The organism is Tessaracoccus sp. MC1756, from assembly GCF_014164735.1.
In the GTDB taxonomy this organism is placed as follows: domain Bacteria; phylum Actinomycetota; class Actinomycetes; order Propionibacteriales; family Propionibacteriaceae; genus Arachnia.
Genome location: NZ_JACJFZ010000007.1, coordinates 1 through 55646, shown reverse-complemented (window position 1 = coordinate 55646; position 55646 = coordinate 1). Strand labels below are relative to the sequence as shown.

The window sequence follows — 55646 nt, the reverse complement described above, 5'->3', positions numbered from 1 at the left end:
AGGAGGGCGAGGCCGACATCATAGCGATAGACCCTGACGCGCAGGCCCTGGTGGTCGTCGAAGTGAAGACGCGCGCAGGCCTGGGGTTCGGATCGCCGCTGGAGACGATCACGTACGCCAAGGCCCGCCGGCTCCGGCAACTGGCCGGCATCTACGCCCGGCAGTCCCAGCTGGGGCTGCCCCGGCTCAGGGTGGACGCCATCGGCATCCTCTGGCCCCGGAACGGCGGCTCCGAACTGGTGCACGCCCGCGGGATCGAGGAGCGGTGAGCCTGTCGTCGTGGTCAGTGGCCCTGCAGGGCATCGACGGACATCCGGTGGAGGTGGAGGCTGCGGAGGGCGGCGGCCTGCCCCGCACCCAGATCGTGGGGCTGGCGGACAAGGCGCTCAACGAGGCCAAGGAGCGGGTCAAGGCGGCCGTGCGGGCGTGCGAGTTCAAGTGGCCGGAACAACTGGTCACCATCAACCTGTCCCCGGCGGGCCTGCCCAAGACGGGTACCCACTACGACTTGGCCATCGCCGTGGCGGCGCTCGCCACGCAGGGCTACATCAGCTCCGGCAGGGCCGCGTGTACGGTACTGATCGGCGAGTTGGCGCTCGACGGGCGGGTGCGGCGGGTGCGGGGCATCCTGCCCGCCATGTTGGCCGCCGTGAAGGCCGGCTTCGAGCGCGCCATCGTCCCGTACGGCCAACAGGATGAGGCGGCCCTCGTGCCGGGCATCACGGTGGACGGCGCGGGGCGCCTCGACGAGGTGGTGAGGTTGGTCAACGGGCTCACGGTGGACAATCCTTCGGAGGCGGCGCCACCGTCCGAGCCCATGGCTGGACCCGGTTCCGGCTTCGTCCCTGATCTGGCGGATGTCGTGGGGCACGAGGACGGCAAGTTCGCCCTCGAGGTGGCGGCTGCGGGCCGGCACCACCTGTTCCTCACGGGGGCGCCGGGCGTCGGCAAGACCATGTTGGCGTCACGGCTGCCCTCGATCTTGCCGGAACTGGACCCCGACGAGTCGGTGGAGGTGTCGGCGCTCCATTCGTTGGCGGGGCACGAGCTCTCGGGGTTGATCACCCGCCCTCCCTTCGCGGACCCGCACCACTCCACCACTCAGGTGGCGCTCGTGGGCGGCGGCTCCGGCGAGTTGAAGCCCGGAGCCATTTCGCTGGCCCACAGAGGCGTGCTCTTCCTGGACGAGTGCCCGGATTTCGGCAGCAAGTTAGATACGTTGCGCACTCCGCTGGAGAACGGCTGGATCAACGTCAGCCGGGCCCGCATGTCCACCCGCTTCCCAGCCCGTTTCCAGCTGGTGCTGGCGGCCAACCCGTGCCCGTGCGGACGTTTCGGGGTGGCGGGGATGGATTGCACCTGCGAGTCCGTGAAGGTGCGCAGATACCAGGAGCGGCTCAGTGGGCCAATCCTCGACCGCATCGACATCAGGCACCAGATGGCGGGAATCAACCGGGTGCTGCTGGATTCGGATGTCGCGGCGCCGGAGGCCAGCGCCGTCGTGCTGCAGCGCGTGCTTGAGGCTCGCGAGCGCCAGCGGCACAGGCTGCGCAGTACTCCGTGGACCACCAACGGGGAGGTGGCGGGGCCTTACCTCCGCAAGAAGCTGCCGCTGCCGCTGGATCTGGGGCTGCTCAACAGTGCGCTGCAGCGTGGCACCATCAGCGCACGCGGCGTGGACAAGGTGCTGAAGCTGGCCTGGACGCTGGCGGACCTGGCCGGTGGGAGCGGGATCTCGGACAGGGAACTGCGCGTCGCGCTACACCTTCGCCAGGGTGACCAGGTGGCGGCGTGATGGTCACGGAGAGACAGGCCCGGATGGCGCTGTGCGCCCTCACGCCCCTGGGGCAGCCCAATGTGGTGCAGGCGCTGACGCGCTTCGGTGCCGAGCAACTCTGGCGGGGATTCCTCTCCCAACCGGACACGTCGTGGGGGAGGCGGGCGGAGGCGATCGATCTGCCCGGGCTGCAGCGGAGCACAGAGCGCTGCGGGTCAAGGTTCATCATCCCGGGAGATGACGAATGGCCGTCCGCCCTGACCGGCCTCGCAAGGGCGGAGGTCGCCAGGCAGACCGGTGAACCCATCGGGCTGTGGATCAGGGGACGGCCGCTGACCGGGCTGAGCGGAGGTGTGGCCATCGTAGGTTCCCGCGCCTGCACCACCTACGGTGAACACGCCGCCGTGACGCTGGCGGCAGACCTGGCGATGCAGGATCGTCCTGTCATCAGCGGGCTCGCCTACGGGGTGGACGCTGCCGCCCACAGGGGCGCGTTGGGGGCGCGTGGCACCACGGTGGCGGTGCTGGCCAGCGGTGTGGACGAGCCCTACCCGGCGGCCAACAGCCGCCTGGCCGATCGGATCATCGACGCGGGGGCGCTCGTGTCGGAGTTGCCGCCAGGTTACCGTCCCACCCGCTATGCCTTCCTGGCGCGCAACCGGATCATCGCGGCGCTGGCGGACGCGGTGATCGTCGTGGAGGCTGCCGCGCGGTCCGGCGCCAAGAACACGGCGTCGTGGGGCAACGCGCTGGGCCGCCCGGTGCTCGCGGTGCCGGGCCCCATCACGTCGTCACTGTCGTCCACGCCGCACAAGCTCATCCGTGACGGCGAGGCCATCCTCGTCACGGGTGCTGAGGATGTCCAAGCGGTGCTGTCCCCGTTGGGTGCAGTGGCCGAGTCCACCGGTCGTGGGGAGAGCCGGCCCATCGACCAGTTGCCGCTCCCGCTCATGGAGATCCGGGAGGCGGTTGGCTCCAAGGAGCACGTGAGCGCTGCGCAACTGTCCGCCCGTACCGGCCAGGCGATGATGGACGCGCTGGCCAACGCTACAGAACTCGTGGAATTCGGCTGGCTCGACGAGCAGGGTGGGCTCTTCTCCCTGCCCACAAGGCGCTGAACAGAACGAGGCCCCGGGGCCCGCGGCAGAGCCGCAGGCCCCGGGGCCTCGTTCTGTTGGTCGCGTCAGCGCTTCTCGGGGCCGCCGAACATCACGATGTTGTTGAACACCCACTGGTTCGACTGGCTGAAGGTGTAGCCGCCGGCAGGCTTCGCCGTGGCGCCGTACACCGTCGTCAGGGTGTAGGAGCGGCACGCGCCGGTGCCGGTCTGGGCGGTGTGGCATTCAGTGCGCCACTCGCGGCCACCGGAGGTGAAACCGTCCATGTCGTCCGCGGCGAGGGGGTTGCCCTGCCACGCCGCCTCCGTCATGTAGGGGAGGTAGGTGAGGTTGTTGAAGACCCAGCCGTTCTTGCGGACGAACTGGCCGTTCTCGATGGACACCACTGTGGCCCAGATCTCCGTGCGGCAGCGGTCCGTGCGCGAATACGGCTCGCACTGCGTCTTCCACAGCCGGCCGTTGACGGTGTGTTCACCGGCCAGGGTGTAGGGGGCGGTCCGCACGAACTTCGCGACAGGGGTGGGCGTGGTCACCGTCGGCTTCGGGCTGGGCGTGGGGGTCTCAGCGGCGCCGAGCCGATAGAAGTCCACGGGCGCCAGCGCGAAGGAGGCCTGGGTGGTGGCACGAAGCCACTGGCCGCGTCCCACGGCCGAGATGTTCCCGTCCACTGCCCGGTCGAAGGCCTGCTTGTCGTAGGCCACCGCTCCGGTGTTGTTCGCGCCGGTCAGCTGCAGCGTCTTCACCCAGCTACCGATGCGGCTCACCACCGTGGGCTCGAGGTCTGCGAGGGCAGCGGCCACGAGGCCGGTGGAGTTCGTGTTCGGGGAGGGCGTGAAGGGGAGGGCGCCGGTGTATGAGCCATCCTCGAGCTGCTGGGACTTCAGCCAGGACACCGCCTTGTCGAGCGGCGCCTTGGCGGCCGTGATGCCCTTGGCCTGCGCAGCCCGCAGCGCCATGACGATCATCGCCGTGCCGTCGGGGTCCGGCGACTTCTTCGCGACATCGCAGTGCTTCGCTGGGTCTGCGTCGAAGAACATGGGCCAGGCGCCACTGGCGCACTGCTGGCCAGTGAGGAAGGTGACCGTGTTGGCGGGCAGCGTCCCGGTGCGGGCCAGGCCGATCATGATGTAGGACTGGCCGAACGCGTTGGTGCCGGCCGCGTGACCTGGCATCGTCGGATCGGTGAACGACTCCGCAGCCAGCTTCTGCGGGTTGATCCCGGCGAAGCTGGAGGTGGAGTGGCCGGCAGCGGCCGTGGCCACCAGGGCCTTGCCGATCATGCCGTGGTCCCGGCTGGTGCCCAACTCGGCGTCGTCGAGGACGCGCTCCGCGAAGCTGGGGCCGGAGAGCCGCTCGATGGCCGAGAGCCAGCCGTCGATGGTGGTGTCAGGGAGGCCCGAAGCCACCCCGCCCAGCGTTGCGTCGAGCATGAGACCGGGATCTGGGAAGTCCTCGTAGGAGGACAGGCTGCCGTCGGGATTGGTCTGGGCAGCCACCCAGGTCATGCCCGCGAGAGCGTCGCTGGTGGTGTCAGCGGAGGCAAGGGAGCCGAGGCCCAAGGTGAGGCCGGCAATCAGGGGGAGCGCCATCAGGCGGGTGCGCATACGCACTGAGGATCCTTTCGCGTAAGACCCGCACACGGTGTGCGGGTGATCCATGCACGAGCTTCGGTCCGACTTCTCCACTGGAGTTACGGTTGCGCGTCAGTCCCGGATTCACACCGGCGTTCTCCGCTCGACGCCCCTGACACTATCAACCGGTGTGGACCCTGGCCATTCCCGAGGCCCGGCGCAGCACCGTGAGCACGGGGCGGCCCACGATCAGCAGCGCAATGGTGGTCGTGATGGCCCGGCCCGTGTCCCAGCCCGCCGTCGAGGTGAGGAGGGTGAACCAGCCGAAGCGGGTCAGGTTCTCGAGGATGGGTCCGCCGGGCACGTAGTCGAGGCTGCCGCCGGTGCCGTCGAGATTGATCCCCGTGATGAACGGCCAGAACCACATGTTCATCAGCGCCCCGTAGAGGTAGGCCGACACGATGCCCAGCCCGATCAGCATCGCGATCTCCCAGCCACCCTTGACTCGCTTGGGCAGCAGGCCGGCGGCCAGGCCCACCCAGGCGGCACACAGCATCTGGAAGGGCAGCCACGGACCCACGCCGGCGGTCAGCAGCGCTGACGCGAACAGCGACGTGAACCCCAGCAGGTAGCCGAAGCCGGGGCCGAAGGCCCGGCCGGCGAGGATCAACAGGAAGAAGACCGATTCGATACCGGCCGTCCCCGCCCCGAGGGCGGGGCGGATGGCCGCGTTGATGGCCGACAGCACCCCCAGCACCGCCAGCGAGCGGGCGTCGAGCCCGCCCTCGCTGATCTGGGCGATCACCAGCAGCAGGATCACCGGCAGGAGCGCCGCGAAGACGAAGGGGGCGTCGTCGGCATGCTCAGGAGCGACCCCGACGGCCGGGATCAGGAGCGGCCAGCCGATGGCGAACAGCCCCAGCACGGTGGACAGTGCCATCACCAGCCAACTGCGCCAGCCGATGGCGACGCCCACCACGGGCGCCGGGATCTCCAACGTGGGGTCAGCGGGCCGCATCGAGGAACTCCTCCACCGTGAGCAGCGGAACGGGGTTGACCACCTTCGCCACCTGGGTGGCCAACAGCGCGGACCCGGCCAGGACATCGCGGGTGGCGCCATCGGAGACGACCTCGCCCTCAGCCATGACCACCACCCGTTCGCACGTCTGGGCCACCATCTCCACGTCGTGGGTGGCGATCAACACCGCACGCCCGTCGGCGGCCATGCCGGCCACGATCTGCGTGAGCGCCTGCTTGGCTGCGTAGTCCAGCCCGCGCGTCGGCTCATCGAGCAGCACCACTCGCGGGTTGCCGGCCAGTTCCACGGCGAGGACGACGGCGAGCTTCTGTCCCTCGGACAGGTCGCGCGGGTGCGCCTCGGGCTCGATGTCGGGCACCAGCCTGCGCAGCAGCGCCAGGGTGCTACCCATGGGCAGAGCGGCGGTGCGGTCGCTCTGCTCGCATTCGGCGGCCACCGACGTGAGGTAGAGCAGGTCCGAAGGGGTCTGGGGCACCAGCGCGATGCCCGGCACCTCGGAGACCCGGCCGGGGCTGGGCATGGTCACGGTGCCGCCGTCTCGTCTGCCCGCGCCGTGCAGTGCCCACATGAGGCTGGACTTGCCGCACCCGTTGCGGCCCATCAGCGCGGTGACCTCGCCAGCGTGCAGCGTGAGGTCGACGCCGGCCACCGCCACCTTCGAGCCGTAGCGCACGATGATGTCGCGGGCGGTGAGCTCCGGGTCCGTCCTGCGAGTCGGCGTGGGGAGAGCCGGCGGTACCTCGGCCCAGGCGTGCCGATGCTCTGCGGCGAGCCGTCGTCCCTCGCGGATGGTGAGGGGCAGCGGCGACCAGTTCATGCGGGTGCCCAGTTCGACGAGCGGGGGCTTGATGCTGGCCTTCGCCAGGATGTCGCGGGTGTCGCCGTGGTGCACCTCAGTGCCCACCAGAAGCACTGAATCAGCGAACTCGATGACGCGCTCCATCCGGTGTTCGGCGATGACGACGGTGGTGCCGAGGTCGCGCACCAGCCGGCTGATGATCGCGAGTACCTCCTCGGCCGCGATGGGGTCGAGAGCCGACGTCGGCTCATCCAGGACCAGCACCTTGGGCGAGCTGGCCAGCACGCTGCCGATGGCCACCCGCTGCTGTTGGCCGCCCGACAAGGTGCGCAGGTTGCGGTCGCGGAGTTCCGCGATCCCCAGCAGGTCCAGGGTCTCCTCGACCCGCCGTCGCATCTCGGGAGGAGCGAACCCCAGCTGTTCCATGGAATAGGCGAGTTCCTCTTCCACGGTGTCGGTGACGAAGCCCGCCAGCGGGTCCTGGCCGACGTAGCCGACGGTGGTGGCGAGCTCGCGGGGCTGCAGGAGCGTGGTGTCCACGCCGTCGATGAAGACGCGTCCGGTGCGGATGCCGCCGGTGAAGCGCGGGACGAGGTTGTTGATGCAGCCCAGCAACGTGGACTTGCCACTGCCCGTGGGGCCCACCACCAGACAGAGTTCTCCCTCGTCGATCCGAAAGTCCACCGCGTCGAGGCGCAGCGTCTCGCTGCTGGCGTAGTGGAAGGAGATGTTCTCGAAACGGATCATGCCCTGGTCCTCCTCTGGGCCGCAGTGGGCGGCGGGGTGACGAATGTCGGCAGCGCGGCGAGGCCCAAGGCCAGCAGCAGCGGCAGGGTGAGTTCCGGCCAGACGAAGGGATAGATGCTCGGGAAGAGCGCCCCCGCGTCGTTGGAATCCGCGATGAGGTAGACCACCGCTGCGGCGCCCACCCCCGCAGCCACCGCGACTGTTTCTGCCAGGGCCCAATGGATGGGCCGGTATTGGCTGCGTTTCACGGTGCGCCCCGAGACCCGCAGGGCGCTCACCGCGGCGACGACGCCGGCAAGGAGCAGCAGCGTGGAGATCACCGGCACCCGAAACACGTACTGGTCGGGCGCGGCGGCGAGGAAGCGGTAGGCCCACACGGCCAACAGCGACATAGCGGCCAGCCCCAGCGCCAACGAGGCGACCCTGTCCCTGGGGGAGGCGCTGCCGGCGCGGCCGTAACCGCGCACGTCCATGGAGGCGGCCAGCGCCAGGGAGCGTTCGAGGGCATCCGAGAGGACGGGCACGATGATGGTCTCCACCACCTTCAGCCGCTGCCTTCGACCCCGTGCGGCCGGGGCGCGGCGCAGTTTTCGGGCGCGGGCCACGCGTTGCAGGGAATCTCCCAGCTGGGGGAGTGCGGACACGGCGACCACCATCACAGTGCCCAGTTCGTACAGCGCGCCCGGCAGGCTGGCGAGGAGCTTCTTAGGGTTGGCCAGGGCGTTGGCCGCGCCCACGCACACGATGATCGTGGCAAGGCGCATTCCGTCGTAGAACCCGGTCAACACCGCCTCCAGGGAGACCGGCCCGAGAAGGCGGATGCCCCGCACCCAAACCGGCAGCGGGACCTCGGGCAACGTGAAGAGGACGGTGGGGCCGTCCCCCCCTCCGAACACGATCCGGAACGCCACACGGAGCACCACGATGAACAGGCCCAGGTACAGGTACAGCTTGAAGGCCCTTCCCCAGGGCGAGTCCGCGCGTCGTGCGATGACCACCAAGGAGGCCACTGCGATGAAGCCGGCCAGCAACAGCGGGTTGGAGGTCGACGAGGCGGCCACGGCGAGCGCGAGCGCCCACCCCCACCAGGCGAACGGGTGCAGTTGTCGGGGGAGGAAGTAGCGCTTGATCACAGGCCGCGGCGTCGCCACCACATGACGCCACCACCCAGCCCGATGGCGGCGACGGCGCCTGCTCCGACGAGCGTGCCCATCGGCACGCCGCCGTCATCGGCGACAGTGGCGGCCACAGTCGGGGCGCCCTCCGGCGCGGCCGCCTGCTCGTCAGTGGGGCTCGCGGCCGCCGCAGCGGTCTCCGTCATGACGGATGCGACGGTGGGACTGGCCGACGGGGACGGCGTGGCCTCAGCGCTGTCGGGGGCCACGGACGGGGCCTCGGGGCTCGCGCTCCGGCTCGGCTTTGCCGTGGTGGGTTCGACGCGGGCCGGGGCGCTCTTGTGGGGCTTCGACGTCGGCTTGACCGGGGCCGAAGTGGCGGGCGCCGGCGGCGTCGTCGCGACCTGCGTGACCAGTGGAGTCTGCGTGGTGGGCGCAGCCGTCGTCGCGGCAGGGCCCGTGCTGGTGGGTGCCGGCACCTGGGTGGCGGGTGACGGCACCTTCGTCGTGGGGGCGGGCTGCGGCTTCACCACCGTGTGCGATGGCGTGACGCCGGGCGGCGGGTTGCTGTTCTCGGTGTTGTTGAGGGAGAAGGACCAGCCTTCGTACCCGCCGGGCGCCACCTCACGGTGACCGCCGCCCATCTGCGAGAAGGTCCAGGCACCGTTGTTGGGGGCGTGCCAGTAGCTCCAGAACGCCGTCTTGGGCGGGGTGTCGACGCAGCGTTCCCGGTAGTCAGGGGTGCCGTCCACCGGGATGCTCTCGTTGAGCGAGGGGCGCCCGTTGATCCGGCACACGAAGCCGGGCCCGTCGTGGAGGGTTCCCTCGGCGGACAGACCGGCCAGTCTGAGGAGCCCGAGGCCGCTCGTGCCTCCGGGTACGTCCTCGACGCACTTGATGATGCGTCCGCCGCCCAGCTCCTGGTGGTCCACCACGAGGGTGACCCCGGTATCCGTCGTGCAGTGACCGTCGGTGACGGCTGCCGAGGCGGACGGTAATGCCACCCAGCTACCGGCGGCGGCCAGGAACAGGGAGGCGAGCAGGGCGGCAGGACGCACGTTCATCAGTGACCGGTCTTGGGCAGGCCCGGGCGGCTCGGAGCGGCGGTGGCGGTGACCTCCACGGAGGCCGAGGGCGAAGCCACGGGGACCGGCGATGCGGACACCGTCGGCGAGGCCGACACCGAGGGGGGAGCGGACGGCGCCGGGGACTGGCTCACCGAGGGGCGGGGGGCGGGCTCCTCAGCGGTCAGCACCACGCCTTCGACCGGGTTCACGGCTGGAGCGAGCGTCTGGTCCATGAAGTTGTAGTCGGCCTGGAGCTTCAGGGCCAGCACCTCGGAGGGGTACATCTCCAGTTCGCCGACGCCCACCTCCGCGAACTCCCACTCGCCGGGGTAGGTGCCGTCGTCGTTGGGCGACATGAAGTAGACGGACCACCACTCGGTGCCCTCGGAGAGCCGGCCGTCGACGGTCTGGATCCAGGTGTCATCCGCGGTCACACCCGTGCTCAGGATTGCCTCCTGGGCGCTGGCGAACTCGGTGGCGCAGGCGCCGGCGACGGTCTCGTCGTACTCGACGTGGACCCAGACGTTGCCCGCCTGCACGCATTCTTCGGCTTCGCTGGGGGCGGCCGCGGCATGCAGCGCGGGGATGGCGAGACCGATGGTCAGGACGGCGGCGGTGGGAACGGCAAGGCGGTTGAGGGCGGTGCGTCGGAGCATCTGCTGGACCTCTTCTGTGTAGGTCCGTCGCCCGAGAGGCGGTTCCGCTGGTCGCGACGGAGGTAACCGTGGTGCCGGGCGGAGGTCCGACTCCCCGCAGCAGCGGGATCACGGTTGCGCGACAGTTCCGGGATCTCACCGAATTCAGCCGTCCGACAAGAGCCCATGCTATCGAAAGAACTAGGCTGGCGCGGAACCGCATCGAGTTAGGAGACACCCATGGGCCCACAGGCCATCGTGTTCGACATGGACGGCACGCTCACGGACACAGAGGAGATCTGGGACCGGGTGCGCCGCGGGCTCGCCGCCGACGCCGGGCTGACCTGGCCGGACGGGTCGACCCAGGCGATGATGGGCATGTCGACGCAGGAGTGGGCCCGGCACCTCGTCGAGGTCGTGGGGCTGCCGTACGCACCGGAGGAGGCGGCCCAGCGCACCATCGAGGGGATGGCGACCGCCTATCGCAGGGGGATCACCATGCTCACCGGAGCGGTTGAAGCGGTGCGACGGATGGCTGAGCGCTACCCGATCGCCATCGCCAGTTCGTCGCCCCGGCTGCTGATCGACACCGGCGTCGAGGTGATGGGTCTCGCCGATGTCGTCCGGGTGAGCGTCTCCACGGAGGAGGTCGAGCGCGGCAAGCCGGCCCCCGACGGGTACCTCAGGGCCTGTGAACTGCTCGGCGTTGACCCCGCGCGGTCCGTGGCGGTCGAGGATGCGACCAACGGAATCAAGTCGGCCCTGGCGGCCGGGATGGCCGTGGTCGCCGTGCCGCCCCACTTCCACCCGCCGGCCGCCGAACTTCTGGCCAAGACCACAACGCTCGAGACCCTCGACGAGCTCACGCATGAACTCGTCGAGGGCCTCGTCGCGGATTGAGCCGCGCTAGAACCGCCAGTTGACCTGGCGGCCCAGGGTGCCGCGGAGCGCTTCTGCCGCCTCCTGGTCCGACGCCTTCTTCAGCTTGGACTGCATCGCCGAGATCTTCTCGTTGATGCAGAGCCGCTGGGCGGCGTCGGCGTTGACCTCCTCGGTGATGAACCTCTGCATCGCGCCGGTGGCCATCTCGGCCAACTTGGCGTCAGCGGCGGTCTTCGAGCGGAGCCGCTCGAAGTACCAGTCGGAGGCCAGCACGTTGTCGCGGTCGAACAGGGCGCGGAACGCCTCGTCGTGCAGCGTCAGGCCTTCGGCGGAGCGGCCGGTGGCCATGATCTCCAACAGCGCCCGGATCGGTGGCACCGCCAGGGCCATGGTGCCGTCGTCGATGTAGGACTGGGCGACGCGCTGGTGCGTCGTGACGATGGTGCGCACTGATTCGGCGTAGGCGTCGATGTCCTGCAGCTCCGGCTTCAACATGGGCTCGGAGAAAACGACGTGCGGGTGCATGAAGATGCGGCCGAAGTACTTCGATTGGAACCGCGCGGTCATGCGATAGCCGAGGCGGGATGCCTCTAGCGTCTCGCCGTCGTGTTCGAAGTCCTCCACGCGCTCCAGGGCGCCTTCGGCGATGAGGTTCTTCGCGTCGCGCTCCTCCGGCGTCATCCGGCAGAACACCTCGGGCACGAGCAGCGAGATGTCATGGTCGACGCGAACGTTGGGGCCGATGACCCCGGCGCTGGAGAGCCAGCCGTCGTACCCGGTGAGCGCGAACGACAGGAAGGCGGCGTTGAGGTCCACGGCGGAGGGCAGCGCGTTGAACGGGCCCTTCGTCATCGCACCCTCGGAGCCCGCGCCTGTCGTGGACGGCGACTTGCCGGTCATCGAGGAAATGAACTCCATCAAGAGCTCAGGCAGTTCCATGTAGTGCAGCGGGGCGTAGGAGCACAGGGGCGGCACGCCTTCCTCCGCGGCGTTGTTGCGGCGGCCGGCTGCCACGATGTCGACGGGGAGGCGCAGCGGCGCGTCCATCGGCAGCGACCGGTGGAGGCGGGTGACCATTTCGGCGGTCGCGGTGGCCCTCGGGTGGGAGACGTCGGAGCGGATCTGCAGGTAGCGCGGGTTCTTGGAGCGGGCCCCGTTGATGATCCTGGGATGGGCGGAGGAGACGAAGAAGCCGGCCTTCTGGTTGCCCTTAGCCATGCGGCGGATGAGCTTCTGCATCGGCTTGGTGAACTTCGAGAACTCGATCGCGTTGTCCACCAGGGCGCTGGCGTCGTCGCGGGTCAGGGGCTCGAAGTTGCTGATGAACGCGCCGCCGGCGATATCGGCCTCCGCCTGCTTGTCGTAGCCGCGGTGGATGGCGTCGTCGGGCCGTTGGAAGAGCAGCGACTCGCAGTTGGTCGTGTACTTGCGCGACAACCCGTCCTCGCGCCCGGCCGCTTCACCCGGCACGACGATGGAGGCGCTGATGTCGTCCTCCGTCTGCACCTTGGCTGAGGGGTGGAAGTCGTGGCGCAGCCCGAAGAGCCGCCAGGAGCCGTCCGGTGCGAACCCGACCCGCAGCATGTTGACCGTGATCTTGTCGCCGTCGAGACGCATGGCGTGACCGGCGCGACCGTTGATGCGACCCACAGAGAAGTGGGAGGCCCAGTCGCCACCCCACTCGGGGCGGTAGAAGCGCTTGACCACGAACACGAGTTCCTTGATGTGGTGGGGGATGGTGGCCAGCCACTCGTTGTATTCGTCGGTGAACTCGCGGCTGGGGGTCAGCAGTTTGATCACGGAGCCCACGCTGCGCGCGTCGGACAGCAGTGGGCGGTGGTCGTCCACGGCGGGGTCGATGAACCGCGTGGAGAAGTCGCGGTCGACGATCGCAGCGACGGCGGCCATGTCCTCGACGAAGTCGTTGACGTAGGCGTTGCCGAAGACGAAGGCGTCGGTGATGGACTTGGAGATCTCGGACTTGCCGCCACCGGACACCGTGGCCGGCTTGTGGCAGTTCGTGGCGACGGGCGAGGTGCCCAGCAGCGTCCACTGGTCGCCGTCGGCCGCGATGTGACCGAGTTCGACGAGGTAGCCGTCAGGGCCGACGTACTGCACGTCGGCGCGCAGCGGGATCGTGTGGGTCTCCCCGTCGATGTGCCAGCTCACCGTCGAATCGCGCAGCGAGTAGCTGGCCTGTTCCGGCACGAGGATGACGTGGGGCTGCTCGGCGTCGAGGGCGTGGCCCTCCGGCTGGACGGTGAAGCGCTCCGGGTCGCGGGCCACCACGTCGGCGATCCTGAAGGACTCATCCGTGTACGTGGCCGTGAAGGTCTGGCCGAGGTTGTAGCGGGGGAAGGCGATGGCGCCACCCGAGTGCTCCTCCTCGACGAGGCCCAGGAGATTCGCGGCGTAGCTGATCTGCGCCTTGACCTCCTTCTTGCAGTAGCCGAAGTAGTTGTCGGCGATGACCGTGACGATGACGCCACGCTCGTCGCGGGCGCAGGCCTTGAAGGCGGAGCCGCCGTTGTAGAGCTCGTCCTCGTCCTTCCAGCACATGCCGTCGCGGCGCTGGCGCTCAGTGGCGTCCTCCCAGCGGGGCAGCCCGAGGTCCTTCTTCTTCAGCCTGGTCAGGTGCGGTGCCAGGATGACGGCGCCGGTGTGGCCCGTCCAGGTCTCGGGGTTGAGGCTCGCGTCGTTCTCGGGGAGGTACGGGTCACCGCCGTTGCCGAAGATGCCCTCCACGAAATCGAGGTTGGCCATGAGGGTGGCGGGGGCGAAGAACCGGGTCTCCATGGACTTCTGCTGGATGTAGCCCGGCACTTCCGGCACCACGATGGGGCGCATCAGCAGCGAGACCCAGCACTTCGGCTGCTCAGGCTGCTCAGAGGTGTAGGGCAGGATCATCGCCTCGGCCGGCGGGTTGAACGCCTCCTCCAGCAGCTTGCCGAACGTGCCGCGGGGGACGGCGATCTTGTCGTCCTGGATGGGCAGGCCACCCTCGGCGATGTGGAACACGCCCTTGGTTGTGCGGCGGTCGTTGGCCGGGTTGTGGAGGATGCCGTTGACGAGGCGGTAGCTCGTGAGTTGTGCGGAGGTGAAGGTGTCACCGTCGACGGGGAGGCTCATCTGGCGCGCGAGGCCCGCCTGGTCGAGCACCAGGGTCTGGCGGGGGAGCCGGGGCTTGGCGTCGACGTCCTCGAGATAGGCATCGAGGAAGTTCTGGATCCGGGTGTCGACCGCGGGGAGGCGGTGCCCGAGGCGCCGGTTGGCTTCCCTCTGACGCGCCAGCACGGGTCGGACCAGGTTAAGGGCCTCCTGGGAGTCCTTGCCCTCGACGAGGGGAAGTCCCAACAGGCCGAGGCGGAGATTGATTGCAGCGGTGTCCGCGAAAGTCGCCATGACCCCACTCTATGGAGGGGGCGGTGGCGACAGTCAGGCCGGGGTGGCTCATCGCTCAATCCCGGTGGCGCTACGATGCGTCGGCTGCTCGATCGCTCAGTGCTCTGAGCGTCCGTATGGCGGCCGGCTCAGTTGGCGGCCCTGTGGACCGCTTCTATCCCGTTGGCGACTCGCTCATTGAGGCCCGCAAGGTGAGCGAAATCCTTCGGCGGTTCCCCCCGGTACAGCGGCCGGACGGTGGTCAACACCTCGTAGAGATCGTCCTTGGTGAACTGGGACCTGCGGGACAGCAGGCGCAGTTCGCCACGCGCGTTGCGCACGTCGCGGAGCCGTCCGCGCCAGCCGGGGTTGGACATGGGCGCGTCCTCGGTGTCCATCGCGTCCGCGAGTTCGCCCAGGGAGCCGATCAGTTCGTCGATCTTCACGCGGACCGCATCGGGGTCGAAGGCGGACAGGGGCACCGGGGCGTCGTCGTCGGCCGAAGATCGGCCGAACAGCTTGTTGAGAATGCCCATGTGTGACTCCTGTGTCCGGGGGAGGGTATTGACCAAGCGTACCGAAGCCCGACGCACGCCCGCGGAGCGGCCTTCCGTCAGACGCTGAGCACTGCGAGCCACCCCGCGAGCGCAAGCAGCGTGACGGCCAGCACCGGGGCGGTCAGCACGATGCCCACCTTGAAGTAGGTGCCCCACCCGATGTGCATGCCCTTCTTGTCCAGGACCGACAACCACAGCAGGGTCGCCAGGCTGCCGATGGGGGTGATCTTGGGTCCGAGGTCGGCGCCGATGACGGCTGCGTAGGCCATCAGTTCCCTGGTCAGGCCGGTGACCCCTGCCGCGTCGATCCCGAGGGCGGCGATCAGGGTGGTGGGCATGTTGTTCATGACGGAGGACATGACCGCCACGAGGAAGCCCGTGCCGACGGCGGCGGCAGTGTGCCCATGGCCCGCCACCCATGCCAGCAGCTGGCCGAGGTGATCGGTCAGGCCGGCGTTGCGCAAGCCGTAGACGACGAGATACATGCCCAGGCTGAACAGGACGATCTGCCACGGCGCGGACCGCACCACGGTCCAGACGTCGATGATGGGACGCAGCGCGCCGGAAGTGGCCGCAGTTGGCGGGGTGGGCGAGGCGTGGCCGGCCGGCGCAGCGGGGAGGTCCGTGGTGACATGTCCCGCACCGACGCTGATCAGCTCGTCGGCATCCTCCACGGGGGTGCCCGCTGGCGGGGCAGCCGGCAGCAGCAGGCCGAACAGGGCGCGGGGCTGCCGGGCCGCGAACAACGAGATGACGACGGCGCAGGTGGCGGCCACTGCAGCCACGGGCACTCCGAGGGGATCGGCGGCGAAGTAGCCGATGAGGAGGACGGCGAGCACCACGACTCCCGCAAGGAAGGTGGGGCGATCCCGGATGGCCGCCTCGGGGCGGCGCAGCGCCGACACGTCGTAGGCGCCCGGGATGGACCTGCGGAAGAAGAGGCGCAGGACGACGAGGCTGGCGCCCAGCGAGACGAGGGGTCACCGCCTGCACAGGTCAAACCAGGTTGTGGTGGCGCGCGTCACTGCCGCTCGAGAATGCCGAAGCCCTTCACGGCGCCGTGCAGGTCGCCGACGATGCCCCGCTACCGTTCGAGGTCTGCATGGCTCCGCCCGGTCACCTCGAGGACCAGTTCGGCCACCCGGGTGAGGATGTCCTCGCGAACCAGTCGCATCCGCTCCTCGCCCTCGATGCCTCGTAGGCTCGGCTCGTCGGTGTCCCAGACCTCGACCGGGGCGGTCATGCCGGGGACGGGCTCAACGTGCGCCTCGGTGCCCACGACGATCACGTGCGTGGCGGCCCTCAGCATGTCGTCGGTGAGTTGCTTGGGCGACTCGCCTTCCATGGAGGCCCCGACCTCCGCGAGCGCTTCGACGGACGCCTGGTTGAGGGAGGACCCGGGCTTCGTGCCCGCTGACGTGACCTCGACGGCGTCGCCGCCCAACTGGCGGGCGAGGGCGGCGGCCATCTGTGATTTGCCGCCGTTCTTGACACACACGAACAGGAGGTGGGGCGTGGGATTGGGCATTGTCTCCACTTTCTCAGGGCCGGGGCGAGTCTCCGCGCGACGAGTTGTATGCTCAGGAAATCATATCGATGTGCATCAATACAAGGGAGTCTCATGATGAGCGCGATCAAGGTCTTTGAACCGCCGCTGTGCTGCAACACCGGTGTCTGTGGCACCGACGTCGACCAGAAACTGGTGGACTTCGCTGCGGACGTCGCCTGGCTGAAGGAGCGTGGGGGCGCGGTGACGCGGGCGAACCTGGCGTCGGACCCGGCAGCCTTCGCAGAGGAAGAGGTTGCCAAGGAATTCATGCGGGTGGCCGGCATCGACGGCCTACCGCTGGTCGTCGTGGGCGGCACCACCGTCCTCACCGGCCGTTACCCGGACCGCTCGGAGCTGGCGCGATTCGCCGGCGTCGACGAACACCCGGATCTGGGTCTCACGGCTGCCACCGCTGGTGAGGGCGGCTGCTGTGGCGGAGGCGGATGCTGCTCATGAGGTTCCTCACGGACCTGCCCCGCAACGTCTTCCTCACCGGTAAGGGCGGGGTGGGGAAGACCAGTGTGGCGTGCGCCCTGGCCACGCGGCTGGCGGATGAGGGCAGGCGCGTCCTGCTGATTTCTACCGACCCTGCGTCCAACGTCGGACAGGTGTTCGGCGTCGAGGTGGGGCACCGCATCGTGTCTGTGCCGGATGTCCCCGGGCTCGATGCGATCGAGATCGACCCTGAGGAGGCGGTCCACCGCTACCGGGAGCGGACCCTCGCCCCGGTGCGCGACTTCCTGAAGCCCGAGGATCTTGCGGCGGCCACGGAGCAGCTGTCGGGGTCGTGCACGACGGAGGTGGCCTCGTTCAACGAGTTCACCGAACTACTGGCAGAACCTGCCCGGACGGCGGCTTACGACCACGTGATCTTCGACACCGCCCCCACGGGACACACCATCCGGCTGCTGGAACTGCCCGGTGAGTGGACGGGGTTCCTCGACGAGGGGTTGGGCGACGCTTCGTGCCTCGGGCCGATGTCCGGGTTGGACAAGGCCCGCGGCACCTACGCTGCGGCCGTCGAGTCGCTGGCGAGCCCGGAGCGCACGAGGATCATCCTGGTCGCCCGAGCCGATCGGTCCAGCCTCGACGAGGCTGAGCGGGCACTGCTCGAACTGGCCACCGTCGGCATTCACGTCACCCACCTCGTCGTGAACGGAATCCTGCCCCAGGAGGAGATCCACGATGCGCTCGGCGATGCCATCCGTGCCCGCGAGGCGCAGGCGCTGCAGCAGTTGCCCCTCGGGCTACGGCGGCTTGAGCTCGACTCCTTGCCGCTCAGGGCCACCAACATGGTGGGCGTCGACGCGCTGCGCCGCATGTTCAGCCCTGCGGATCCGCCCGCGGCCCTGGCGGCCGGTGATCCAATGGCCGGCGCCCCGGGGCTTGGAGCACTGGTAGACGAGTTGGTCGGAGCGGACAAGGGTCTCGTGATGTGCATGGGCAAGGGCGGAGTCGGCAAGACGACCGTTGCCGCTGCACTGGCCGTCGCGCTGGCTGAACGGGGCAAGGACGTACTGCTGACGACGACGGACCCCGCGGCGCATCTGGACCGCACTGTGGGAATGGACGCGGCGGGGATCGAGGTCACGAGCATCGATCCGGAACGCGCCACCCAGGACTACCGCGACCGGGTGATGGCCACGAAGGGCAGGAACCTCGACGACGCGGGTCGCGCTGCGTTGGAGGAGGATCTCAAGTCGCCGTGCACGGAGGAGATCGCGGTCTTCCAAGCCTTCTCGAAGGCGATCGCGCAGGCGGACAAGCGGTTCGTGGTGTTGGACACCGCACCCACGGGGCACACCCTGTTGCTCATGGATGCCACCGGCTCGTACCACAGGGAGGTTGCCCGTGGGCTGGGCAACGCCAGGTTCACCACACCGCTCATGCGGCTCCAGGACCCGGTCTACACGAAGCTGGTCATCGTGACCACTGCGGAAACGACCCCGGTGCTGGAGGCGCAGAGTCTCGTCGACGACCTGGCGCGGGCTGGGATCGCGCCCTGGGCGTGGGTGGTCAACCAGACCCTGTCCCAGACCGGCACCTCGTCACCCCTGCTCATGCAGCGGGCGTCGAACGAGGCCGGGCCGCTGGCCGCGGTGAGTGCCGGCGCGCCCAGGCTGGCGCAACTCCTCATGCAGCAGGTCCCGCCGATCGGTGCCGAGCTGGCAGGCCTGAGCGCCGCACGTTGAACCGGGGGGCGCGGCCCGTCAGCAGCAGCGGGCCGCGTCCTCAGTGGTGGTGCCCAGGAACTCGCGCGCCACCTCCAGCACGTCGCCGGCCGCCGTGTAGTGCGCCCAGCGCCCCCGCTGTTCGCGCGTCACGAGGCCGGCGGCCGTCAACTTCTTCAGGTGGTGCGACAAGGTGGGCTGGCTGATGCCGAGCGTGTCGGGGATGTGGCAGGCGCAGGCGGTGCCGTCGGGAGAGTCCGCGATGTGGGCCAGGAGCCGTACCCGCGTCGGGTCTGAGAGCGCCTTGAAGAGTTCGGCCAGACACGCTGCTCGCTCTGCCGACATCATCGAGGTGGGGGCTGTTGCGCACTCGGGGACGGTGGACATCCATCCAGTTTAGGCGCATCGACGAACGTCGATGCGCGACCCCGGAACTGCGACGGGGGATACTGGGTCATGGTCGTGCCCGACGAGGTGCTGGCCCGGCTCGAGGAGTGTCGGGTGGATTTCCGTGCTCTCCTCAGCGAGGCTAATCCGGCAGATCTGGTGGCGCCCACCCGGGGCACCCGGTGGACGAACCGCGAGTTGCTGTTCCACATGTGGTTCGGCCAGCACCTCGCGAGAGTGTTCGTTGCGTTGTTCGGGGTCTTCGGCCACCTGCCGCACCCCGTCTCCATGGGATACGCGCGTGGCCTGACGGCGTTGACCCGGCCCTACAACTGGATCAACTATGCCGGGCCGGTGGCGGGAGTGAGGATCGTTTCCATGGGGCGACTGGGCCGGTGGATGGACGCCGACACCCGCTGGCTCCTGACCTGGGCCCGGGGCGCCAGCGACGCCGAATTGAGGCTCGGCATGCCGGTGCCCGAGAGTTGGGACCCCTACTTCGCGTCCTGGATGACGCGCCTCGACGTGCTGGACTGGGCACCCAAGCACTATCGACACCACCGCGCCCAGCTGACCCTCAGCCTCTGACGTGCCTCAGCTCCACGGTCAATCCCGAACTGCCTGCTCGTCGTGGCACTGCCCGGTCAGCACTCCATCCCAGCAGAGCCTCACCAAGCGACAGTCCGCCGATGAGTATGCCAAGTGCCAGGGGTGGGACCGCGAGGACCAGCAGCGGCCGGTCCCGCAACAGCCGCAGGCAGACCAGCAGGAGCACCACCCAGATCGCCCAGAAGCCCAGAAGCCACGGCATCGGGGTGACAAGCCCCACTGTGAGGTAGATGTAGCCCACCACGAGGTGAGCGAGGAGCCCCAGGATGCCGAGGGCCCGCTTCCAGCCCGGCGGGGTCGGGGAAACGTCGGAAGCTTGCCTCATTGAGCCAAGATACGCCCGAACCCGCTGCTGATCTGTTCGGTAGTAGCCATCGGTCACAGCGGTTCGCGGCACCGCCTCCGGAGCCGCACGGACGCGAGTAGGGTCGGAACATAGCGGCCGGACGCTGGACCAGCAGGCCAGCGGGGACCGGCCGCGGGGGACTAAGGCGGCGACGGTGCCTGCGAAACAGATTCCGAGGAGAGCGCTTCTGGCGGCGGGGGTCGGAGTGGGGACAGCCGGCCTCTTGGCGCTGGTCGGCCCCCATCCTGTGCTGCAGGCCTCCGGGAGGACCGGCGACGCCACGCTGTTGACCCGTGTGGAGCCCTATCTGAAGGGGCTCAATCGGGTCTCGGTAGCCCTCGTAGATGGCGACTCCACCCGGTTCGCGGGGATGGGAGCCGACGAGCGGACGCCGTTCGGCATCGGGTCTGTGTCGAAGACGTTCTGTGGTGCAGTGTTGATGGACATGGTCGCGAAGGGTGAAGTCTCCCTGGACACGACGGTCGGTGAACTCACTGATGCGCTGGGCTCAGACGTCGCCGGCGTGGCCCTGAGGGAATTGGCTTCCCACACGTCCGGTTTGCCGAACTTCACGGCGACCATGACCACCACCATGAACCTCAATCTCGGCCTGCTCCACGCGGAAGGCGCGCACGGGGACTGTTCGGACACGGTGGCTGATGTCCTCTCCCAACGCCTTGAGGGTAGGGGAACGTTCTCCTACTCCACGGCGGGTATCGCGCTCCTCGCCCACCTGTTGGCCGAACGCGCATCAACTACCTACGAGGCACTTCTGACCGAACGGATTCTGGTTCCCTACTCGCTGGCTCACACATCTCTCCCGGTCACGCCGGATGGTCTCCCGCCACGCTGGGCCAAGGGCCTGCTCGGCGGCAGACCAGCCGAACCGTGGACCCTGAACGGTCTGGCGCCAGGGGGCGGTATGTGGTCCACCGGCCGCGACCTGGCGCAGTGGATGCGCCTGACCATGGCCGGGCTCCAACCGGGGTCCGCCGGGCTCGAGCCCGTCGCGCCGGCTCCGATCCTGCCGTGGATGCCTGACGCGCAGATCGCCATTACCTGGATGCGCGCGACGACGGTGGCAGGGGAGGATCTCATCTTCCACAACGGCCTGACCGGATCCCACCACGCTTACGTGGGGTACTGCCCCAGAACCGGCCGCGGAGTGGCCTACCTGGTCAACTCCGCTCCGACCGGCCCGCAACTGCTGACACTCCAGGGCGACCTCGTAACGGCCCTGCTGGACGAGGAGCAGCAACCGTGAGCGATACCCTCGTCATGGTTCTGAGCGCCGTCCTGGCCATCGGAGTCCTCGCGGGCTCCCTCTGGACGATCTGGAGAGTCACGCGCCGCACGCCGACCCGGAACACGGCTCTTTCGCAGGTACTCTGCTGTGTCGCGGGGACAGCGCTTCTGGGGGTGGTCCTTCCGGCGGTTCTGAAGGGGATCATGGATCCCGTCCCCGTCTGGACCGTGTACGTGGTTCTCACCGCAGTGGGAGCCGTCCTGCTCACGTGGCGGTGGGATGCGCTCGCCCGGGGGAGGAAGGGCCTGCCCGGTCTGCTGATCAGTTCGGCTTCGCTGGCGGTGGTGCTGGCGGTGGCCGGTCTGGCGGTCACGTAGGCCGCACGCCTGCTACGCGTTCCAGCGGGTCGGCCCCGCCCCTCCTGCGACATACTCGTCCAAGGGCACCAGGCCCTGCTGCCATGCGTGAATGACCGGTTGCACGATCCGCCAGCATTCCTCGGCCACGTCACCGCGCACGGTCAGCAGCGGGTCGCCACGGAAGATGGAGTCGAGGATTTCGCCGTAGGGCTTGAGCGGGCTCTCCGCGAGGTCCGTCGAGAGCACCGACTGGTCCAACTGGAAGCGGTTGGACTCCGCATTCGTGGAAAGCCCCAGCCTGATGTTGGCGGGTTTCATGCCGATACTCAGCACGTTCGGCGGCGCCTCCGTGAACCCCTCCGGCACGTGGTCCACCGGACGGAAAGCCACTGTGATCCCGTTGCGGGCGTCACCGAGCGCCTTGCCGCTGCGCAGCCGGAACGGGACACCGGCCCACCGGTCCGTGTTGATCCTCACGGTGAGTTCCGCCAAGGTCTCGGTGTTCCTCGAGGCGTCGACACCCGGCTCGTCGACGTAGTTCGGGACAGCCTCGCCGCCGATCTGGCCGGCCGTGTACCGCGCGCGACGGGAGGAGGCCACCGGGTCGTCATCCCACACACGGGTGTGCCGCAGCATCAGGGCGATGAGGTCGCGGACGTCACGCTCGTTGAGCGACGGTGGCTCTTCCATCGCGAACAGGGCCAGGACCAGCAGGAGGTGGCTCTGGATCATGTCGCGGAGTGCACCCGCACCGTCGTAGTAACCGGCGCGTCCCTCGAGCGCCAGCACCTCGTCGACGGTGATGTCGACGCTCTCGATGTTCTGGTTGTTCCAGGCATGCTCGAAGATGCGGTTGGTGAAGCGGAGCCCCAGGAGATTGAGTACCACCGATTTACCGAGGAAGTGATCGATGCGGAAGAGTTGGTTCTCCGGCACGAGACCGGCGAGCACCCCATTGAGTTCGCGGGCGGTTTCGAGGCTGGAGCCGAACGGCTTCTCCAAGGCGAGCCGGAGCCCCGGCGGAATTTCAAGGCTGGTCAGGGCCTTGCAGAGCTTGATCGAGATCCGGGGCGGGAGCGCCAGGTAAAGCACCGGTGCGTCGCCGAGGCCATCGAGCAGCGCGCGCAGGGCGCCGGCGTCGGTGAGGTCGAGCTGTTCGTAGCGCGTGGTGGCGATCACCCGTTCGACGCTGGCCCTGGCGCACCGGCCACCCAGCGCCCCGCGAACGCGCGCGGCCCAATCCTCCTGGGACAACTCGTCGGCGGCGCACCCCACCAGTGTCACGTCGTACTCGGGGTTGGTTTCGAGCAGGGTGCCGAGACCGGGCAGGAGGAGACGGGTGGCGAGGTCGCCTGAGGCGCCGAGGATCGCAAGCGTAACGGGAACGGCCATGCGACCCACTCTATGCACCCCGCCTGGGATCGTCCGCTACTCGCGCCCCTCCTCGAGCGGGATGAGCATCGTCCTGAATTCACCCGGCGTCGTGTGGAGCTGCCAGATGCGCTCCGCGACCCCGTCCACGCCGTTGGCGACCTTCAGCTTGGGGATGGAGCCGGGGATCACCAGCTGGACGACGCGGACGCCCTCGTCGGCCAGCGCCTCATGCAGCATCTCGCCGTACGCGCTCTCGGCCGGGAACGCCACCGACGTGCCCGAGAAACCCGCCCGGGCCTTCACGGAGGTGCCGCCGTTGATCAGGATGATCGTGCCGTCGCCCGCGGCGCGCATCCCCGGCAGTACTGCACGGGCCGCCGTGATGAGCCCCAACGCTGAGAAGCGCAGCGCATCGAGCGCCAGCTCGGGGGTGAGGTCGAGGACGGGTTCCAGGTATGACCGGGACGGGAGCGGGCTGTACTGCAGCGCCGTGATCGGACCCAGCTCGTCAGCCGCTGCCGACAGCGCGGCCTCGAGGGACGCGGCGTCGCGGACATCGGCTGCGTATCCGCGTGCCGTCACACCGCCGTCGGCGAGCTCGGCCGCCAGCGCGTCCAGCTTCGCTTTGTCGCGTGAGACGAGCGCCACCGAGAATCCTTCGCGCCCGAACCTGCGCGCGACCGCGGCGCCCAGGCCCGGCCCCGCCCCGACGATTGCCAACGTTGCCATGAGGCTCTCCTTCATTCAAAGTCCCTCTCCCCGAGCCTAGCGTCGGCCGGAACGGGGAAAGCGAAAGCGCTATGGATTCTCCGTCCGGGCAGATACCAGAGGGGCTCCGGGTTAGTGTGGCCTCGTGGCAGCAGCACCTGTCCGGACGGAGCATGAGCAGGCAATAGCGAGGCTGCGATCGTCGTACGAGGCGATCCCGGCAGGCTCGCCGGTGCGCCTCGCCAAGCACACGTCGAACCTGTTCCGTTCGAGATCCCGCACGACTGCTCCCGGACTGGACGTCTCCGGTCTGACCGGGGTGCTCGCCGTCGACCCCGTGATGCGCACGGCGGAAGTCCAGGGCATGTGCACCTACGAAACCCTCGTCGACGCGACGCTCGCCCACGGGCTCATGCCGCTGGTCGTCCCGCAGTTGCGGACGATCACCATAGGTGGGGCGGTGAGCGGGCTCGGGATCGAGTCCACGAGCTTCCGCAACGGCATGCCCCATGAGTCCGTCCTCGAGATGGACGTCTTCACCGGGGCCGGTGAGGTGGTCACAACAAGGCCGGGTGACGACCTCTTCGACGCGGTGCCGAACTCCTACGGCTCCCTGGGCTATGTCACCCGGCTGGTGATCGAACTGGAGCGGGCGCCAGCGTTCGTCGCACTGCGTCACCTGCGCTTCAGCGACACCGACTCGCTGGCCGCCGCCATCGCCGAAGTGTGCGCGACCCGCTCTCACGACGGCACCGCGGTCGACGCCCTCGACGGCGTGGCCTTCGCACCGGGGGAGTACTACCTCACCCTCGCCACCTGGATCGACGCGCCCTCCCGCCCTGTCAGTGACTACACCGGCCAGCAGATCTATTACCGCTCCATCCGGAGCCTCTCGCCTGACCAGCTCACCGGCTACGACTACCTCTGGCGGTGGGACACAGACTGGTTCTGGTGCTCGCGCGCCTTCGGCGTGCAGCACCCGTTGGTCCGCAGACTGTGGCCCCGCCGCTGGCGCCGCTCCGACGTCTACCACCGGCTGGTCGGGCTCGACCGCCGCACCCGCTTCAGTGAGCGGCTGGACGCGCTCGCCCGTCGCCCCCGGCAGGAACGCGTGATCCAGGACGTCGAGGTGCCGATGGAGCTGATCGGGGAATTCCTCACCTGGTTCGACGACGCCGTCGGGATGCGCCCGGTGTGGCTCTGCCCGCTGCGACTGAGGGCGACGGGCGGGCCAGGCGCACGGCCCTGGCCGACGTATCCCCTGCGCGGGGGTACCACCTACGTCAACGTCGGCTTCTGGGGCGCCGTACCCGTCGGGCCGGACGCGCCCCTCGCGCCGCGCAACCGGGCGATCGAGGAGAAGGTGCAGGCGCTGGGTGGCCACAAGTCGCTCTACTCCGAGGCCTACTACGACCGGGACACGTTCGAGCGTCTGTACGGCGGCGCGAATCTCGCCGCGGTGAAGGCCCGTTATGACCCTGACAACCGGCTGACCAGCCTGTACGAGAAGGCGGTGGAGGAACGATGAAACAGAACCTGAACGCACGGATGCCCATCGCCGACGCGGTCGCGTCGCTGCTGCGCGAGGGCATGCCGCTGAGGTTCACGGCTTCGGACGGGAGCGCGACCGGCCCGGAGGACTCGGACCTCGGCCTGGCGCTGCGCACCCGGCGCGGACTCGCGTACCTGGTGACCGCCCCTGGCGAACTCGGCATGGTGCGGGCGTACCTGGCTGGTGACCTCGAACTGCGGGGCGTGCACCCCGGCGACCCCTACGAGATCCTGAAGCTCGTCCAGGACCGGGTCGCATTCCGGCTTCCCAGCGCACCCGAGGCGCTCGAACTGGCACGTGCCCTCGGGATCGAAACGCTCAAGCCGCCCCCGCCTCCGCCGCTGGAGTACCCGCCACGCTGGCGGAGACTCGCCAGGGGACTGCGCCACTCGAAGGCCCGCGATTCGGACGCGATCTCGCATCACTACGACGTCTCCAACACGTTCTACGAACACATCCTCGGACCATCGATGACCTACACGTGCGCCGTCTATCCCAGTGGGGATGCGACCCTGGAGGAGGCGCAGGCGGAGAAGTACGACCTGATCTGCCGCAAGCTGGGGTTGCGCGCCGGGATGCGGCTGCTCGACGTCGGCTGCGGTTGGGGCGGCATGGTGCGCCACGCGGCGAAGCATTACGGCGTGCGGTCTCTGGGGGTGACGCTGTCGCACCAGCAGGCACTCTGGGCCACGGACGCCATCGCGCGTGAGGGGCTCGGCGGCCTCGCCGAGGTGCGGCACGGGGACTACCGCGACGTGACCGAGAGCGGTTTCGACGCCGTGAGCTCGATCGGGCTGACGGAACACATCGGCGTGAAGAACTACCCCGCCTACTTCGCCTTCCTGCGTGATCGGCTGCGGCCGGAGGGTCGCCTCCTGAACCATTGCATCACCCATTCCCACAATCGCCGTGAGCCGGTGGGGCCGTTTCTGGATCGCTACATCTTCCCCGACGGCGAGATGAGCGGGTCCGGCGTCATCATCCGGGACGCGCAGGACGCCGGGTTCGAGGTCATGCATGAGGAGAACTTCCGCCCGCACTACGCCCTCACCCTCGCCGCCTGGTGCCGCAACCTCGTCGACCACTGGGATGCCTGCGTGGCGGAGGTGGGGGAGACGAAGGCCCGTGCCTGGGGCCTCTATATGGCTGGTTCCAGGCTGAGTTTCGAACGCAACCACGTCCAGTTGCACCACGTTCTCGCGGTGCGTGCCACCGACGACGGCACCAACGGATTCCCGCTGCGCCTCGACTGGTGAGCGACGCACGCGTAGAGAAAAGCAAAACCCCCGGCGATCTGCGTTTCCGCTGATCACCGGGGGTTCCCAGTGTGTCCGAGAGAGGACTTGAACCTCCACGCCCTAAACGGGCACTAGCACCTCAAGCTAGCGCGTCTACCAATTCCGCCACCCGGACAGGGTGCGCTTCCCTTTCGGGGAGCGACAAGGAACTCTAGCAGGTACACCCCGGGACTACGCAAATCGGGGCTAGTGTGGGGTTCAGAAGGGCCCCGGCAGGTGGGCGCGGAGCGTCTGAGGAGCAGATGACATGGGCGTTGAGGCGACCTTTGAGATTGAGATCACCCCCACCGAGGCCCTGCTGCCCACGACCAGCAGGTTCGACTTCGCCAAGGTGTGGGAGGGCGCGGCGCAGGGCGTCAGCAAGGGCGTCATGGTCTCGGGTGGGGACGCGTCCAGCGGGACGGCGGGCTATGTGGCCATGGAGGTGTTCGAGGGCACCCTGGACGGCCGCAAGGGCGCCATCACGTTCCAGCAGTTCGGCACCATGCAGGGCGGTGTGCAGGAGGTCCGCTACGAGATCGTGCCCGGATCGGGCTCCGGTGAACTGGAAGACCTCACCGGCACGCTGCACCTCGAGATCGACGGCGAGGGCCTGCACCACATCACGTTTGAGTTGGGCTAGCCGGCCGTAGCCCGTTCGGGCCGCCGGAGATGTCGTCGAGCGCGGCGACGATGGGCGGCACGAGCGTCTTGTGCTCGACGTCCATCAGTTCGGCGAGGTGTTCCGTGGTGCGGGGGCCGATGAGGGCCGAGGCCACCTGGGGAGCATCCCTCGTCCACAGCAGCGACACCTGGGCCGGCGTCAGCCCCAGGCCCTGGGCGGCATGTGCCACCGCGTCGACGATCGCCGACGAGCGGGGCTGCAGATACGGCTCGACGAACCAGCTGAAGTGATCCGAGGCGCCCCGCGAATCGCGGGGGATCCGGCCGCCGGCGTACTTGCCGGTCAGCACCCCGCGGCCCAGCCCCGACCACGCCAGCACACCCAGCCGGTGGTGAGCGGCGGAGGGGATGACCTCCACTTCGGCGCGCCGTGCCAGCAGCGAGTACTCCACCTGCACGCTGGACAGCGTCACCCGGGCCCGGTCTGCGTCCTGCCAGGTGGCGGCCGTGGCGGTCTGCCAGCCCACGAAGTTCGACACGCCCACGTAGTGGGCCATGCCCCGGGCGACGGCGGTATCCAGCGCCGACATCGTTTCGTCGACGGGGGCGTCACCCCAGGCGTGCACCTGCCACAGGTCCACGTGGTCCGTCCCCAGCCGCCGCAGCGACTGCTCCAGGTCGTTGAGCAACGCGCCGCGGGACGTGTCGATGACCCGGCGACCGTCGCGCACCACGAAGCCGGCCTTGGTGGCGATCACGAGCGATTCCCTGGGGAGGCCCGCGTGCAGGGCCTTGCCGATCATCTTCTCTGCCACCCCGGCGCCATACGCGGGGGCGGTGTCGACGAGGTTGCCCCCACCGTCGACGAAATCGTGGAGTAGCGCCTGCGCCATCGGCCACTCGACGTCGCGGCCCCACGCCATGGTCCCCAAACCGAGGGGGGAGACATGGAGACCGGTGGCACCGAGTGGACGAAGCTGCATAGCGGGACCCAGCCTATGCGGCCGCGAGCACGCCGGTGAGCAGCAGCACCGCGACGATCGCGGCAACAGCCAGGCGGTAGACGACGAAGAGCCGGAAGTTGTGCGTGGAGACGTAGCGCAGCAGCCACGCGATCACGGCGTAGCCGATGATGAACGCGAGGATCGTGGCCACGATGGTGGGACCCCAGGCGGCGGTGGCGTCGCCGCCGATGTCCTTGAGCTTGTAGAGGCCGGAGCCGAAGACCGCCGGGACGGCCAGCAGGAACGCGTAGCGGGTGGCGGCGGGGCGGTCGTAGCCCAGGAACAGACCGCCGGAGATGGTGGCGCCGGAGCGCGACACACCAGGGATCAGCGCCGCTGCCTGGAACAGGCCGAACAGGATGCCGTCGCGCCAACTCAGTTCCCGCAGGTCCTTGGAGTTGTTCTCGCCGAACCTGTCAGCGATGGCCAGCACGATGCCGACGCCGGCCAGCATCGCCACCGTGATCCAGAGGTTGCGCAGCGTGGTGTCGATGGCGTCCTGGAACAGCAGCCCCAGCACGACGATGGGGACGGAGCCGATGATCACCAGCCAGCCCATGCGTGCGTCGGGGTCGGTTCGCTCCACCGTGCCGCCGAGCGAACCGAACCAGCGCGCGATGATGCGCGCGATGTCCTTGCGGAAGTAGACGAGCACGGCCGTCTCGGTGCCCAGCTGGGTGACCGCGGTGAAAGCGGCGCCGGGGTCGCGGCCGTCGAACAACAGCTGCCCGACGATCGACACGTGCGCGCTCGACGAGATGGGCAGGAATTCCGTGAGACCCTGCACGATGCCGAGCACGATCGCCTGCAACCAGTCCATATGTGCGTCCTCCCGAAGCCAAATCGGGGGCAACTGTACCGCCGACGCGGCTACTAGGCTTGGGCCCCATGACCAAGGTGGTGCTGATCAGGCATGGCCGCTCGACGGCGAACGCAGCGGGCGTGCTCGCCGGGCGCGCGCCGGGGGTGGCGTTGGACGACATCGGGCGGGGGCAGGCCGTGGCCCTCGGCGAGCTGCTGAGGAACGTGACCATCGCGGCCGCCTACAGCTCCCCGGTGGAGCGGTGCATCGAGACGGCCACGCTGGCAGGCTTCCCCCACCCTGAGCTGCTCGACGGCGTCAGCGAATGCGACTACGGCGAATGGACCGGCGCGAAACTCGACGACCTGAGTTCCCAGGAGGTGTGGGCCGACGTGCAGGCCCGGCCCTCCGTCGTGGCCTTCCCCGGTGGCGAGTCCATGCTGGCCATGTTCCATCGCACCACCGCGGCCATCGCCGACGTGGCGGGCAGGCACGGCGCGGACGAGGTCGTCGCCGTGTTCTCGCACGGCGACCCCATCAAGGCGATCCTCGCGCACGCCTTCGGAATGCACCTCGACCAGTTCCAGCGCCTCCACGTGCACCCGGCAGGCCTCAGCGTCATCGACTACAGCGGCGAGCGGCCCCTCGTGGTGTGCGTGAACACCGGAGGCGACCTCGCCTCCCTGCTCGGGGGGAACCCCGCTCCGACCATCGGCGGTGGCGATGTCGCAGGCGTAGGGTGATGCCATGATGCTCGCCTTCGACAACCCGGACCGCTGCATCGTCGGCACCATCGGCGCGCCCGGTGAACGCCTGTTCCTCATCCAGGTGGCGCAGGGCAACCGCCTGGCGGCCGTGGCGCTCGAGAAGGAGCAGACGCTCCTGCTGGGTGTGCGGGTCGGCGACGTGCTCGACCAGCTCGCTGAACTCGGCCACGAAGTGCCCCCACGGCAGCCACCTGCCGACAACGGTCCGCTCGATGCGCCCGTCGAGGTGCTGTTCCGCGCAGCGGCCATCGGCCTGGCCTGGGACCATGAGCGCAACCGCCTCCTCCTCGAACTCTTCTCCGCCGAGCCTGACGAGGAGGGCGAGAACTCACTCGTACAGATCCGGATGACGCCCGTGATGGCGCGGGAGTTCTCCTCACGCGCGGAGGTCGTCGTCGCCTCCGGTCGGCCCTCGTGCCCGGCGTGCAGCCAGCCACTGGACCCGGCAGGACACATCTGCCCCCGCGCGAACGGCTACCGCGGGCCGCTGTTCGGATGACCGGGCCCAGCGGAGCGCTCCAGGTCGTGGGGCGGCTCGTCGATGCTTCCAATGCCACCTTCCTCGCCGTCGACGAGGAGGAGGCGCACTGGGTGTACAAGCCGGTGGCGGGGGAGTCGCCGCTGTGGGACTTTCCGATGGCCACCCTCGGGCGCCGCGAGGTCGCGGCCTACGCGCTGTCAGAGGAACTCGGGCTCGGTGTGGTGCCGCTGACTGTCTGGTGCGAGGGGCCGCTCGGCGAAGGATCTGCCCAGCGCTGGGTCGACGGCGCGCCCACGCCGCTCATCGACCTGCTCGAGCCCACCGACGTGGACGAGACCTGGCTGCCCATCCTCACCGGTCTGAACGCTGAGGACCGCCCCGTCGTGCTGGCGCACCGCGACGACCCCCGGCTTCGCGCTCTCGCCCTGTTCGACGCGCTGCTGAACAACTCCGACCGCAAGGCCAGCCACGTCATCTCGCACGGTGACGCCCTCGCCGGCGTCGACCACGGCGTGAGCCTCCACACAGACAACAAACTGCGCACGGTCCTGTGGGGATGGGCCGGCGATCCACTCACCGAGGGCGAGCTCGCCGTCGTGGCGCTCGCCGCGTCCATCGAGGCGCCGCTCGCGCCCGGGCTGACGGACGAGGAATGGGCCGCGCTGACCAGCCGGGCTGAGGAGATACTGGCGGAAGGAGCGATGCCGCGGCCATCCGAGCGGTGGCCCAGCATCCCGTGGCCTCCGATCTAGGCGGTAAGTTGTGACCCATGTATGCGTGGGAAACCGTTGACGTTCCGGCCCTGCCGCCCTCGAGTGGCGCCGTTCCGGACAAGCTCACCCTGTTCGACTCGGCGTCGCGCAGCCAGGTGCCAGTGGCCGCGGACGTGGAGACCGCACGGATGTACGTGTGCGGCATCACCCCCTACGACGCCACGCATCTGGGTCACGCCAACACCTACCTCACCTTCGACCTGATCAACCGCGTCTGGCGGGACCTCGGGCTCAGCGTCGACTACACCCAGAACGTCACCGATGTCGACGACCCGCTCCTCGAGCGCGCCGCCGAGACCGGCGTCGAATGGGAGGAACTGGCCGCGGACCAGACCGAACTGTTCCGCAGCGACATGCAGGACCTGCGCGTCCTGCCCCCGAACAACTACATCGGCGCCGTCGAGTCCATCAGCTGCGTCACCGAACTGATCGACGACCTGCTCGCCAGTGGTCTCATCTACCAGGTGGGCGACGACGAGCACCCGGACTGGTACTTCAATACCGCCGCGGCGCCGGGGTTCGGCGGTGTCAGCCACCTCAGCGAGGCCGAGATGATCGCGAGCTTCCGCGAGAACGGCGGCGACCCGGACCGCCCGGGCAAGCGGCACCCGCTCGACAGCCTGTTGTGGCGCTACTCCCGCGAAGGCGAACCCAGTTGGTCCTCGCCTCTGGGCGCCGGTCGTCCTGGCTGGCACATCGAGTGCACCGCCATCTCGCTGCGTTACCTCGGAGCGAACTTCGACGTCCAGGGTGGTGGGGCAGACCTGGTCTTCCCGCACCACGAGATGTGCGCGGCGCAGGCCATCGTGGCCAGCCGTGAGCCCCTCGCGGATGCCTTCGTGCACTCCGGCCTGGTGGCGCTCCACGGCGAGAAGATGAGCAAGTCGAAGGGCAACCTCGAGCTCGTCAGCCGCCTGCGCAAGGCCGGGGCGGATCCCATGGCCATCAGGCTGGCGCTGCTGGACCACCACTACCAGGAGAACTGGGAGTGGACGCCGGACCAGCTCGAACGGGCCACCGAGCGCCTCGCCCTGTGGCGCGGCATGGTCAACGACGGCGGGGCGCTGCCCGCGGGCGAGACGATCGCCGCCATGCGCACCGCGCTCCGCAACAACCTCGACGCCCCTGCCGCCCTCGCGGCCGTCGACACCTGGGCGTCGGCCAGCCTCAGCATCGGTGGCGACGACACCGACGCCATCTCGGAGATGTCCGCCGCGGTCGACGCGCTGCTCGGCATCAAGCTCTAAGCGATAAGGTCTGGAAACGTGAAGTCTTTCGAACAGCTCTTCGACCAGCTCACCGAAATTGCGCGCAACCGGCCCGAAGGCTCGAGCACGGTGGAGCGGCTGGAGGCCGGCGTGCACGCCATCGGCAAGAAAGTCGTCGAGGAGGCCGCCGAGGTGTGGATGGCCGCCGAGTACGAGTCGAAGGGCCAGGCCGCCGAGGAGATCAGCCAACTTCTCTACCACCTGCAGGTCATGATGATCGCCCTTGATCTCGACCTCGACGACATCTACCGCTACCTCTGAGGACGAACCGAACGTGACCACCGAACGACTCCTTCGCATCGCCGTGCCCAACAAGGGCGCCCTCGCCGAGGCCGCGTCCCAGATGCTGCGCTCCGCCGGCTACCGCCAACGCACCGACAGCAAGGACCTCACGCTGATCGACACCGATCACGGCGTGGAGTTCTACTACCTCCGTCCCCGCGACATCGCGATCTACATCGGACGCGGCCACCTGGACATCGGCATCACCGGCCGCGACATGCTCCTGGATTCGGCGGCCGACGCCACCGAGGTCATGGCGCTCGGCTTCGGCGGCTCCCGGTTCCGTTTCGCTGCCGTCAACGGCTCGTTGATGACACTGGAAGACCTCCGGGGCAAGCGCATCGCCTCCTCCTACACCGGTCTGCTCCGGACATACCTCGACGAGAAGGGGATCGAGGCCGAACTCGTCGGGCTCGACGGTGCGGTCGAATCCGCCATCCGGCTCGGCGTCGCCGACGTCGTGGCTGACGTCGTCGACACCGGCACCACGCTGCGTCGCGCAGGCCTCGAGATGTTCGGCGACCCGATCTGCGAATCCGAAGCAGTCCTCATCCAGCGCAACGGCGGCCGCGCGCTGCCGCCCCTGGCGGAGGCGCTGAAGACCCGCCTGCACTCGGTGCTCGTCGCCCAGAACTACATGATGCTCGACTACAACGTGCACACCGACGACCTGGAGGCCACCGCGTCGCTGGCCCCTGGTGTGGAGGGCCCCACCGTGTCGGCGCTGTCGAAGGAGGGCTGGAGCGCGGTGCGCGTGCTGGTTCCACGCAAGGGCGCCCACCTCCTCATGGACCGCCTCCACGACGCCGGCGCGCGAGGCATCCTGCTCACCGAACTCGCCGCCTGCAGGCTCTGAGGAGCGTCGTGACAGAACCCGTCGACCAGCCGCTCACCCCCGAGGACGACCCCGTCCCCGCGAGGCTCTCGTACTCGAGCCCGCCGGCACTCATGACCGGTGTCGTGCTCTCCATGGTCCTGCTGTTCGGCGCGCTGTACGGCTGGTACGAGCTCGGCCCGGAGATCCGTGGGCAGGTCACCTGGGCGCAGGCGGGCACGCTGCTGTTCATCGTGTTCCTGATGATCGCCATCATGTTGTCCGTCGGCTATTCCCGGCTCTGGGCGGCCGACGGTGTGGTCACCGTCCGCAACGGACCGTTCCTGCGCCGCTACGACGTCGACGCGATCGCGGGAGTGCGACTGCGTCCCGGCGACGCCTGGAGTTCACTCCTGATCAAGCAGGAGGACACGCTCAAGCGCAGGCCCGTGCTTGCCATCCAGTTCCTCGAAGGTGAGGGCGGCAGGGGCAAGATCATCGAGCTGCGCCGGTGGCTGAAGGCCAATGGGGCGACCTCGGCGGGCTACAGCAGCGCCGACGCCGACTGACCCCGCTGATCCGCCCAGCTCACATGATGCCGCGCTTGCGCAGCAGCGCTTCGATCTCCGCGTCCTCGGGGTCTGTGCCCTTCTGAGCCGCGGCGGGCTTGGCGGCCGGCTTCGCGGCGGGGGAGGGCGTCGACCGCGCGGTGCCGGTGGCGGGCTTGGCCGCGGTGGCGCCGGGCACCTGCCTGGTGCGGTTGCGCTGGGGGGCCTCCCTGCCCGCGGCGGGCTGAGCCGCATGCTCACGGGCGGGCTTCCGGGGGAGCATGAGCCCCACGACGGTGAGGATGATGCCGCTCACCAGCAGGCCCAGGCCCCACGCCACGGCGTTGGTGAACACGGTGCGCTGGAACCAGTCCACCAGGCTCATGATCCCGTTGATGAGCAGCCTGAGCAGGCCGGTGAGGTACAGCCCCACGGGGATGGCGGCCAGGCCCAGCCCGATGATCAGCGGCCGCACCCTTCCCACCCGGGCGGTGACTCCTGCGGCGATGGCGAGGATCACGACGGCGACGGCGATGGTCCCGATGAGCTCAATGGGCATGTCCCCCAGTCTGGCACATCGCCGCGGGCGCATGAACGGCTAGGGTTCTGGGCATGGTCGAACTGCGCTCCCTGGCACAACCGAACTCCCGCTTCGCCGGGGACGACGGGGCGGCGGATCCGTTGACCCGCGCCGCCATCGCGCGCGCCCAGGACCACAACGGCTACATCAGGGCCCTGGTGGCACTCTGCACCAGCCGCCTGCTCCTGCCGATCGTGGCCAGCGGTGACGAGGGCGGTGACGCCCCGGACCCGGACCGTCACGCGGAGATGGCGGCCGTCACGCTCACGGACGAGTCCGGCAGTTACCTCCTGGCCTTCACCGGCTACGACTCCCTCAAGGCCTGGGAGGCCGACGCGCGGCCCGTGCCCTGCCTGCTCGACGAGCTCTGCGCCACCGTCGAGGCCGCTGACGCGGAGCAATTGCTGATCGACGTCGCCGGCCCTGTACCGTTCGTGATCGCCGGCGACGCGCTGCAGAAGTTCGCCGACGGTTTCCGTCTCGTCGAGTTCGAGGGCGAGGACTTCGCGTGGGTGAAGTACGCCGAGGACGACGAAGCCTGACCACGCCGCCGGGCCCCGGCGAGCCCGGTTTTGGAAGATGCGGGGCGGCCTGCGTATAATCTTCAAGGTTGGCGGCTTCCGGCTGCCCTGATAAAGCGGAGTTCCACTCCCACCCGAGTTGCTGTGGCGGCCGGGTCACCCCACGACGAGCGGTTGCTCCGTCGTCGAGTTGGTGTGTGGGCCTCTGCATGTGCAGGGGCCTTTTGCTGTTGACCAGTACATACCAACTCTTCAACTGGAGGACCCATCAGCACTGAACCGCGGATCAACGATCGCATCCGAGTACCCGAAGTCCGGCTCGTCGGCCCCAATGGCGAGCAGGTCGGCATCGTGCGCGTCGAGGACGCCCTGCGTCTCGCGGCGGAGAACGATCTGGATCTTGTCGAAGTGGCCCCGCAGGCGCGTCCGCCGGTCGCCAAGCTGATGGACTACGGCAAGTTCAAGTACGAGGCGGCACAGAAGGTGCGCGACGCCCGCAAGAACCAGCAGAACGTCACCACCAAGGAGATGAAGCTCCGCCTCAAGATCGACCAGCACGATTACGAGACGAAGAAGGGCCACGTGGTCCGCTTCCTCAAAGCCGGCGACAAGGTGAAGATCACCATCATGTTCCGCGGCCGCGAGCAGTCCCGCCCCGAACTGGGCATGGAACTGCTGCGCCGCCTGGCGGCCGACGTGGCGGAGTTCGGCTTCATCGAAGCCTCTCCCAAGCAGGACGGCCGAAACATGCTCATGGTGCTCGGACCCACCAAGAAGAAGACCGAAGCGAAGGTCGATCAGGCCGCCGACCGCGACCGCCGCATGGCGGAGCGCAGGGAGCAGGCCGAGAACGAACGGGTGATGGAAGCGGAACTCCGCGCCGCCGCCCAGACGGATGCCCACCAGAAGAAGCGTGGTCCTGCAGACAACATGGACCCAGACATCGATCTCTGAGATCGAGTAGGAAAGCGAGCTAGATATGCCGAAGATGAAGACGCACTCCGGTGCGAAGAAGCGGTTCAAGATGACGGGCACTGGCAAGATCCGTCGTGCTCAGGCCAACCTCGGCCACCTCAACGAGACCTTCGGCTCGACGCGCCTGCGTCGCCTGAAGGGCACCGCCCAGGTGTCCAAGGCCGACGTCAAGTCGGTGCGCAAGCTGCTCGGCAAGCACAAGGGCCGCTGATCCCGCACGCTGAACCCGGCCCAGGCCGGGGCTCAAGCCGGGATGCAGTTCCCACCCCACCATCTTTCTGAATCACACACACCACCCAAGGAGTCACCATGGCACGCGTGAAGCGTTCGGTGAACGCGCTCAAGAAGCGCCGCGAAGTTCTCGAGCAGGCGAAGGGTTACCGCGGCCAGCGGTCGCGTCTGTACCGCAAGGCAAAGGAGCAGCTGCTCCACTCGTACACCTACGCCTACCGCGACCGTCGCGCCAAGAAGGGCGACTTCCGCGGCCTCTGGATCCAGCGCATCAACGCTGCCGTCCGCGCCGAGGGCATGACCTACAACCGTTTCATCAACGGCCTGAAGAACGCCGGTGTCGAGGTGGATCGCAAGATCCTCGCCGACCTTGCCGTCAACGACATCACGGCGTTCAACGCCCTCGTCGCCGTCGCCAAGGACAACCAGCCCGCTGCAGCCGCCTGAAAGCGGACTCAGTGACCCTTCGACCGGACGCAGCCCCCGGCCTTCCCGCCTCGGTGCTGCGTTCGGTTCGTCGTTTGACGGGGCGACGCGGCCGCGACACGGCCGGGCTCTTCCTGGCCGAGGGCCGACAGGCCGTGCGCGAGGCGCTGGCCGTCGGTTCGCTGGTGGAGGAGGTCATCGTCGATGACCCCGCCAAACACGCCGATCTGCTCGACGCCGTGAACGTGCCCGTGTGGCAGGCCACGGACCAGCAGATGCGCACGCTGAGCGACACGGTCACCCCGCAGGGGATCGTGGCGGTCTGCCGCCAGTTGTCGTTCGGCTGGGAGGACGTCACCGACGCCCGCCTCCTCGTGATCTGCGCGCAGGTCCGGGACCCGGGCAACGCCGGCACCGTGATCCGCTGCGCGGACGCCTTCGGCGCCGACGGCGTGATCCTCACCACGGGAAGCGTCGAGATCTACAACCCCAAGACGGTGCGCTCCACCGTCGGCAGCCTCTTCCACCTCCCCATCCTCACCGGGGTGCCACTCGCTGAGGCGGTAGCCAAGGTCAAGGCCATGGGCATGACGGTGCTGGCGGCCGACGGCGACGGGGACCCGCTCGACCTGAAGGCCGCCGCCGGCGAACTCAGCGGCCCTGTGGCCTGGATCATGGGCAACGAGGCATGGGGACTGCCCGAAGAAGACCGTGAGTTGGCCGACGAGGTGGTCGCCGTGCCAATGTGGGGTGGGGCGGAGAGCCTCAATCTCTCCAGCGCTGCTGCGGTGTGCCTCTACGCCACCGCCTCCGCACAACGACGCTCTTCAGCAGGATGACGGCACCGCGCCGTCCGTCCACGCAACAGTGAACAAGGAGGGACCCATGTCGGGGCCAAACGACAACTTCGATCCCAAGCAGGTCGCCTCGCTCGGCCCGGCGGCCATCGACGGTTTCGTCGCTGACGCGCTGGCAGCCATCGGCGCCGCGGTCACGACGGCTGAACTCAAGCAGGCGCGGCACGACCACGCGGGCGACACCTCGCCGCTGGCGCTCGCCAACCGCGAGATCGGCGCCCTGCCCCCGCAGGCACGCAAGGAGGCCGGGCAGCGCATCGGCAAGGCCCGCGGCCAGGTCAACCAGGCCTTCGCGGCTCGCCAGGAAGAGGTCGCGGCCGCTGAGCTTGAGGCCTCGTTGATCGCCGAGCGCATCGACATGACCCTCCCGGTCACCACCGGCCCGCGCGGGGCGCTGCACCCCATCACCAACCAGATCGACGAGATGATCGACGTCTTCGCGGACATGGGCTGGGAGGTCGCCGACGGTCCGCAGCTCGAAGCGGAGTGGTACAACTTCGACGCCCTCAACGTGCCGGTGGACCACCCCGCGCGGGCCCTGCAGGACACCCTCTGGATCGACCCGCCGTCGGCAGGCAAGCTGCTGCGCACCCAGACCTCCCCGGTCCAGGCGCGCGCCCTCCTGACGCACGGTGTGCCGCTGTATGTCGTCGTCCCCGGCAAGGTGTTCCGCGCCGATGAGTACGACGCGACGCACCTCCCGGTCTTCCACCAGCTGGAGGGCCTCGTCGTGGACAAGGGCATTTCCATGTCGGACCTGCGCGGCACGCTCGACCATCTGGCCAAGGCCATGTTCGGTGGCGACACCGCCACCCGCATGCGCCCCCACTACTTCCCGTTCACTGAACCCTCGGCCGAGGTAGACGTGCAGTGCTTCGTGTGCCACGGCGAGTCCGTCGGCAACCCTGACGCGCCCTGCCGCACCTGCCGTTCCGAAGGCTGGATCGAGTGGGGCGGTTGCGGCGTCGTGAACCCGCGGGTCCTGCGGGCCTGCGGCGTGGACCCGGAGGTCTACTCCGGCTTCGCGTTCGGTATGGGCATCGACCGCACGGTCATGTTCCGCACCGGCGCCCCCGACCTCCGCGATTTCGTGGAGGGCGACATCCGCTTCAGCCGATCCATCCTGGGAGGAGCCCGATGAAGGCCCCCGTCTCCTGGTTGCGCGACCTCGTCACGCTGCCCTCCGACGTCACCACCGCCAAGCTCGCCGAGCAGTTCACCGCGGTGGGGCTCACCGTCGAACGCATCGAGTCCACGGAGTCGCCGGTGACGGGCCCGCTGGTGGTCGGACGCGTGCTCAGCTACGTCGACGAACCGCAGAAGAACGGCAAGACCATCCGCTACTGCCGCGTGGACGTCGGCGGGCACAACGACCCTGCCACCGACGAGTTCCCGGCCTCCCGCGGCATCGTCTGCGGCGCGCACAACTTCGCCGAGGGCGACCTCGTCGTGGTGTCGCTACCCGGCACCGTCCTCCCCGGCAACTTCGAGATCGCCGCCCGCAAGACCTACGGCCACATCTCCGACGGCATGATCGTCTCTGAACTCGAGCTGGGCCTCGGCGAGGATCACGACGGCATCATCGTGCTCGCCCCCGGCACTGCGGAGCCCGGCACCCAGGCGCAGGACATCCTGTGGAGCGCCGACGAGGTGCTCGACATCGATGTGACACCGGACCTGAGCTACTGCCTGTCGCTGCGCGGTCTGGCCCGCGAGGCGGCCATCGCCAACGGCGTGACCTTCGAGGACACCTACCGCCGGGCCTTGCCCGAGCCTGTCGAGGGCGGACATCCGCTGGTGCTGGAATCCGAGCGCTGCGCATCCTTCGTGGCGCTGACCATCGAAGGCATCGATCCCGCCGCGTCCTCGCCCGAGTGGATGGCTGAGCGGCTGCGCGCCTCGGGCGTGCGTTCGATCTCGCTGGCCGTCGACGTGACCAACTACGTGATGCTCGAATCCGGCCAGCCGCTGCATGCCTACGACGGCGACAAGCTGCAGGGCCCCATCCGGGTGCGGCTCGCGCACGAGGGTGAGCGTCTGACCACGCTGGACGGCCAGGATCGCGCGCTCACCTCCGACGACCTGCTGATCACGGATGATTCCGGTCCCATCGGCATGGCCGGCGTCATGGGCGGCGAGAACACCGAGGTTTCGGAGGGCACCACGAGGATCGTCCTCGAAGCCGCGCACTTCGAGGCCACCTCGGTGTCGCGCACGTTCCGCCGTCACGGCCTGCCGTCCGAGGCCTCGAAGCGCTTCGAGCGCGGCGTCGACCCGCAGCTGCCCTACGCCGCCGCCAAGCGAGCCGCGAAGCTGCTGACCACCCACGGTGGGGGACAGGTGACGGCCGAGACCGTCGTCGGTTCCGCCCCGGTGCCGCACACGGTGTCGCTGCGCAGCGGCCTGATCTCCGACGTGCTGGGTACCCGCATCGAGCAGGACGAGACGCTGCGCCTGCTCAACGCCGCGTCGATCGAGGTGACGGCACTGGGGGACTCGCTGACCGTCACCGCCCCCAGCTGGCGCAACGACCTCGTGGACCCCTATGACGTGGTGGAGGAGGTCGGTCGTCACATCGGCTTCGACCGGATCGGCATGACCCTGCCCGTCCCCCCCGTGACCCGCGGCCTCGACCCGGCCATCCGTGACCGGCGCGCCGCCATGCGCGCGGTGGCGGGCCTGGGCTTCACCGAGGTGCTGTCCCTGCCGTTCGTCTCCGTCGATGAGCTCGACCAGTTGGGCGTTGCCGAGGCGGACCCCCGTCGACGCCTCGTCAAGCTGGCCAACCCCCTGTCGGAGACGCACAGCTACCTGCGCACCTCGTTGCTGCCGGGTCTGTTCACGGCCGTCGCCCGCAACACGTCGCGCAGCCTGTCGGATCTGGCGCTGTTCGAGAAGGGCAAGGTCTTCTTCGACGGCGGGGAGCCCGACGCCCCCCGCCCCGGAGTCGCCACCCGCCCCACCGAGGATGAGTTGGCCGCGCTCGACGCAGCGCTGCCCGCGCAGCCCGAGACCATGGCCGCCGTCGTGACCGGCAACTGGAAGTCCGCAGGCTGGGACGGCCCCGCCGTCGTCGCCGACTGGACCCATGTCGTCGCGTTCGCAGAAACGGCTGCCGCGGCTGTCGGTGTCGAGCTGGAGCGCCGCAACGTGGAGATGGCCCCCTGGCACCCCGGCCGGTGCGCCGAGCTGTCGGTCAACGGCATCGTGCTGGGCCACGCGGGGGAGCTGCACCCCAGGGTGGTGGCCGCTTTCCGCCTGCCGGAACGCAGCTGCGCCGTCGAGTTCAACGCCGACCTGCTGCTGGGGCACGCCGTCCGCGGCGGCGACATCGAGCCCATGCGCTCCTTCCCGATGGCGAAGGAGGACGTGGCGCTGATCGTCGACGCCGATGTCGCCTCCGTCGAGGTGGAGGCAGCTCTGGCTGAGGGCGCCGGTGGACTGCTCGAGTCGATCGCGCTGTTCGACGTCTACACGGGCGACCAGGTGGGCGAGGGGAAGAAATCGCTGGCGTTCGCGCTGCGTTTCCGCGCCGATCGGACGCTGACCGACGCGGAGGCCGCAGCGGCCAGGCAATCCGCGGTGAAGATGGCGGAAGAGCGCTTCGGCGCGGTCCAGCGCGCCTGAGAATCAGATGATCCCAGGAGAGACGGGGGCCAGACGGGCCCTGCAGCGATCGCGCTGCAGGGCCCGGCTGATGTGGAAAAGGTGAGGGCCGGACCGCAGAACGCCTCTCGGCGCGTGGCCGCTCGAAGCGGCTTTAAGTGGAGCCCGGGGTTACCGCGGCCCGGCATCTACCGAGTGTAATGGCTCCGCGCTGAGGCTCAAGTCAGTTGCCCTGATCGCCACAGTTTCGCCTGCATCGTGAACTCCTCGGCCATCGTCGTGTAGCCGGCGGTGAGCCGCTCGTGGTCGTCGTGGCGCGGGCCCAGCTCCGCAGCACCAGCCGCCATCACCCGGCTGAACGCGGAGGCGCGCTCGAGCGCCACGGCGAAGTCGCCGGTGAAGGCACCGCGCAGGATCTGGTTGACCAGGACCACCACTTCCGCCGGGGTGGGGGCGTGCGGGGAGCCCGCGATGGCCTGGTTCACGCCGTCGACCTCCGCACCCCGGGCGAAGATGCGGCCCGCGTCCTCGGGGTTGGCGGCCACGGTGTGCCGGACGAGGTACAGCCGCCACAGCGCGCCGGGCAACGTCTCCGCGGGCGCGTCGGCCCACAGCTCGGCGACATCGTCGATCCCGTGCTCGTCGGCGTACCCGATCAGCCTGTCGACGATCCGCGGGTCCGGCGCTGTGCGTACCCGGTGGAGGAGAGCGGCGGCCGTGTCGTGGGCCAGCCCCCCGAGCTCTGCAGGGTCGCCGGCGCCGTGGAGCGCCTCGATGATGTCGCCGGGGCGTCGGACTGGCTTGTGGAACTCACGCATGCCTCCAGCGTAGGCGTGCCAGTAGGGTGGGCGCGTGCATATCTCCGCCGGGGCAGCCGGGCGGACAGGGAAGGGGCCTCGTGGCGCTGAGCAGGGCGGCCATCGTCGATGCCGGGTTGGCGATCCTCGACGAGTACGGCCTCGGAGACCTCAGCATGCGGCGCGTCGCGGATTCGTTGGGTGTCCAGGCGGGGGCCCTGTACTACCACGTGCCCAATAAGCAGTCGCTGCTGGCCGCGATCGCGGACCAGATCCTCGCCACGCTCACTTCGGTGGATGACCTGTCCGGTTGGGCCCACAGCCTCCGTGCTGCGCTGCTCACCCATCGCGATGCCGCCGAACTCGTGAGCTCCTCCCACGCCCTCGGCCTCGGCACCCTTGATCCGACGGCAGGTGGCCGCGACCTCCTCGCGCGTGCGGGGCACCCGGAACCTGAGGCGACGATGGCGGCTCTGCTCCACTTCGTGCTCGGGCACGTCGTCGAGGAGCAGACCCGCACCCAGATGTACGCCCTCGGAGTTCTGACGGAGTTCGACCCCGCCCTCGCGGAGCATCATTTCCGGGTCGGCGTTGACACCTTCGTGCGGGGAGTAACCCCGGTAGGGTAACTCCTATGAACCGACAGCGACGTGGTTCCCGGCCGGCGATCTGGATCGCGGTAGTTGCGCTCGCGTGCGCCCTGATGGCCTGCACCGACACCGTGAAAGTCAGTCCGTCCACCTATTCGGGCGATCCTGATTCCCAGGCGCTCACCCTCCAGATCCAGGCCGCCGCAGGCGACACCGTTGCAGCCGCGGAGGTGACCGAGGAGACCGATGAGCAGGTCGTGATCGAGGTCCTCATCGACGAGAGCGCCCGCGACAGCGAGGACGCCGCCACTCTCGAGGCGGTCGTGGAACTGGACAGGGTGCTGGGCACCCGGGAGGTCGTCGACACCGAGGGCCGGGCCATTCCCCAGGCCTGACGGCGCAACCCACGTGCCCCTGTTATTCCAATCCGCTAGTGTCAAACCATGAGCGCTTTCCCTGACGGCGACACCATCCGGGTGACCGGACACGCCGAGGCCCTCGCCGTGGTGCAGGACCCCGAGACGTTCTCCAGCAAGGTGTCGCGTTTCCTGCAGGTACCCAACGGGCTCGACGGTGAGGAGCACGCCGCCTTCAGGCGTGCGCTGGACCCCTACTTCAACGAGGAGCGGATGGCCGCCCTCGAAGGACCTGTCCGGGAGGTGGCCCGCCGAGCCGTCGCCGCCGTGCCTAAGGGTGAGCCCGTCGAAGTCATTCACGGCCTCGGCGTGCAGTTCGCCGTCGACGCGATGCTGGCCTGGCTCGGCTGGTCACCGGAACTCCGCCAGGAACTGATCGACTGGGTGGCGGAGAACGCCAATGCCTCCCGCTCGGGTGACCTCGAGCGCACCACAGAGGTGGCGCAGTGGTTTGACGACATCATCGGTCGCGTGGTGGACCCGCGGGCGGCGCATTTCAGCGAACCGGCCCAGGACGTCACCGACGAGCTCATCCGCCAGGAGGTGGACGGCCGGCAGCTGGCCCGGCCGGAGATCATCTCCATCCTGCGCAACTGGACGGGCGGCGACCTCGGGTCCCTGGCCCTCTGCGCCGGCGTCGTCCTGCACCAGCTTGCGCAGGACCCGGCCATCGAGGCGGAGGTCCGCTCCCGGCGCACCGACCCGTCGGCGCTCGCCGCGGCGATCGACGAGCTGCTCCGCATCGACGACCCGTTCGTCAGCAACCGACGCGTGGCCACGCGTGAGACCAAGGTGGGCGGTTGCCCCGTCGCCCACGGCCAGCGCCTCGTCGTGGACTGGACGGAGGCGAACCGGGACCCGGCGCGTTTCCAGGACCCCGACCGGTACGAGCCCGAGGCCAATGCCGGGGCGAACCTCGTCTACGGCGCCGGTCCGCACGTGTGCCCTGGGCGGCCGCTGGCCACTCTGGAGTTGCGCATCCTCCTCGAAGAGGTGCTCGACGCAACCAGGGATCTGTCGCTTCCCGCGGATCAGCCCGGCGTCCGCGCCGAACGCCCGCTGGGCGGCTGGTCGCAGAAGCCGGTCGTCTTCGCCTAGGAGCGCCTGGTGGTCCCTGCGAGGAGCAGGGCCAGCAGGCTCAGTCCGATCAGCCCGTAGACGACGTACAGCGCGGGCTGGGTGAAGTCCAGGAAGGATTGGGTGCCGCCCTCGACGATCCGGGTGCGCACCGCGGCGGCCAGGGAGTCGCCCTCGGGGAAGGCGACCCTCTCGACGGTGAGCCGACCGAACCACAGGCCCACCGCCGCCGCCGCTGCCGCCAGGAGAAGCGCCACCCAGCGGCCGCGCCGTGACCCGATGACCAGGCCGATGACGGCCAGCGCCCCGGCCGCCGCGTAGAACCACGGCCAGTTGCGGGCGGCGCCCACGCCGTCGGCGATGGACTGGGTGATGGACTCCGACGGCTGACCCAGCGGGAGGCGGACCTCATCCAACTGGACCTGGTCGAGGTAGGGGTGCAGCGGCTCGGCCGAGACCTCCATCAGCTTCGCCTTCCCCAGTTGGGCGAAGGGGGAGAGGTCGAACCAGATGGTGGGAGCCTCCAGCGTCTCGTCCTCGCGCACGGCGTCGAGCGCCTTCACATAGGCCACACGGGAGCGGTTGATCGACTCGTTCCAGGCGCGCTGCACGCCGGGATCCGCGAGCGCCGTCACCACCGCGACGGTGATGACCTGGTTGATCTGTTCCCCGATGAGCGGCAGTTCGAGCATCTCCGCCGGCACGGCCTTCTTCGCCTCGGCCGTCAGCGTGGAGGAAAGCTCAGCGGTGATCTCGCTGTCCGAGACCAGAGGTCCGATGATGCGCTGCAGGGGCGCAGGGGTGCGCGCCAGCCGGTCCACCCAGTGGGCGCCCATGGCCCCGAACCCGACGGCCACGGCCACGAGCAGGACTGTGAGCGCGATGAACGAGCGCATGAAACTCATGCGGTAAGCGTAGACGCTGCGTCTGACGCCGGTCTGTGACCGTGGTCCCGGCGCGGTGGCATATCTATTCGATCTATGGAATAGTTTCCCCCATGACGTATTCAGTGGCGGTGGCCGGATGCACGGGCTACGCGGGCGGGGAACTGCTGAGGCTCCTGCTGCAGCATCCGGATGTGACGATCGGTGCCCTCACCGGCAACTCCAGTGTGGGTGACCGCCTGGGCAACCACCAGCCGCATCTCGCGCCGCTCGCAGACCGCGTGGTCGAGCCCACCACCGCCGAGGTGCTCGCCGGTCACGACGTCGTGTTCCTCGCGCTGCCGCACGGCACTTCCGCCGCCATCGCAGAGCAGTTGGGCGACGACGTGCTGATCGTGGACGCCGGCGCAGATTTCCGGCTCCGGGACGCCACGCAGTGGGAGAAGTTCTACGGCTCCCCGCACGCCGGCACCTGGCCCTATGGCCTACCAGAGCTGCCCGGCGCCCGCGAATCCCTCGCTGGCAGCAAGCGCGTCGCGGTGCCGGGGTGCTACCCGACGGCCACCACCCTGGCGCTCCTGCCCGCCGTCGCAGCCGGACTGATCGACGCCTCCCAGATCTGCGTCGTCGCCGCTTCGGGCACCTCGGGTGCAGGCAAATCGCTCAAGCCGCACCTGTTGGGCTCGGAGACCATGGGCAACATGAGCCCCTATGGCGTCGGCGGCCTGCACCGCCACACCCCCGAGATCGTCCAGAACCTCTCCGGCGTCACGGACTCCGAGGTGAACGTGAGCTTCACGCCGCTGCTGGTCCCCATGCCCCGGGGCATCCTGGCCACCTGCTCCGCCCCGGTCGCCGACGGCGTGACCACCGCCTCCGCCCGCGTGGCCTACGCCACCCGGTACGAGAGCGAGCCCTTCGTCGATCTCCTCCCCGAAGGCGCCTGGCCCCAGACCGCAGCCGTGGTCGGGTCCAACCGCGTCACCGTGCAGGTCGTCGTCGATGAGACGGCCGGACGCCTGATCGCCATCTCGGCCATCGACAACCTCACCAAGGGCACCGCAGGCGGCGCCGTCCAGTCCATGAACCTCGCCCTCGGCCTGCCGGAAACCACGGGCCTCAGCACCGTGGGGGTTGCACCGTGAGCGTCACTCTCCCCAAGGGCTTCACCGCCTCCGGCGCTACGGCCGGCCTGAAGGTGTCCGGCAAGCCGGACGTCGCCGTCGTGCACAATACCGGGCCGTCCATGGCCGCCGCCGCGGTCTTCACCACCAACAGGGTCTTCGCCGCGCCGGTCAAGTGGTCACGGCAGGCTGTCTCCGACGGCCAGCTCCAGGCGGTCGTGCTCAACTCCGGTGGAGCCAACGCCTGCACCGGTGCCGCGGGCTACCAGGACTCAGCCACCACGGCAGCCCGCGTCGCCTCGAACCTCGGGCTCATCATCGACAATGTCGCCGTCTGCTCCACCGGGCTCATCGGGGTGCGGTTGCCGATGGACAAGCTCCTTCCCGGCGTCGACGCAGCGTGTTCGGCCCTGGCTGCCGACGGGGGAGCGGCGGCCGCCGCGGCGATCATGACCACGGACACGGTGGCGAAGCAGGCCGGCGTCACCGTCGGCCAGTGGTCGATCGGAGGCATGGCCAAGGGGGCCGGCATGCTGGCGCCCGGCCTGGCCACCATGCTGGTGGTCCTCACCACCGACGCGGACCTGAGCGCCGAGGACCTCGACAGAGCCCTGCGGGAAGCCACCCGGCTCAGTTTCGACCGGGCGGATTCCGACGGCTGCATGTCCACCAACGACACCGTCGCGCTGCTGGCGTCCGGCGCCGCCGGGGTGCGCCCGGAAATCGGCGCCTTCACTGCAGCACTCGTGGACGTCTGCCAGGATCTGGCGCGCCAGCTCATCGCCGACGCCGAGGGCGCCCAGCACGAGATCGCCATCGAGGTCACCGGAGCGGCAACCGAGCGCGACGCTGAGGTGGTCGGCCGCGAGATCGCGCGCTCCAACCTGTTCAAGTGCGCCGTCTTCGGCGGAGACCCCAACTGGGGCCGCGTGTTGTCGGCCATCGGTGTCACGGACGCGACGTTCAACGCTGACGACCTCGACGTCTCCTTCAACGGCGTCATGGTGTGCCGGGGCGGGCAGATCGGCGACGACCGCAACCTGGTCGACCTCTCTGGGCGCCATGTCGCCGTGACCGTCGACCTCCACGCCGGCAACGCTGCAGCCACCATCCTGACCAACGACCTCACGTATGACTACGTGAAGGAGAACGCGGAGTACTCCACCTAAATGATGACCAGGCCCCAACCCCACCAGCAGCCCGAACTGATCGCCAAGGCGTCCACCCTCATCGAGGCCCTGCCCTGGCTCGCCGAATACGCCGGCCAGACCGTCGTGATCAAGTACGGCGGAAACGCCATGACCGACGAGCACCTCAAGCGCGCCTTCGCGGAGGACATCGTGTTCCTGCGCCGCGTCGGGGTGAAGCCGGTGGTGGTGCACGGCGGCGGGCCGCAGATCTCGTCGATGCTCAAGAAGCTGGACATCGATTCGGAGTTCCGCGGCGGGCTGCGCGTCACCACGCCGGAGGCGATGGATGTGGTGCGCATGGTCCTGGTGGGCCAGGTGGGCCGCGAACTCGTCAACCTGATCAACCAGCACGGCCCGTTCGCCGTCGGTATGTCCGGTGAGGACGGCGGTCTCTTCACCGCCAAGCGGCGCGGGCTGATGGTCGACGACGAGGAGATCGACCTCGGCCTGGTGGGCGACGTCGAGGCGGTGGACCCCGCCGGCATCAACGATCTCATCGACGCCGGGCGGATCCCCGTGGTCGCCACGGTAGCCCCGGATTCGGACGGGCAGGTGTACAACGTCAACGGCGACACCGCCGCCGCTGCGCTCGCCGTCGCGCTCGGCGCCAAGCGCCTCGTGATGCTGACCAACGTTGCGGGCGTCTACGCCAACTACCCCGACGAGAGTTCGGTCATCACGCAGATCAGCACCGACGAGGTGCGCGAGATGCTGCCCACGCTCGACGCTGGCATGATCCCCAAGATGGAGGCCTGCGTCCGGGCGGTCGACGGCGGGGTCACCTCGGCGACCGTCCTCGACGGCCGCGTCCCGCACTGCCTGCTGCTCGAGATCTTCACCAACCAGGGCGTGGGCACCATGGTCACCAACGCCGGCGTAGCGAAGGAAGACAACTGATGACGCAGGACCAACTCACGGCCAGCTACGCGGCGGTCATGATGAACGCTTTCGGCGCCCCGAAGCGCATCTTCGAGCGCGGCGAGGGCGTGCACCTCTGGGACGCCGACGGCAGGCAGTACACCGACCTGCTCTCCGGCCTGGCGGTCAATGCCCTGGGCCACGCCCATCCCGGCGTCACGCAGGCGATCACCGAGCAGCTCGGCCGCCTCGGCCACGTGTCGAACTTCTTCGCCAGCGAGCCGCAGATTCGGCTGGCGCAGCGGCTCGCCGCACTCACCGGCGATTCCGGTGCCCGGGTGTTCTTCACCAACTCCGGCACCGAGGCGAACGAGGCCGCCTTCAAACTGACCCGGCTCACCGGCCGCACGCGCATCATCGCGATGGAGGGGGCCTTCCACGGCCGCACCATGGGCGCCCTGGCCATCACCGCCAACGCGAAGTACCGCGAACCCTTCGTGCCCCTTCCGGGCGACGTCACGTTCGTCCCCTACGGCGACACCGAGGCGCTGCGGGCCGCTCTCGACGACACCGTGGCCGCCGTCGTCGTCGAGGCGGTGCAGGGAGAGAACGGCGTTGTGCCGGCGCCCGACGGCTACCTCGCCGAGATCCGCGAGCTCACGCGGGCGCACGGTGCGCTGATGTGGGTCGACGAGGTGCAGACCGGTCTCGGGCGGTGCGGCGAATACCTCGCACACCGGACGGTGAGCGCGGTCGCCGACCTCGTCACCCTGGCGAAGGGGCTCGGCAACGGTTTCCCGATCGGCGCCTGCATCGCCACGGGCGCCGCGGCCAACCTCCTGCAGCCCGGGCAGCACGGCACCACGTTCGGGGGCAACCCGGTGGCTGCCGCCGCAGGCAACGCCGTGCTCGACGCGCTGGAGGGCGGCGTGCTGGAGAACGTGCGCCGCACAGGGGAGTGGCTCGCCGACGCCGTGCGCGGCCTGAACGCGCCGTCGATCAGTGAGGTGCGCGGAAGGGGCATGCTGCTCGGCGTCGTGCTGACCGGCGAGAACGCCGCGCAGGTCGCCGACGCGGCCCTCGACGCGGGCTTCGTGATCAACGCACCGCGGCCCAACGTCATCCGGCTCGCTCCGCCGCTGATCGCGACCCCCGACGACCTGCAGCCGTTCCTCGACGCCCTTCCCGCGCTGCTCCGGGACAATGCCTAAGTTGACCCGCGCCGGCCGGCTCGCCACGCTGCGTCAGTTGCTCGTGGAGGCGCGCTACACGTCCCAGGGTGAACTGATCGACGCCCTGGCCGAGCACGGCATCGCCGTGAGCCAGCCCACGCTCAGCAAGGACCTCCTCGAGCTGGGCGCCGTGCGGCAGCGCGCCGTCGGCGGTGCCCTCGTGTACGCCCCCGCGGGGGAGGAGGGCGAGGACGCCGCCCTGGAGAAGCTCGCCCGGCTGTGCGCCGAGCTGCTGCAGTCCATCCGGCACGCCGGCACCCAGATCCTCGTCAGGACGCCGCCCGGCGCGGCGCAGTATTTCGCCTCGTACCTCGACCTCGCCGGGCTCCCCGGCGTGTTGGGTACGATCGCCGGCGACGACACCGTGCTGGTGATCGCCACCGACACCGAGGCCGCCATCCGAACGGTGGGGACCGTCTCCGAGATGACCCGCACCGGCAAACCAGCAAAGGAAGACTTGTGAGCACTGATCAGGGACGACTCTGGGGCGGCCGATTCGAGGGCGGGCCCAGCGAGGCGATGTTCGCGCTGAGCAAGTCGACCCAGTTCGACTGGCGCCTCGCCCTGCACGACATCGCCGGCTCCCGCGCCCACGCCAAGGCGCTGCTCGCGGCCGGCCTGCTCACCCAGGAGCAGGCCACGGCCATGGATGAGGGGCTGGCCGAGCTGGCCCGTCGCGTCGAGGCAGGCGACTTCCTGCCCGCCGACAGCGACGAGGACGTGCACGGCGCCCTCGAGCGGGGTCTGAAGGACATCGTCGGGGCGGACCTCGGCGGCCGCATCCGCGCCGGCCGCTCGCGCAACGACCAGATCGCCACGCTGATCCGCTCCTACCTCCGCGAGGAGATCCGGCTGATCGCCCAGGACGTCGACGGTGTCCTCAGTGCGCTCGCGGCCCAGGCGGAGAAGTATCTGGGCGCCGTCATGCCCGGCCGCACGCACCTCCAGTCGGCCCAGCCCATCCTGCTCAGCCACCACCTGCTGGCCCACGCCTGGCCGCTGGTCCGCGACATCCAACGCCTCCACGACCTCGACAAGCGCCTCTCGGTCAGCCCGTACGGCTCGGCTGCCCTGGCGGGCACGTCGCTGGGCCTGAGCCCTGAGCTGGTGGCCCGGGAACTGGGCTTCGCCTCGTCCGTGCCGAACTCGATCGACGGCACCGCGGCGCGCGACCTCATCGCTGAAGCGGCGTTCGTGCTGGCGCAGATCGGCGTGGACCTGTCCCGCCTCTCCGAGGACGTCATCCTGTGGTGCACCGCAGAGTTCGGTTTCGCGACCCTCGACGACGCCTGGTCCACGGGAAGTTCGATCATGCCGCAGAAGAAGAACCCCGATGTCGCCGAACTCGCCCGGGGCAAGGCCGGCCGCCTCATCGGGAACCTGACCGGCCTGATGGCCACGCTCAAGGGTCTCCCGCTGGCCTACAACCGCGACCTGCAGGAGGACAAGGAGCCCATCTTCGACGGCATCGATCAGCTGCATGTGCTGATCCCCGCGGTCGCCGGGATGGTCGGCACGCTGACGTTCCATCCCGAGCGCATGGCAGAGGTGGCGCCGAAGGGCTTTTCGCTGGCGACGGACGTGGCGGACCACCTGGTGCGCAGCGGCGTGCCGTTCGCCGTCGCCCACGAGGTTGCCGGGGAGACCGTCCGCTACTGCGAGTCCGAGGGCATCACGCTCCAGGACCTCGCCGCGGACGACCTTCCCCGGATCTCCGCGCACCTCGACGACGCCGTCCTCGGTGTGCTCACCGTCGAGGGGTCCGTGGCGTCGCGCGACGGACGTGGCGGCACCGCGCCCGCGAGGGTCGCCGAACAGCTCGCCGAACTCCGGGCAGCCCAGGCGGCTCTGGCGGATTTCTGATGCCGGCCGGGCCCCACTAACCTGAAGCCATCCGCTGACAGGGGCAGGCAATGACGCGACTCACTGTGGACGAGATCATCTCCACCATCCTCGACGACGGCTCCGTCCGGGCCTGGGACGAGGCGATCCCGGATCCCGCCATCGTCGAGCCGTACCGCGACGACCTGGAGGCCGCCCGCGCGAGGACGGGTCGCGACGAGTCGGTCGTCGCTTGTGAGGGCACCCTCAACGGCAGACGTGTGGCCCTCGTCGCCGGTGATGCGGCCTTCCTCGGCGGGTCCATCGGGGTCTCGGCGGGGGAGCGCCTGACCCGCGCCATCGAGCGCGCCACCGCTGAGCGCCTCCCCATCATCGCGCTGCCGGTGGGCGGCGGCACCCGCATGCAGGAGGGCACCGTCGCGTTCCTCCAGATGGTCAAGATCACCGGCGCCGTCATGGCTCACAAGGACGAGCACCTGCCGTACCTCGTGTACCTGCGCAACCCCACGATGGGCGGCGTGTTCGCTTCCTGGGGATCGCTGGGGCACGTCACGCTCGCGGAGCCCGGCGCCCTCGTCGGCTTCCTGGGGCCCCGCGTGTACGAAGCGCTCTACGGCGCCCCGTTCCCGCCCGGTGTGCAACTGTCGGACAACCTGGCCGAACGCGGCGTCATCGATGCCGTGTGCGACATCGCCGACGTGCCGGCGGCCTTTGACAGACTGCTCAGCGTGGTCCAGCAGCGCGTCGGTGCGATGCCGCCGCCGCTGCCGTCCGCGGTGGAGTTGCCGGATGTCCCCGCCTGGGAGTCGGTGGCCCGCACCCGCCGCGACGACCGCCCCGGCCTCCGCGACCTCCTTGAGGTCGCCGCTTCGGACGTGACCATGCTCAACGGCACCGGCGACGGTGAGTCCCACCCCGGCTCCGTCCTGGCCGTGGCCCGTTGGGGCGATGCGCCGTGCGTCATCGTGGGGCAGGACCGACACGACCAGGGGCGGCCGCTCGACCCCGCCGCCCTGAGGGAGGTCCGACGGGGGATCCGGCTGGCCCGCGAGCTCAAGCTGCCGCTGATCTCCGTCATCGACACCCCTGGGGCGGCGCTGTCGAAGGAGGCGGAGGAGCGCGGGCTGGCCTCCGAGATCGCCCGGACTCTCAGCGAGTTGCTCACCCTGCCGAGCCCCACCGTGAGCCTCTTGATGGGGCAGGGGACCGGCGGCATCGCGCTGGCCCTGACGCCGGCAGATCGCGTGGTCGCCGCACAGCACGCCTGGCTCGCGCCGCTCCCGCCCGAGGGGGCCTCGGCGATCGTGTACCGCGACGTCGATCACGCGGCTGACATGGCCACCGCCCAGGGGGTTCGCTCGGCAGACCTGGTGACGGCCGGTATCGTCGACCGCATCGTTGCGGAGCCGGACGACCCCGCGCGGGACCGCGAGGAGTTCTGCCGACGGTTGGGCGAGGCGCTGCACGACGAGGTCGTCCGCGTCGTGACCATGCCCGGCCGCGACCGCAGGGCGATCCGCCGCAGGCGGTACCGGCAGCTCGGCTGGCCCGCGGGGTAGTCGCACCGTCAGACGGCCGCGGAACGGCTCCCCGGGAGCGGACGCTACGATGGCGCTTGTGAATGCACTACTTGACGACCTGCGTTGGCGTGGGCTGATCGCCCACTCGACCGATCCGGAGGCGCTCGCTGCGCACCTGGACGACGGGCCGGTCAAGTTCTATATCGGCTTCGACCCCACGGCGGAGAGCGTCCACACCGGCAACCTCGTGCAGGCGCTGCTGGCCCGCCGGTTGCAGGACGCCGGCCACCAGCCGTTCATGCTGGTGGGCGGTGCCACCGGCCTCATCGGTGACCCGAAGGAATCAGGCGAGCGCGTGATGAACTCGGTCGAGTTGGTGCACGAATGGGTGGACAGGATCCGCGGCCAAGTAGGGCGCTACGTCAACTTCGACGGCCCGAACGCGGCCACCATGGTCAACAACTACGACTGGACCAGCACCATGTCGGTGCTCGACTTCCTGCGCGACGTCGGCAAGCATTTCCCGGTCAACCGCATGCTGGCCCGCGACGTGGTGGCCCGTCGCCTCGAGGCCGGCATCTCGTACACGGAGTTCTCCTATGTGCTCCTCCAGTCGATGGACTTCCGTGAGCTGTACCGCCGCTACGGCGTCACCCTGCAGACGGGCGGCTCGGACCAGTGGGGCAACCTGACCGCAGGGGTGGAACTCATCCGTCGTTCAGACCAGGGGAGGGCGCATGCGCTGGCCACCCCGCTGCTGACGAAGGCGGACGGCACCAAGTTCGGGAAGACCGAATCCGGCACCGTCTGGCTCGACGGCAGGCTCACCAGCCCCTACGCCTTCCACCAGTTCTTCCTGAACTCGGAGGACTCCAAGGTGGTGGACTACCTGAAGGTGTTCTCGTTCCGCTCCCGCGAGGAGATCGAGGCCCTCGAGCAGGCCACCATCGAGGCGCCCTTCAAGCGCGAGGCGCAGCGGGCGCTGGCTGATGAAGTGACCGACATCGTCCACGGAAGAGCGGAACGGGAGGCGGCTGTCGCCGCGGCCGCGGCGCTCTTCGGTCGCGGTGAGTTGCACGAACTGAGCCCGGAAACGCTCAGCAGTGTCGCCGGCGAAGTCGGTGGCGGCGAGCTGGAACCCGGGGCCACGATCGTCGACGCCATGGTCGCGGCAGGAGTGTCGAAGTCGAAGGGCGAAGCCCGTCGCACTGTCGCCGAGGGCGGCGCGTACCTGAACAACGAAAAGGTCGAGGACCCGGATGTGACGCTCGACGGGGAACGGCTGCTGCACGGTCGCTTCGCCGTCGTGCGGCGCGGGCGCAAGACGGTCGGCATCGCCAGCCTGCGCTGAGACCTCGACGGCTACTGCCGTTCAGTCAGGCCCTCGGCGCCGAGCGAGTGCACCACGGCGCGAGTGCGCGCGGCGGATTCCAACATCGCGGAGGACAGCGGCGTACCCTTCCTGAGCTCATCTGGAATGAGGTGGACCCGGGCGGGCACGCTGCCCGACTTCGCGGTGATCATGGTGGGTGCGTACTCTGCGGCGGTGGCGGTGAAGGCCCCGCCCTCCTGCTCCGTGAAGGTGATCTGGGCCACGTATCCGTCGTAGGTGTGGGGTTGGGCGGGGCCGCTGGCCGCGATCAGGTTGCCCGCCCCGTAGACCACCCACTTGCCGTTGACCTTCGTGATGGGCTGCACGACGTGGGCGTGCTGCCCGAACACGAGGTCCACCTCCGGCGCGGCAGTCACGGCTTCGGCGTAGGCGGCCTGCTGAGCGGTGACGGCGCTGGAGTACTCGTCTCCGGCGTGCATGTGCACCGCCACGAGGTCGGCCCCCGCTGCTTTGGCCGCTCTCGCTTGTGCCACAGCCCGCTCGGCGTCGAGCAGATCGACGGACCAGGGCTTACCGGCCGGTCTCGCCAGACCGTTCAGCCCGTAGGTCTGGCTCACCACGGCCACCCTCACGCCTGAGGCTGTGGTAAAGATCACTGGGGTGGCCGCCTCCAGTGGCGAGGCGTAGGAGCCTGCGGTCAGGATCCCCGCAGCCCGGTGCACCTCGATCGTGCGCACCAACCCCTCCCAGCCCTGGTCCATGGTGTGGTTCGACGCCGTGGTGCACAGGTCCCAACCCGTCGCCCGGATGGCCGGGGCGATCTCCTGGGGTGCGGCGAACGTGGGGTAGTTCTCGTACGGGCCTCCCGCGGGGGCGAAGGGCACCTCCGAATGGCAGATGGCCAGATCAGCGGCCGACACGTAGTCGGTCAGGGACGCGAGCTGGGGGACGAAGTCGAACCTCCCCGAGGCCGACGCGCCGGCATCCAGCTCCGCGCTGGCCCAGAGACTGTTGTGCCACAACAGGTCCCCGCTCACGTTCACGCTGACAGTGCGGGCGGCGAACGGCCTGGGCGCCTCTAGGGCTGACGACGCAGCGGTGGGCGAAGCAGCGCTACCTGGGGGAGAGGGGAGAGGGGACGGGACCACCCCAGCCCTCATGGGGACACAACCCACCAGGAGCACCGCCGTCACAGCAGCAATGGCGCAGCCCCTCAGTCTCATGGCTCCACTGTACGAATCCCCTGCGGAGTGCACGCACCCGGATCACCCCCAGGTCTGATTTGCCGGGACTGCGGCACAGGTGTAATGTTCCTCAAGCTCCGAGGTGCACCGCACTGAATCAGGACGGACCAGGAGCCATCCCACCAAGCCGTAGCTACGGGACGAGTGTGCGTTCAGACGAACCCGCTCCATGCCTGGGCGACGAGTGCGGGCCCGGGTCCGGCGATTTGTCGGCCGCAAGGGAAACGGGTAATGTGTAGCAGGCCGCTTCGGCGGTAACGAACAACTCAACAGCGGTCGGCCTCGAATCAGTCGGTTTGACATCGATGAGGTGAGCCGAGTAGCATGTGGATCCGCGAAAGCGGTTGCCAACGAGCAAAGCCCCCAGTCACATGGGATTTGCTTCTGCTACTCAAGCTTCTCAGTCAAGTCGAAACGATTTGACAGGCCGAGCGCAAGTAAGTAAAGTTGGACGAGCCGCTCAGCGGCGAAGACAATTCAACTGAACGAGCTGAAGACGGCCCGGGTTTGACCGGCCGGCAGCAAGCGAGTAAGGTTGATCGAGTTGCCCCAAGCGGAAATCGCACCGAAAATAGTGCGTTCGAAGCGCGGGTCGCACCCGAAACTTGAGAACTCAACAGTGTGCTTTAAGTCAATGCCAATTATATGCACTGGCAAGGCTTTTCGGAGTCTTGTCGTGCGAACCCGTCTCCCAGCTTTGGTTGGGGATGGATT

Annotated in this window: 56 protein-coding genes, 1 tRNA gene and 1 pseudogene (1 of these 58 running past the window's edge); 37 read left to right on the top strand and 21 right to left on the bottom strand. The window is 69.1% G+C overall.

Features of this window, described 5'->3' with window-relative positions:
* The 3 genes in view from H5393_RS13350 to dprA are tightly spaced (each overlapping or abutting the next) and all read left to right on the top strand, a layout consistent with a single transcriptional unit that may run on beyond the window.
* Positions 1 to 269 carry the 3' portion of a YraN family protein gene (locus H5393_RS13350; protein ID WP_182764330.1) on the top strand. Its footprint begins 100 nt before the window's first position, so 269 of the gene's 369 nt are visible here — the last part of the coding sequence; its start codon lies off the left edge, out of view; the stop codon is at positions 267 to 269.
* Entirely contained in the window at positions 266 to 1795 is a 1530-nt protein-coding gene (locus tag H5393_RS13345) for a YifB family Mg chelatase-like AAA ATPase (protein WP_182767074.1), read from the top strand. The genes H5393_RS13350 and H5393_RS13345 overlap by 4 nt, the downstream gene beginning before the upstream one ends.
* Positions 1795 to 2895, top strand: a complete 1101-nt coding sequence (gene dprA / locus H5393_RS13340) for a DNA-processing protein DprA (RefSeq protein WP_182767073.1) — start codon at positions 1795 to 1797, stop codon at positions 2893 to 2895. The genes H5393_RS13345 and dprA overlap by 1 nt, the downstream gene beginning before the upstream one ends.
* 65 nt (positions 2896 to 2960) lie before the next feature.
* Here dprA and H5393_RS13335 read toward each other — a convergent pair whose 3' ends face one another.
* From H5393_RS13335 to H5393_RS13310, 6 genes are all read right to left on the bottom strand, one after another.
* Positions 2961 to 4505: a terpene cyclase/mutase family protein gene (locus H5393_RS13335; RefSeq protein WP_182767072.1), complete on the bottom strand. Its 1545-nt coding sequence runs from the start codon at positions 4503 to 4505 to the stop codon at positions 2961 to 2963.
* Positions 4506 to 4647: 142 nt separating this feature from the next.
* A complete protein-coding gene (locus tag H5393_RS13330) occupies positions 4648 to 5484 on the bottom strand; it encodes an ECF transporter S component (protein WP_182767071.1) in 837 nt (278 codons plus the stop codon).
* Positions 5471 to 7051, bottom strand: a complete 1581-nt coding sequence (locus tag H5393_RS13325; RefSeq protein WP_182767070.1) for an ABC transporter ATP-binding protein — start codon at positions 7049 to 7051, stop codon at positions 5471 to 5473. The genes H5393_RS13330 and H5393_RS13325 overlap by 14 nt, the downstream gene beginning before the upstream one ends.
* Positions 7048 to 8184, bottom strand: coding sequence for a CbiQ family ECF transporter T component (locus H5393_RS13320; RefSeq protein WP_182767069.1), 1137 nt, complete (start codon positions 8182 to 8184; stop codon positions 7048 to 7050). Before H5393_RS13320 ends, H5393_RS13325 begins: the two co-directional genes overlap by 4 nt.
* Positions 8181 to 9230, bottom strand: a complete 1050-nt coding sequence (locus H5393_RS13315; RefSeq protein WP_182767068.1) for a hypothetical protein — start codon at positions 9228 to 9230, stop codon at positions 8181 to 8183. Before H5393_RS13315 ends, H5393_RS13320 begins: the two co-directional genes overlap by 4 nt.
* Complete coding sequence (locus H5393_RS13310) at positions 9230 to 9889, bottom strand: hypothetical protein (RefSeq protein ID WP_182767067.1); 660 nt, start codon at positions 9887 to 9889, stop codon at positions 9230 to 9232. The genes H5393_RS13315 and H5393_RS13310 overlap by 1 nt, the downstream gene beginning before the upstream one ends.
* 219 nt (positions 9890 to 10108) lie before the next feature.
* Here H5393_RS13310 and H5393_RS13305 point away from each other — a divergent pair, with 219 nt between their 5' ends.
* Positions 10109 to 10768, top strand: coding sequence for an HAD family phosphatase (locus tag H5393_RS13305; protein ID WP_182767066.1), 660 nt, complete (start codon positions 10109 to 10111; stop codon positions 10766 to 10768).
* Between the two features lie 6 nt (positions 10769 to 10774).
* On the opposite strand, the gene H5393_RS13300 is transcribed toward H5393_RS13305, so the two are convergent.
* The 4 genes and pseudogenes from H5393_RS13300 to H5393_RS13285 form a co-directional block, all read right to left on the bottom strand.
* Positions 10775 to 14152: a hypothetical protein gene (locus H5393_RS13300; RefSeq protein ID WP_182767065.1), complete on the bottom strand. Its 3378-nt coding sequence runs from the start codon at positions 14150 to 14152 to the stop codon at positions 10775 to 10777.
* Positions 14153 to 14280: 128 nt separating this feature from the next.
* Positions 14281 to 14667 carry a hypothetical protein gene (locus H5393_RS13295; protein ID WP_182767064.1) on the bottom strand — a complete coding sequence of 129 codons (387 nt, stop codon included), beginning with the start codon at positions 14665 to 14667 and terminating at the stop codon, positions 14281 to 14283.
* A gap of 77 nt (positions 14668 to 14744) precedes the next feature.
* Positions 14745 to 15665: pseudogene (locus tag H5393_RS13290) on the bottom strand (ArsB/NhaD family transporter); the annotation flags it as partial.
* A gap of 107 nt (positions 15666 to 15772) precedes the next feature.
* Complete coding sequence (locus H5393_RS13285) at positions 15773 to 16216, bottom strand: low molecular weight phosphatase family protein (RefSeq protein ID WP_182767063.1); 444 nt, start codon at positions 16214 to 16216, stop codon at positions 15773 to 15775.
* 96 nt (positions 16217 to 16312) lie between these two features.
* On the opposite strand from H5393_RS13285, the gene arsD reads away from it, so the two are divergent.
* Both arsD and arsA read left to right on the top strand, forming a co-directional pair.
* Positions 16313 to 16693: an arsenite efflux transporter metallochaperone ArsD gene (gene arsD / locus H5393_RS13280; protein WP_182767062.1), complete on the top strand. Its 381-nt coding sequence runs from the start codon at positions 16313 to 16315 to the stop codon at positions 16691 to 16693.
* Entirely contained in the window at positions 16690 to 18429 is a 1740-nt protein-coding gene (gene arsA, locus H5393_RS13275; protein ID WP_182767061.1) for an arsenical pump-driving ATPase, read from the top strand. Before arsD ends, arsA begins: the two co-directional genes overlap by 4 nt.
* An 18-nt stretch (positions 18430 to 18447) precedes the next feature.
* Here the strand turns inward: arsA and H5393_RS13270 are convergent, their stop codons facing one another.
* Complete coding sequence (locus tag H5393_RS13270) at positions 18448 to 18795, bottom strand: helix-turn-helix transcriptional regulator (RefSeq protein ID WP_220488427.1); 348 nt, start codon at positions 18793 to 18795, stop codon at positions 18448 to 18450.
* A gap of 69 nt (positions 18796 to 18864) precedes the next feature.
* Here H5393_RS13270 and H5393_RS13265 point away from each other — a divergent pair, with 69 nt between their 5' ends.
* Positions 18865 to 19383: a DinB family protein gene (locus H5393_RS13265; protein WP_182767060.1), complete on the top strand. Its 519-nt coding sequence runs from the start codon at positions 18865 to 18867 to the stop codon at positions 19381 to 19383.
* Here H5393_RS13265 and H5393_RS13260 read toward each other — a convergent pair.
* Positions 19373 to 19729, bottom strand: a complete 357-nt coding sequence (locus tag H5393_RS13260) for a hypothetical protein (protein ID WP_182767059.1) — start codon at positions 19727 to 19729, stop codon at positions 19373 to 19375. The two genes, H5393_RS13265 and H5393_RS13260, sit on opposite strands and share 11 nt — an antisense overlap.
* Positions 19730 to 19904: 175 nt before the next feature.
* Between H5393_RS13260 and H5393_RS13255 the strand changes: the two genes are divergently transcribed.
* Both H5393_RS13255 and H5393_RS13250 read left to right on the top strand, forming a co-directional pair.
* Complete coding sequence (locus tag H5393_RS13255) at positions 19905 to 21014, top strand: serine hydrolase domain-containing protein (protein ID WP_182767058.1); 1110 nt, start codon at positions 19905 to 19907, stop codon at positions 21012 to 21014.
* Positions 21011 to 21373, top strand: a complete 363-nt coding sequence (locus tag H5393_RS13250; RefSeq protein ID WP_182767057.1) for a hypothetical protein — start codon at positions 21011 to 21013, stop codon at positions 21371 to 21373. The genes H5393_RS13255 and H5393_RS13250 overlap by 4 nt, the downstream gene beginning before the upstream one ends.
* A 12-nt stretch (positions 21374 to 21385) precedes the next feature.
* Here the strand turns inward: H5393_RS13250 and H5393_RS13245 are convergent, their stop codons facing one another.
* Together H5393_RS13245 and H5393_RS13240 are read right to left on the bottom strand one after the other, a co-directional pair.
* A complete protein-coding gene (locus tag H5393_RS13245) occupies positions 21386 to 22747 on the bottom strand; it encodes a glucose-6-phosphate dehydrogenase (protein ID WP_182767056.1) in 1362 nt (453 codons plus the stop codon).
* Between the two features lie 36 nt (positions 22748 to 22783).
* Entirely contained in the window at positions 22784 to 23458 is a 675-nt protein-coding gene (locus tag H5393_RS13240; RefSeq protein ID WP_182767055.1) for an SDR family NAD(P)-dependent oxidoreductase, read from the bottom strand.
* Positions 23459 to 23582: 124 nt separating this feature from the next.
* On the opposite strand from H5393_RS13240, the gene H5393_RS13235 reads away from it, so the two are divergent.
* Positions 23583 to 24965: an FAD-binding oxidoreductase gene (locus tag H5393_RS13235; RefSeq protein ID WP_370585993.1), complete on the top strand. Its 1383-nt coding sequence runs from the start codon at positions 23583 to 23585 to the stop codon at positions 24963 to 24965.
* On the top strand, positions 24962 to 26245 hold the full coding sequence (locus H5393_RS13230; protein ID WP_182767054.1) for a cyclopropane-fatty-acyl-phospholipid synthase family protein: 1284 nt from the start codon (positions 24962 to 24964) through the stop codon (positions 26243 to 26245). Before H5393_RS13235 ends, H5393_RS13230 begins: the two co-directional genes overlap by 4 nt.
* A 72-nt stretch (positions 26246 to 26317) precedes the next feature.
* On the opposite strand, the gene H5393_RS13225 is transcribed toward H5393_RS13230, so the two are convergent.
* Positions 26318 to 26402, bottom strand: a tRNA-Leu gene (locus tag H5393_RS13225).
* A 132-nt stretch (positions 26403 to 26534) separates the two neighbouring features.
* Between H5393_RS13225 and H5393_RS13220 the strand changes: the two genes are divergently transcribed.
* Positions 26535 to 26909 carry a DUF3224 domain-containing protein gene (locus H5393_RS13220; RefSeq protein ID WP_182767053.1) on the top strand — a complete coding sequence of 125 codons (375 nt, stop codon included), beginning with the start codon at positions 26535 to 26537 and terminating at the stop codon, positions 26907 to 26909.
* Here the strand turns inward: H5393_RS13220 and H5393_RS13215 are convergent.
* Both H5393_RS13215 and H5393_RS13210 read right to left on the bottom strand, forming a co-directional pair.
* A complete protein-coding gene (locus H5393_RS13215) occupies positions 26890 to 27873 on the bottom strand; it encodes an aldo/keto reductase (protein WP_182767052.1) in 984 nt (327 codons plus the stop codon). The two genes, H5393_RS13220 and H5393_RS13215, sit on opposite strands and share 20 nt — an antisense overlap.
* Positions 27874 to 27886: 13 nt before the next feature.
* Positions 27887 to 28714: an undecaprenyl-diphosphate phosphatase gene (locus H5393_RS13210; RefSeq protein WP_182767051.1), complete on the bottom strand. Its 828-nt coding sequence runs from the start codon at positions 28712 to 28714 to the stop codon at positions 27887 to 27889.
* A 68-nt stretch (positions 28715 to 28782) separates the two neighbouring features.
* Between H5393_RS13210 and H5393_RS13205 the strand changes: the two genes are divergently transcribed.
* Genes H5393_RS13205 through H5393_RS13175 form a run of 7 tightly spaced genes read left to right on the top strand, consistent with a single transcriptional unit; the run spans position 28783 to position 33650 of the window.
* The gene (locus H5393_RS13205) at positions 28783 to 29439 is read left to right on the top strand and encodes an MSMEG_4193 family putative phosphomutase (protein WP_182767050.1); all 657 of its coding nucleotides are present in this window, start codon (positions 28783 to 28785) and stop codon (positions 29437 to 29439) included.
* Positions 29440 to 29443: 4 nt separating this feature from the next.
* Complete coding sequence (locus tag H5393_RS13200; protein WP_076063930.1) at positions 29444 to 29962, top strand: DUF3090 domain-containing protein; 519 nt, start codon at positions 29444 to 29446, stop codon at positions 29960 to 29962.
* Positions 29959 to 30696, top strand: a complete 738-nt coding sequence (locus H5393_RS13195; RefSeq protein ID WP_182767049.1) for an SCO1664 family protein — start codon at positions 29959 to 29961, stop codon at positions 30694 to 30696. Before H5393_RS13200 ends, H5393_RS13195 begins: the two co-directional genes overlap by 4 nt.
* Before the next feature lie 17 nt (positions 30697 to 30713).
* The gene (gene mshC, locus H5393_RS13190) at positions 30714 to 31964 is read left to right on the top strand and encodes a cysteine--1-D-myo-inosityl 2-amino-2-deoxy-alpha-D-glucopyranoside ligase (RefSeq protein WP_182767048.1); all 1251 of its coding nucleotides are present in this window, start codon (positions 30714 to 30716) and stop codon (positions 31962 to 31964) included.
* Between the two features lie 18 nt (positions 31965 to 31982).
* On the top strand, positions 31983 to 32246 hold the full coding sequence (locus tag H5393_RS13185; protein WP_182767047.1) for a phosphoribosyl-ATP diphosphatase: 264 nt from the start codon (positions 31983 to 31985) through the stop codon (positions 32244 to 32246).
* Positions 32247 to 32259: 13 nt separating this feature from the next.
* Complete coding sequence (gene hisG / locus H5393_RS13180) at positions 32260 to 33123, top strand: ATP phosphoribosyltransferase (RefSeq protein WP_182767046.1); 864 nt, start codon at positions 32260 to 32262, stop codon at positions 33121 to 33123.
* A gap of 8 nt (positions 33124 to 33131) precedes the next feature.
* On the top strand, positions 33132 to 33650 hold the full coding sequence (locus H5393_RS13175; RefSeq protein ID WP_182767045.1) for a hypothetical protein: 519 nt from the start codon (positions 33132 to 33134) through the stop codon (positions 33648 to 33650).
* Positions 33651 to 33669: 19 nt separating this feature from the next.
* Here the strand turns inward: H5393_RS13175 and H5393_RS13170 are convergent, their stop codons facing one another.
* Positions 33670 to 34188, bottom strand: coding sequence for a hypothetical protein (locus H5393_RS13170; protein ID WP_182767044.1), 519 nt, complete (start codon positions 34186 to 34188; stop codon positions 33670 to 33672).
* Between the two features lie 53 nt (positions 34189 to 34241).
* On the opposite strand from H5393_RS13170, the gene H5393_RS13165 reads away from it, so the two are divergent.
* From H5393_RS13165 to pheT, 7 genes are all read left to right on the top strand, one after another.
* The gene (locus H5393_RS13165; RefSeq protein ID WP_182764300.1) at positions 34242 to 34751 is read left to right on the top strand and encodes an SseB family protein; all 510 of its coding nucleotides are present in this window, start codon (positions 34242 to 34244) and stop codon (positions 34749 to 34751) included.
* A 246-nt stretch (positions 34752 to 34997) separates the two neighbouring features.
* A complete protein-coding gene (gene infC / locus H5393_RS13160) occupies positions 34998 to 35684 on the top strand; it encodes a translation initiation factor IF-3 (protein ID WP_182764586.1) in 687 nt (228 codons plus the stop codon).
* A 25-nt stretch (positions 35685 to 35709) separates the two neighbouring features.
* Positions 35710 to 35916, top strand: coding sequence for a 50S ribosomal protein L35 (gene rpmI, locus H5393_RS13155; RefSeq protein WP_076063949.1), 207 nt, complete (start codon positions 35710 to 35712; stop codon positions 35914 to 35916).
* A 98-nt stretch (positions 35917 to 36014) separates the two neighbouring features.
* Complete coding sequence (gene rplT / locus H5393_RS13150; protein ID WP_076063952.1) at positions 36015 to 36383, top strand: 50S ribosomal protein L20; 369 nt, start codon at positions 36015 to 36017, stop codon at positions 36381 to 36383.
* Positions 36384 to 36394: 11 nt separating this feature from the next.
* Positions 36395 to 37201 carry an RNA methyltransferase gene (locus H5393_RS13145; protein ID WP_182764299.1) on the top strand — a complete coding sequence of 269 codons (807 nt, stop codon included), beginning with the start codon at positions 36395 to 36397 and terminating at the stop codon, positions 37199 to 37201.
* A 46-nt stretch (positions 37202 to 37247) separates the two neighbouring features.
* Positions 37248 to 38360 (top strand): phenylalanine--tRNA ligase subunit alpha, encoded by a 1113-nt coding sequence (gene pheS, locus H5393_RS13140; RefSeq protein WP_182764298.1) that lies wholly within the window; start codon positions 37248 to 37250, stop codon positions 38358 to 38360.
* Entirely contained in the window at positions 38357 to 40846 is a 2490-nt protein-coding gene (gene pheT / locus H5393_RS13135; protein WP_182767043.1) for a phenylalanine--tRNA ligase subunit beta, read from the top strand. The genes pheS and pheT overlap by 4 nt, the downstream gene beginning before the upstream one ends.
* Before the next feature lie 197 nt (positions 40847 to 41043).
* On the opposite strand, the gene H5393_RS13130 is transcribed toward pheT, so the two are convergent.
* A complete protein-coding gene (locus tag H5393_RS13130) occupies positions 41044 to 41643 on the bottom strand; it encodes a DNA-directed RNA polymerase subunit beta (protein WP_182764296.1) in 600 nt (199 codons plus the stop codon).
* 80 nt (positions 41644 to 41723) lie between these two features.
* On the opposite strand from H5393_RS13130, the gene H5393_RS13125 reads away from it, so the two are divergent.
* From H5393_RS13125 to H5393_RS13115, 3 genes are read left to right on the top strand one after another with little or no spacing between them, the layout of a single operon-like run.
* Entirely contained in the window at positions 41724 to 42251 is a 528-nt protein-coding gene (locus H5393_RS13125; RefSeq protein WP_182764295.1) for a TetR/AcrR family transcriptional regulator C-terminal domain-containing protein, read from the top strand.
* A gap of 5 nt (positions 42252 to 42256) precedes the next feature.
* Positions 42257 to 42607 (top strand): hypothetical protein, encoded by a 351-nt coding sequence (locus tag H5393_RS13120; RefSeq protein ID WP_182767042.1) that lies wholly within the window; start codon positions 42257 to 42259, stop codon positions 42605 to 42607.
* A 48-nt stretch (positions 42608 to 42655) separates the two neighbouring features.
* Complete coding sequence (locus H5393_RS13115) at positions 42656 to 43726, top strand: cytochrome P450 (protein WP_182764293.1); 1071 nt, start codon at positions 42656 to 42658, stop codon at positions 43724 to 43726.
* Here the strand turns inward: H5393_RS13115 and H5393_RS13110 are convergent.
* On the bottom strand, positions 43723 to 44610 hold the full coding sequence (locus H5393_RS13110; RefSeq protein WP_182767041.1) for a hypothetical protein: 888 nt from the start codon (positions 44608 to 44610) through the stop codon (positions 43723 to 43725). The genes H5393_RS13115 and H5393_RS13110 overlap by 4 nt on opposite strands.
* 92 nt (positions 44611 to 44702) lie before the next feature.
* Here H5393_RS13110 and argC point away from each other — a divergent pair, with 92 nt between their 5' ends.
* The 8 genes from argC to tyrS are packed head-to-tail and all read left to right on the top strand — an operon-like array spanning position 44703 to position 53706.
* Positions 44703 to 45734, top strand: coding sequence for an N-acetyl-gamma-glutamyl-phosphate reductase (argC, locus tag H5393_RS13105; RefSeq protein ID WP_182767040.1), 1032 nt, complete (start codon positions 44703 to 44705; stop codon positions 45732 to 45734).
* The gene (gene argJ / locus H5393_RS13100; RefSeq protein ID WP_182767039.1) at positions 45731 to 46882 is read left to right on the top strand and encodes a bifunctional glutamate N-acetyltransferase/amino-acid acetyltransferase ArgJ; all 1152 of its coding nucleotides are present in this window, start codon (positions 45731 to 45733) and stop codon (positions 46880 to 46882) included. The genes argC and argJ overlap by 4 nt, the downstream gene beginning before the upstream one ends.
* Complete coding sequence (argB, locus tag H5393_RS13095; RefSeq protein WP_182764289.1) at positions 46883 to 47800, top strand: acetylglutamate kinase; 918 nt, start codon at positions 46883 to 46885, stop codon at positions 47798 to 47800.
* Complete coding sequence (locus H5393_RS13090; RefSeq protein ID WP_182767038.1) at positions 47800 to 48972, top strand: acetylornithine transaminase; 1173 nt, start codon at positions 47800 to 47802, stop codon at positions 48970 to 48972. The genes argB and H5393_RS13090 overlap by 1 nt, the downstream gene beginning before the upstream one ends.
* Positions 48965 to 49456: an arginine repressor gene (locus tag H5393_RS13085; protein WP_182767037.1), complete on the top strand. Its 492-nt coding sequence runs from the start codon at positions 48965 to 48967 to the stop codon at positions 49454 to 49456. Before H5393_RS13090 ends, H5393_RS13085 begins: the two co-directional genes overlap by 8 nt.
* Entirely contained in the window at positions 49453 to 50856 is a 1404-nt protein-coding gene (gene argH / locus H5393_RS13080; RefSeq protein WP_182764286.1) for an argininosuccinate lyase, read from the top strand. The genes H5393_RS13085 and argH overlap by 4 nt, the downstream gene beginning before the upstream one ends.
* Positions 50857 to 50906: 50 nt before the next feature.
* Positions 50907 to 52394: a carboxyl transferase domain-containing protein gene (locus H5393_RS13075; protein WP_182767036.1), complete on the top strand. Its 1488-nt coding sequence runs from the start codon at positions 50907 to 50909 to the stop codon at positions 52392 to 52394.
* Between the two features lie 58 nt (positions 52395 to 52452).
* Positions 52453 to 53706, top strand: a complete 1254-nt coding sequence (gene tyrS / locus H5393_RS13070; protein WP_182764284.1) for a tyrosine--tRNA ligase — start codon at positions 52453 to 52455, stop codon at positions 53704 to 53706.
* Positions 53707 to 53717: 11 nt separating this feature from the next.
* Here tyrS and H5393_RS13065 read toward each other — a convergent pair whose 3' ends face one another.
* Positions 53718 to 54731: a CapA family protein gene (locus tag H5393_RS13065; RefSeq protein WP_182767035.1), complete on the bottom strand. Its 1014-nt coding sequence runs from the start codon at positions 54729 to 54731 to the stop codon at positions 53718 to 53720.
* Between the last annotated feature and the right edge of the window lie 915 nt (positions 54732 to 55646).

Excerpts from the sequence above, each read along its gene's own strand:
- H5393_RS13215 (WP_182767052.1), bottom strand. The coding sequence starts at position 27,873 with ATGCAGCTTCGTCCACTCGGTGCCACCGGTCTCCATGTCTCCCCCCTC.
- H5393_RS13170 (WP_182767044.1), bottom strand. The coding sequence starts at position 34,188 with ATGCCCATTGAGCTCATCGGGACCATCGCCGTCGCCGTCGTGATCCTC.
- mshC (WP_182767048.1), top strand. The coding sequence starts at position 30,714 with ATGTATGCGTGGGAAACCGTTGACGTTCCGGCCCTGCCGCCCTCGAGT.
- pheT (WP_182767043.1), top strand. The coding sequence starts at position 38,357 with ATGAAGGCCCCCGTCTCCTGGTTGCGCGACCTCGTCACGCTGCCCTCC.
- argB (WP_182764289.1), top strand. The coding sequence starts at position 46,883 with ATGATGACCAGGCCCCAACCCCACCAGCAGCCCGAACTGATCGCCAAG.
- H5393_RS13120 (WP_182767042.1), top strand. The coding sequence starts at position 42,257 with ATGAACCGACAGCGACGTGGTTCCCGGCCGGCGATCTGGATCGCGGTA.
- pheS (WP_182764298.1), top strand. The coding sequence starts at position 37,248 with ATGTCGGGGCCAAACGACAACTTCGATCCCAAGCAGGTCGCCTCGCTC.
- H5393_RS13295 (WP_182767064.1), bottom strand. The coding sequence starts at position 14,667 with ATGGGCATTCTCAACAAGCTGTTCGGCCGATCTTCGGCCGACGACGAC.
- H5393_RS13075 (WP_182767036.1), top strand. The coding sequence starts at position 50,907 with ATGACGCGACTCACTGTGGACGAGATCATCTCCACCATCCTCGACGAC.
- H5393_RS13220 (WP_182767053.1), top strand. The coding sequence starts at position 26,535 with ATGGGCGTTGAGGCGACCTTTGAGATTGAGATCACCCCCACCGAGGCC.
- H5393_RS13260 (WP_182767059.1), bottom strand. The coding sequence starts at position 19,729 with ATGAGGCAAGCTTCCGACGTTTCCCCGACCCCGCCGGGCTGGAAGCGG.
- H5393_RS13200 (WP_076063930.1), top strand. The coding sequence starts at position 29,444 with ATGATGCTCGCCTTCGACAACCCGGACCGCTGCATCGTCGGCACCATC.
- H5393_RS13300 (WP_182767065.1), bottom strand. The coding sequence starts at position 14,152 with ATGGCGACTTTCGCGGACACCGCTGCAATCAATCTCCGCCTCGGCCTG.
- H5393_RS13305 (WP_182767066.1), top strand. The coding sequence starts at position 10,109 with ATGGGCCCACAGGCCATCGTGTTCGACATGGACGGCACGCTCACGGAC.
- H5393_RS13205 (WP_182767050.1), top strand. The coding sequence starts at position 28,783 with ATGACCAAGGTGGTGCTGATCAGGCATGGCCGCTCGACGGCGAACGCA.
- H5393_RS13130 (WP_182764296.1), bottom strand. The coding sequence starts at position 41,643 with ATGCGTGAGTTCCACAAGCCAGTCCGACGCCCCGGCGACATCATCGAG.
- H5393_RS13315 (WP_182767068.1), bottom strand. The coding sequence starts at position 9,230 with ATGAACGTGCGTCCTGCCGCCCTGCTCGCCTCCCTGTTCCTGGCCGCC.
- H5393_RS13085 (WP_182767037.1), top strand. The coding sequence starts at position 48,965 with ATGCCTAAGTTGACCCGCGCCGGCCGGCTCGCCACGCTGCGTCAGTTG.
- dprA (WP_182767073.1), top strand. The coding sequence starts at position 1,795 with ATGGTCACGGAGAGACAGGCCCGGATGGCGCTGTGCGCCCTCACGCCC.
- H5393_RS13285 (WP_182767063.1), bottom strand. The coding sequence starts at position 16,216 with ATGCCCAATCCCACGCCCCACCTCCTGTTCGTGTGTGTCAAGAACGGC.
- H5393_RS13265 (WP_182767060.1), top strand. The coding sequence starts at position 18,865 with ATGGTCGTGCCCGACGAGGTGCTGGCCCGGCTCGAGGAGTGTCGGGTG.
- H5393_RS13330 (WP_182767071.1), bottom strand. The coding sequence starts at position 5,484 with ATGCGGCCCGCTGACCCCACGTTGGAGATCCCGGCGCCCGTGGTGGGC.
- H5393_RS13270 (WP_220488427.1), bottom strand. The coding sequence starts at position 18,795 with ATGTCCACCGTCCCCGAGTGCGCAACAGCCCCCACCTCGATGATGTCG.
- H5393_RS13240 (WP_182767055.1), bottom strand. The coding sequence starts at position 23,458 with ATGGCAACGTTGGCAATCGTCGGGGCGGGGCCGGGCCTGGGCGCCGCG.
- rpmI (WP_076063949.1), top strand. The coding sequence starts at position 35,710 with ATGCCGAAGATGAAGACGCACTCCGGTGCGAAGAAGCGGTTCAAGATG.
- H5393_RS13210 (WP_182767051.1), bottom strand. The coding sequence starts at position 28,714 with ATGGACTGGTTGCAGGCGATCGTGCTCGGCATCGTGCAGGGTCTCACG.
- H5393_RS13245 (WP_182767056.1), bottom strand. The coding sequence starts at position 22,747 with ATGGCCGTTCCCGTTACGCTTGCGATCCTCGGCGCCTCAGGCGACCTC.
- H5393_RS13090 (WP_182767038.1), top strand. The coding sequence starts at position 47,800 with ATGACGCAGGACCAACTCACGGCCAGCTACGCGGCGGTCATGATGAAC.
- arsD (WP_182767062.1), top strand. The coding sequence starts at position 16,313 with ATGAGCGCGATCAAGGTCTTTGAACCGCCGCTGTGCTGCAACACCGGT.
- H5393_RS13115 (WP_182764293.1), top strand. The coding sequence starts at position 42,656 with ATGAGCGCTTTCCCTGACGGCGACACCATCCGGGTGACCGGACACGCC.
- argC (WP_182767040.1), top strand. The coding sequence starts at position 44,703 with ATGACGTATTCAGTGGCGGTGGCCGGATGCACGGGCTACGCGGGCGGG.
- arsA (WP_182767061.1), top strand. The coding sequence starts at position 16,690 with ATGAGGTTCCTCACGGACCTGCCCCGCAACGTCTTCCTCACCGGTAAG.
- H5393_RS13165 (WP_182764300.1), top strand. The coding sequence starts at position 34,242 with ATGGTCGAACTGCGCTCCCTGGCACAACCGAACTCCCGCTTCGCCGGG.
- rplT (WP_076063952.1), top strand. The coding sequence starts at position 36,015 with ATGGCACGCGTGAAGCGTTCGGTGAACGCGCTCAAGAAGCGCCGCGAA.
- H5393_RS13110 (WP_182767041.1), bottom strand. The coding sequence starts at position 44,610 with ATGAGTTTCATGCGCTCGTTCATCGCGCTCACAGTCCTGCTCGTGGCC.
- H5393_RS13230 (WP_182767054.1), top strand. The coding sequence starts at position 24,962 with ATGAAACAGAACCTGAACGCACGGATGCCCATCGCCGACGCGGTCGCG.
- H5393_RS13325 (WP_182767070.1), bottom strand. The coding sequence starts at position 7,051 with ATGATCCGTTTCGAGAACATCTCCTTCCACTACGCCAGCAGCGAGACG.
- H5393_RS13195 (WP_182767049.1), top strand. The coding sequence starts at position 29,959 with ATGACCGGGCCCAGCGGAGCGCTCCAGGTCGTGGGGCGGCTCGTCGAT.
- H5393_RS13310 (WP_182767067.1), bottom strand. The coding sequence starts at position 9,889 with ATGCTCCGACGCACCGCCCTCAACCGCCTTGCCGTTCCCACCGCCGCC.